34 protein-coding genes (1 of these 34 running past the window's edge) are annotated in these 57671 nt (G+C 45.2%); 26 read left to right on the forward strand and 8 right to left on the reverse strand.

The genetic code is table 11. From position 1 onward, the window contains the following. Positions 1 to 59: 59 nt before the first annotated feature. The 6 genes from E5355_RS10190 (at position 60) to E5355_RS10215 (ending at position 11303) form a co-directional block, all read left to right on the forward strand. Entirely contained in the window at positions 60 to 1703 is a 1644-nt protein-coding gene (locus tag E5355_RS10190) for a SusC/RagA family TonB-linked outer membrane protein (protein WP_256372000.1), read from the forward strand. A gap of 42 nt (positions 1704 to 1745) precedes the next feature. After that, positions 1746 to 3545, forward strand: a complete 1800-nt coding sequence (locus E5355_RS10195) for a RagB/SusD family nutrient uptake outer membrane protein (protein ID WP_136010274.1) — start codon at positions 1746 to 1748, stop codon at positions 3543 to 3545. A gap of 116 nt (positions 3546 to 3661) precedes the next feature. After that, positions 3662 to 5056, forward strand: a complete 1395-nt coding sequence (gene dcuC / locus E5355_RS10200; RefSeq protein WP_136010275.1) for a C4-dicarboxylate transporter DcuC — start codon at positions 3662 to 3664, stop codon at positions 5054 to 5056. 15 nt (positions 5057 to 5071) lie between these two features. After that, entirely contained in the window at positions 5072 to 6217 is a 1146-nt protein-coding gene (iadA, locus tag E5355_RS10205) for a beta-aspartyl-peptidase (protein ID WP_136010276.1), read from the forward strand. Further along, positions 6214 to 9246: a M14 family zinc carboxypeptidase gene (locus E5355_RS10210; protein ID WP_136010277.1), complete on the forward strand. Its 3033-nt coding sequence runs from the start codon at positions 6214 to 6216 to the stop codon at positions 9244 to 9246. The genes iadA and E5355_RS10210 overlap by 4 nt, the downstream gene beginning before the upstream one ends. A gap of 29 nt (positions 9247 to 9275) precedes the next feature. Then, complete coding sequence (locus E5355_RS10215; protein WP_136010278.1) at positions 9276 to 11303, forward strand: glycoside hydrolase family 97 protein; 2028 nt, start codon at positions 9276 to 9278, stop codon at positions 11301 to 11303. Positions 11304 to 11330: 27 nt separating this feature from the next. Here E5355_RS10215 and E5355_RS10220 read toward each other — a convergent pair whose 3' ends face one another. Further along, positions 11331 to 13391: an RNA degradosome polyphosphate kinase gene (locus tag E5355_RS10220; RefSeq protein ID WP_136010279.1), complete on the reverse strand. Its 2061-nt coding sequence runs from the start codon at positions 13389 to 13391 to the stop codon at positions 11331 to 11333. Between the two features lie 71 nt (positions 13392 to 13462). Here E5355_RS10220 and E5355_RS10225 point away from each other — a divergent pair, with 71 nt between their 5' ends. From E5355_RS10225 to rfbB, 3 genes are all read left to right on the forward strand, one after another. Further along, entirely contained in the window at positions 13463 to 13957 is a 495-nt protein-coding gene (locus E5355_RS10225) for a metallophosphoesterase family protein (RefSeq protein ID WP_136010280.1), read from the forward strand. Positions 13958 to 14387: 430 nt separating this feature from the next. Further along, positions 14388 to 15260 carry a glucose-1-phosphate thymidylyltransferase RfbA gene (gene rfbA / locus E5355_RS10230; protein WP_136010281.1) on the forward strand — a complete coding sequence of 291 codons (873 nt, stop codon included), beginning with the start codon at positions 14388 to 14390 and terminating at the stop codon, positions 15258 to 15260. Between the two features lie 97 nt (positions 15261 to 15357). Continuing rightward, positions 15358 to 16500, forward strand: coding sequence for a dTDP-glucose 4,6-dehydratase (gene rfbB, locus E5355_RS10235; protein WP_136010282.1), 1143 nt, complete (start codon positions 15358 to 15360; stop codon positions 16498 to 16500). Between the two features lie 46 nt (positions 16501 to 16546). Here the strand turns inward: rfbB and menA are convergent, their stop codons facing one another. Beyond that, positions 16547 to 17458, reverse strand: coding sequence for a 1,4-dihydroxy-2-naphthoate octaprenyltransferase (gene menA, locus E5355_RS10240; protein WP_136010283.1), 912 nt, complete (start codon positions 17456 to 17458; stop codon positions 16547 to 16549). Between the two features lie 70 nt (positions 17459 to 17528). On the opposite strand from menA, the gene E5355_RS10245 reads away from it, so the two are divergent. After that, positions 17529 to 18596 carry a metallophosphoesterase gene (locus tag E5355_RS10245; protein WP_168354319.1) on the forward strand — a complete coding sequence of 356 codons (1068 nt, stop codon included), beginning with the start codon at positions 17529 to 17531 and terminating at the stop codon, positions 18594 to 18596. Between the two features lie 9 nt (positions 18597 to 18605). Here E5355_RS10245 and E5355_RS10250 read toward each other — a convergent pair whose 3' ends face one another. Further along, positions 18606 to 21575, reverse strand: a complete 2970-nt coding sequence (locus E5355_RS10250; protein WP_136010285.1) for a PEP/pyruvate-binding domain-containing protein — start codon at positions 21573 to 21575, stop codon at positions 18606 to 18608. Between the two features lie 125 nt (positions 21576 to 21700). Between E5355_RS10250 and E5355_RS10255 the strand changes: the two genes are divergently transcribed. The 7 genes from E5355_RS10255 (at position 21701) to E5355_RS10285 (ending at position 35471) form a co-directional block, all read left to right on the forward strand. Further along, a complete protein-coding gene (locus tag E5355_RS10255; protein ID WP_136010286.1) occupies positions 21701 to 25633 on the forward strand; it encodes a hybrid sensor histidine kinase/response regulator transcription factor in 3933 nt (1310 codons plus the stop codon). Positions 25634 to 25763: 130 nt separating this feature from the next. After that, a complete protein-coding gene (locus E5355_RS10260; RefSeq protein ID WP_136010287.1) occupies positions 25764 to 26705 on the forward strand; it encodes an ROK family protein in 942 nt (313 codons plus the stop codon). A gap of 22 nt (positions 26706 to 26727) precedes the next feature. Continuing rightward, on the forward strand, positions 26728 to 27459 hold the full coding sequence (locus E5355_RS10265) for a 6-phosphogluconolactonase (RefSeq protein ID WP_136010288.1): 732 nt from the start codon (positions 26728 to 26730) through the stop codon (positions 27457 to 27459). A gap of 54 nt (positions 27460 to 27513) precedes the next feature. Further along, positions 27514 to 28779: an MFS transporter gene (locus tag E5355_RS10270; protein ID WP_136010289.1), complete on the forward strand. Its 1266-nt coding sequence runs from the start codon at positions 27514 to 27516 to the stop codon at positions 28777 to 28779. Positions 28780 to 28794: 15 nt separating this feature from the next. Continuing rightward, positions 28795 to 30519, forward strand: coding sequence for a glycosyl hydrolase family 18 protein (locus tag E5355_RS10275; RefSeq protein ID WP_136010290.1), 1725 nt, complete (start codon positions 28795 to 28797; stop codon positions 30517 to 30519). A 254-nt stretch (positions 30520 to 30773) separates the two neighbouring features. Then, a complete protein-coding gene (locus E5355_RS10280) occupies positions 30774 to 33884 on the forward strand; it encodes a SusC/RagA family TonB-linked outer membrane protein (RefSeq protein WP_136010291.1) in 3111 nt (1036 codons plus the stop codon). Between the two features lie 24 nt (positions 33885 to 33908). Beyond that, on the forward strand, positions 33909 to 35471 hold the full coding sequence (locus E5355_RS10285) for a RagB/SusD family nutrient uptake outer membrane protein (protein ID WP_136010292.1): 1563 nt from the start codon (positions 33909 to 33911) through the stop codon (positions 35469 to 35471). A gap of 586 nt (positions 35472 to 36057) precedes the next feature. Here E5355_RS10285 and E5355_RS10290 read toward each other — a convergent pair. Further along, positions 36058 to 36861 (reverse strand): ThuA domain-containing protein, encoded by an 804-nt coding sequence (locus E5355_RS10290; protein WP_136010293.1) that lies wholly within the window; start codon positions 36859 to 36861, stop codon positions 36058 to 36060. A 42-nt stretch (positions 36862 to 36903) separates the two neighbouring features. Continuing rightward, entirely contained in the window at positions 36904 to 39369 is a 2466-nt protein-coding gene (locus E5355_RS10295; protein WP_136010294.1) for a glycoside hydrolase family 9 protein, read from the reverse strand. Positions 39370 to 39600: 231 nt separating this feature from the next. Here E5355_RS10295 and E5355_RS10300 point away from each other — a divergent pair, with 231 nt between their 5' ends. The 8 genes from E5355_RS10300 (at position 39601) to E5355_RS10335 (ending at position 54329) form a co-directional block, all read left to right on the forward strand. After that, positions 39601 to 41265, forward strand: a complete 1665-nt coding sequence (locus E5355_RS10300) for a DUF6377 domain-containing protein (protein ID WP_136010295.1) — start codon at positions 39601 to 39603, stop codon at positions 41263 to 41265. A 205-nt stretch (positions 41266 to 41470) separates the two neighbouring features. After that, positions 41471 to 44431 carry a SusC/RagA family TonB-linked outer membrane protein gene (locus E5355_RS10305; RefSeq protein ID WP_136010296.1) on the forward strand — a complete coding sequence of 987 codons (2961 nt, stop codon included), beginning with the start codon at positions 41471 to 41473 and terminating at the stop codon, positions 44429 to 44431. Positions 44432 to 44463: 32 nt separating this feature from the next. Beyond that, positions 44464 to 46257, forward strand: a complete 1794-nt coding sequence (locus E5355_RS10310) for a RagB/SusD family nutrient uptake outer membrane protein (RefSeq protein WP_136010297.1) — start codon at positions 44464 to 44466, stop codon at positions 46255 to 46257. A gap of 22 nt (positions 46258 to 46279) precedes the next feature. Then, the gene (locus tag E5355_RS10315) at positions 46280 to 47488 is read left to right on the forward strand and encodes a hypothetical protein (protein ID WP_136010298.1); all 1209 of its coding nucleotides are present in this window, start codon (positions 46280 to 46282) and stop codon (positions 47486 to 47488) included. A gap of 280 nt (positions 47489 to 47768) precedes the next feature. Continuing rightward, entirely contained in the window at positions 47769 to 49106 is a 1338-nt protein-coding gene (locus E5355_RS10320; RefSeq protein ID WP_136010299.1) for an alpha-amylase family glycosyl hydrolase, read from the forward strand. A gap of 3 nt (positions 49107 to 49109) precedes the next feature. Next, positions 49110 to 51257, forward strand: coding sequence for a glycoside hydrolase family 97 protein (locus E5355_RS10325; RefSeq protein ID WP_136010300.1), 2148 nt, complete (start codon positions 49110 to 49112; stop codon positions 51255 to 51257). Between the two features lie 374 nt (positions 51258 to 51631). Then, complete coding sequence (gdhA, locus tag E5355_RS10330) at positions 51632 to 52969, forward strand: NADP-specific glutamate dehydrogenase (protein WP_136010301.1); 1338 nt, start codon at positions 51632 to 51634, stop codon at positions 52967 to 52969. A gap of 196 nt (positions 52970 to 53165) precedes the next feature. After that, positions 53166 to 54329 (forward strand): M24 family metallopeptidase, encoded by a 1164-nt coding sequence (locus E5355_RS10335; protein ID WP_136010302.1) that lies wholly within the window; start codon positions 53166 to 53168, stop codon positions 54327 to 54329. 196 nt (positions 54330 to 54525) lie between these two features. Here the strand turns inward: E5355_RS10335 and E5355_RS10340 are convergent, their stop codons facing one another. Both E5355_RS10340 and ruvA read right to left on the reverse strand, forming a co-directional pair. Continuing rightward, a complete protein-coding gene (locus tag E5355_RS10340) occupies positions 54526 to 55518 on the reverse strand; it encodes a DUF3843 family protein (protein ID WP_136010303.1) in 993 nt (330 codons plus the stop codon). Continuing rightward, positions 55515 to 56117: a Holliday junction branch migration protein RuvA gene (gene ruvA, locus E5355_RS10345; RefSeq protein WP_136010304.1), complete on the reverse strand. Its 603-nt coding sequence runs from the start codon at positions 56115 to 56117 to the stop codon at positions 55515 to 55517. The genes E5355_RS10340 and ruvA overlap by 4 nt, the downstream gene beginning before the upstream one ends. A gap of 195 nt (positions 56118 to 56312) precedes the next feature. On the opposite strand from ruvA, the gene E5355_RS10355 reads away from it, so the two are divergent. Further along, complete coding sequence (locus E5355_RS10355; RefSeq protein ID WP_136010306.1) at positions 56313 to 57212, forward strand: diaminopimelate dehydrogenase; 900 nt, start codon at positions 56313 to 56315, stop codon at positions 57210 to 57212. Positions 57213 to 57355: 143 nt separating this feature from the next. Here the strand turns inward: E5355_RS10355 and rseP are convergent, their stop codons facing one another. Further along, positions 57356 to 57671, reverse strand: partial view of an RIP metalloprotease RseP gene (gene rseP, locus E5355_RS10360; RefSeq protein ID WP_136010307.1) — the final stretch only. 1016 nt of this gene lie beyond the right edge of the window; only the last 316 of its 1332 coding nucleotides appear in the window; its start codon lies beyond the right edge, outside the window; the stop codon is at positions 57356 to 57358.

Here is a 57671-nt window from a genome sequence, read left to right on the forward strand (position 1 = left end):
TGGCATAGTGGCAGAAGCCGCTTAGCCGATATGGTGAATTTTTAACGGACTATTATAAATTGAATACAGGCTTCACTTACCAAAACAGCTCCTATAAGAATTATCAAGGTTTGGATACCTACGAAGGAGCTAGTGCTAATGGCGTATTGAATACTGATGATTGGCATTCAGAAGAATGGATTTTGGAGAATATTATTTCTTATCAACGTGAATTTGGCAAACATCGTATATTTTTCACAGGATTATATTCTGCTCAAAGCAAGGAATATGAACAGAATACAATGGAAGGTAAGAATTTTCCCAATGATGTGATGTATTATTACCAGATTTCTAAAGCTGCCACAATGTCTGGTAATTCCAATTATTATAAAGAAAATCATATTTCACAAATGGGGCGTTTGAATTATACTTATGATAATCGTTACTTGTTGACTCTTACTGCTCGTCGTGATGGTTACTCTGCTTTTGGTGAAAGTTCTAAATTCGGCGTTTTTCCTTCAGCCGCTATTGGATGGAATATTTCCAATGAATCTTTTTTTAAAGACAAGCCTATAAGTGAAACCATTAGCAATCTGAAATATCGCTTGTCATGGGGTAAAAATGGCAATGAGGCTATCAGTGCTTATAGTACACTACCTAATCTTTCAACTTACAATTATCTGAATGATGATCATACTGCACAGTTTGGTTTCTATCCGTCGAAGTTAGCTTCGCCCGGTTTAGGTTGGGAAACTACTACATCTATTAATACTGGCTTTGATATTGCACTTTGGAATGGACGTATTCAGAGTTCATTTGATATTTATTGGTCTAAAACCAAAGATTTGCTGCTTTCCCGTTCTATTCCTACCATTAATGGTACTGGCTCTATTACTGAGAATCGTGGACAGACCCGTAATCGTGGTTTTGAATTCCAGATAACTTCTAATAACATTACACATAAGAGTTTTAGCTGGAGCACCTCTTTCAACCTCTCACACTATCGTTCGGAGATTGTAGATGTTGGTTTGTATGATGCTAATGGAAAGCCGGTTGATGATGTGGCTTCCAAGTGGTTTATTGGTGAACCTATCAATGTGAACTATGATTATAAAATTATCGGTGTATGGCAGATTGCTGATCCGTCTAACCCGACAGGGCAGCAAGATCCTAACTATCGTAATTCGTATCCTGGATATGTGAAATACCTTGATGTAGATGGTAACGATATTACAACGGCTGATAAGACTATTATAGGGTCGGCTATTCCTAAAGTAAATATGAGTTTGATGAACACTTTTGAGTACAAAAACTTCACTCTGAGTGTGTTCTTAACGGCTCAGTTAGGACAAACCCATCTGAATGCCTTGTATGATACAAGCCATAATTCATATCGCCAGAACCGCTTTTTGGTGGATTTTTGGACTCCAGAGAATCCTACGAATGGCTATCCGAAAAATAGTTTGAATAGTGATGTGAATCCAGAGGGAGCCAGTTTCTATGAAAAGACAGATTTCTTACGTATTTCCGACATTACATTGGGTTATAATTTCCCACAACAATGGTTGCGTCGTACTTTCATCAAACGGCTCAATCTTTACATGAACATTAAGAATTTGGCTACAATAACTGGCTGGACAGGTATGGATCCGGAATTTCTCAATGATCAATTGGCTGCTCCTCCAGTACGTTCGTTCACTTTTGGACTAAAGTTAGATATTTGATGAGAGTAATATATCATAAAAAGCTAAAATGAAATTGCACATATGAAAAAAATAACATATTTCAATGTCTTAGTGTTTACAGTATTATTGCTCACTATGGGCGGCTGTAATGAGGATAAGTTTCTTAAGGAAGATCCTCGTGATGCACTTTATCCAGAAAATTTACTTGTAGATTACAATGGATTTAAATCGATGATAACGCCTCTTTATGGTCTTATGCGTGCAGAGTATCGCCGTGCTGATGCAATGGGAGGAAGTATTGCGCTCTGTCTGCATTCTGCCTGGGGTGGAGGGGTAGATAATTCATGGGCCAATAATAGTCATGCGGAAATGAAGTTCCTCTACAATCCCAAAGAGATAACTTACACTGATCTTGCTATTTGGAATAATATTTTCCAGTGGGGATATCGTATCATCAACACTGCCAATATGGTTATCTCAAGAGCTGACAATGATGGCATTAACTGGGGAAGTGGTGCTGATGCTGAAAATCGTAAAAATGAGGTGTTGGCCGAAGCTCGCTTTTTCCGTGCTTGGGCTTACCGTCACCTTACCTATTCATTTGGTGCAGTGCCCCTTTCAACACAAGAAATTACAGGATTGAATTATCGTGATGATTGGGACCGTGCTTCCTTGAGTAGTATTCGCGAAGTGATGGCAGAAGATTTCCTGTTTGCAGTCGATAACCTTCCTTTGCGTACTTCTAATAATAGTAAAGTCTCTGGTGCTGTGGCACGTCACTATTTGGGTGAACTTTATTTGGCAGAAGGTAATGCTGAAAAAGCAGTTTCAGTACTGAAACCATTAGTGGAAAGTGGAGAATATTCCCTTATAAATCAACGCTTTGGTAGTAATGCTTCCAATGATGGATGTCCTTTTATTGACGTATTTTATACTCCTATGTATGCTGATGGAAATACGGAGGTGTTACTGGCTTTCATTAACACAGAAGAGGAGAATAGTGCCTATGGTACTGCAAATGTCTATATGACTACAACTTATAAGAACTATTATGCTAATGATGGCGATTGTAAAAAGACAAACCAGCATAATCCGGACTATATCAATAACGGTGGTGAAGGTTCATTTGCACAAGTCTTTTGGCAAGCTAATGGTGGTAAGGGAGCCGGACGTGTAGTTCCTTCCAGAGGAGCACTTCGTTTGTACAATTATAAAGGAATGGGAGAACAAGATGACCGTGTATCTGCTAATGCTATCGTATGGAGTATTAATGATGTAGATGCTGCCGGCAATGTAACCAAGGTATTTGATTTAGGTGGTACTGCACTTATTGATACTACGGTTAATGCAGCCATGCTAACTTCTACTTCCATTAAAAAATATGATTGGCCTACTACTCGTAAATGGGATTATACTCCACCTATTTTGGCTAATGCAGCTAATGATGGACACTATGCGGACATTGTTTATTTACGTTTGGCAGATACATATTTACTTTATGCAGAGGCTCTTTACAAGAGTAATCAAGTAGGCGAGGCCATTAAATGGATAAATAAAGTACGTAATCGTTCCAATGCTGTAAGTATTGCTGAAGATGATCTTAGAATCGGTGGTATGGATTTCATTCTTGATGAACGCAGCCGTGAACTGCTTACGGAGGAAGAACGTCGTCATACATTGGTACGTGTTTGCCAAGAAAATGGTGGTGACGAACGTGATACCAATAACTATTTCAAACGTCGCATGCGTGAACTCAATGAGATAGCTGGTATTGCAGGACGTGGTATGGATGAATATGAGACTCCTGTCCTTTTCCCGCTGCCGCAATCATTCATTGATGCCAATACTGGTAATCCTTTGGAAAATAATCCGGGGTATTGATAGATAATAGTCAGATATAAATACCGCATATAAACGGCTTTGTATATATCGGTGTTTATATCTGATTTAGATTCATATATTCAAAAGAAAACAAAAACTTAATATCTTGATACATCATGTCCGAATTGGCTTTCATTTTTAGTCTTCTTATGGTAGGGATTACAGCGGTAGGTCTTTATCGTAAGCTCAATCCTCAAGGTCTTTTGATGCTTTCCGGTTTATTAATGCTTACAGCTGCTTTTTTCATGCAAGTGCATTCGGTAGTACCTAGTGAAGCTACGGGAATGGTGGTGTTTGATTTGGTAAGGATGATAGAGGAAGTTTTTCTTTCTAATTTGGCGCGTGCAGGGTTTATGATAATGACAATTGGCGGTTATGTAGCTTTCATGAATAACATAAAGGCTACTAATGCATTGGTCTATATTTCCATGAAGCCATTAGGTCTTTTTCGACGTTATCCTTATTTGGCGGCTACTATAGTTATTCCTATTGGACAATTACTTTTTATTACTACTCCTTCAGCTGCCGGATTAGGATTGTTGCTTGTGGCTTCGGTTTATCCTGTTTTAATTAGTTTGGGAGTAAGCCAACTTACAGCATTGTCAGTCATTGCCGCTGCTACTCTATTTGATCAGGGACCGGGGTCGGCAAATACTGCTATGGCTGCCGAATTGATAGGACAATCCAATGTGGAATATTTTATCACTCATCAACTTCCTTTAGTAATTCCTACTTCCTTGGTTGTAATGGTACTCTTCTATTTCAATAACCGTTATTTTGATAAAAAAGATGCAAAGAAACAGCAGGATGGCATATTGCAGGTGTCAAATGTGACTGCAACCTCATTAGTAGAAAAACCGGATGTTCCATTGGCTTTTGCGCTACTCCCGGTATTACCTTTGGCTCTTCTCATTTTCTTTTCACCTTTTGTGGGACTGTTTCAGCCTACTGTAACATTGGGTACCACTACTGCTATGCTTTTTTCTCTGTTCTTATCATTGGTATTTGTGTTGTTTCATACTCGTAGTGTGCGTACTACTTTTAATGCTTTTGCAAGTTTTTGGAAAGGCATGGGAAATGTGTTTACTTCAGTTGTAACATTGATTGTAGCTTCAGAAGTTTTCTCTAAAGGACTGATTGGTTTGGGATTTATTGATTTATTGGTGGGTTATTCCTCTCATATCGGACTTTCGGGATTAGCTATTGCCGCAGTCTTTACTCTCATTATTTTTGGAGCTGCCATGCTGATGGGAAGTGGCAATGCAGCCTTTTTTTCATTTGGTCCTTTATTGCCGGGTATAGCCACTCAGCTTGGTTTGCCGGTTTTTTCATTGATACTTCCTTTGCAGTTGGCGGCAAGCATGGGACGTGCCGCATCTCCTATTGCCGGAGTCATTGTTGCCATTGCCGGGGTAGCCGGTGTGTCATCAGTGGAGTTGGCAAGGCGTAATACATTTCCTTTAATAGGAGGAATTGTTTTCTTGATACTTTATCATCTTATTACTTTCTAAAATTAATCGACAGCTATGTTTACATTGATAAAGAATGCAAATTTATATGCTCCTGCCTATCTTGGTAAAACAGACATTTTGCTATGCGGAGAAAAGATTGCGCATATTTCAAAGACAATTGAACTGAATGAATCATTTTGCCATACTATTGATGTACAAGGTAAAATTGTTACTCCGGGATTTATAGACCAGCATGTACATATTACTGGTGGAGGAGGGCAACAAGGTTATGCCTCATTAGTCCCTGAGGTGACTATGAGCGAACTGGTGGCATCTGGTACTACTACTGTATTGGGTATGCTTGGTACTGATGGATTTGCCAAAGAACTTACTACGCTTTATGCCAAGGCCAAAGCTATTGACGATGACGGATTGTCGGCTTATATACTGACAAGTTATTACGGATTGCCTACCAAAACATTGATGAATAGTGTGGCTGACGATCTTATCTTCATAGATAAAGTTATTGGCTGTAAGCTGGCGATGAGTGATGACCGTAGTCCGTTTCCGACAGAGCAAGAGATATTGCGTATTATACATCAGGTACGTTTAGGGGGATTTACATCTGGTAAAGGAGGAATTCTCCACATTCATTTGGGAGCACTTCCGGAAGGTATTGAGCCCTTACTCAATATTGCTCGTCACTATCCTACACTGATATCTTATCTGTCTCCTACTCATCTGATACGTACTGAAGCTCTTTTTATGCAGGCTGTAGAATTTGGTAAATTAGGTGGAATGATTGATTTTTCGACTGGTGGCTCAAAGTTTGATACTCCCCATCGTTGTGTGATACGTGCATTGCAAGCTGGTGTCCCCCTTGATCGCATTACTTTTTCTAGTGATGGCCATGGTGGCGTACGCAGAGTGAATCCTGAAACTGGAGAAATAACTTATCGTCCTGCTCCTTTGAATTTAAATTTCAAGGAGGTAGTTGCATTAGTCAATGAGGAGGGGGTACCATTGGAACAGGCGATTACATTGATAACATCCAATCCAGCTCGTAATCTGAAATTACGAGCTAAAGGTATTGTGGCACAAGGAGCAGATGCAGACTTGTGTTTTTTGGCGGAAGATTTGCAGCTTACAGATGTCATTGCCCGTGGTAAATTTGTAATGCAAGATGGTACAATAGTAAAGAAGGGAAGGTACGAATTATGAAGAAGCTGATTATATTTTATATTGGATTCCTCTGTATTTGTTTATCTGCAATAGCGAAACAGACTTTGGAAAGGCCAAGAGGTGAACATTTCTTTACTTATAGTCAATACCCTCCTTTTGCCGATCGCCCGGTAGATGTACATTATTATATACCTTCCCAGGGGGATATCAAACAAATGCCTATTGTATTTGTCTTTGAAGGAGGAGACCGCGGCTATCGTTATCTTTTGGACGGTTGGAAAGAAGAAGCGGAGAGAAAGGGTTTTATGCTTTTTATACCTCACTTTGATTTGAAATCTTATCCTTTGGCAGACTATCAGGAGGTGGGGGTGATGAATGCTGCCCATACAGTAGCTAATGCTCCCGAAAAAATTACACCAGTGTTGGTTGATAAACTATTTGAATATGTGCGTCAATTTACGGGAAGCATGCGCAAAGGATATATGATTTATGGTCATTCTGCTGGTGGGCAATTTGTACAGCGTTTCATGCTTTTTCACGATAGTCCTTATGTGGAAAAAGCTATTATAAGTTCTCCCGGTTGGTATACTTTTCCAGATTTGGCCCAGACATATCCTTATGGTACGGCTGGTATCCCCTATATTTCATCTGAACAGATAAAAAAATACTTGTCAAAACCTATCATACTACAGCTGGCTTTGGGAGATACGATACGTGAGTCTTTTCTACGCAAGACTCCTGAAGCTGAACAACAAGGACGAAACCGTATGGAGCGTGGGCGTAGTTTCTGGCTTTATATTCACCAGTTGGCTGCATCCCGTGGTTGGGAATGCCATTGGCGCAAGATAGAAGAGTACGGCATCGGGCATGAGGCTGTCCCTATGGGGAAACAAGCTGTGCCATTATTGACTACAGATTCTTTACGGGTACTTTTTATAGGTAACAGCTATACTTTTTTTAATCGTTTGCCATTGCAAGTCCAATCGTTAGCATCCTCATGTGGAAAAAAAATATCAGTGCGCCAGGTTGCTAACCCTGGTTGGTACTTGAGACAGCATGCAGCCAATACGCAAACATTAGAGGCGATTCGTGAAGGAGGATGGGATTATATGGTGATGCAGGAACAGAGCAAGGCACCTACTCGTGAAAAGGAATGGGTAAAGAAGAATGTATTCCATCCTGCGGCGCAGTTAGATAGTTTACGCCGTCTTTATGCCCCAAAAGGAAAAAGTGTCTGTTATATGACATGGGGGCGTAATAATGATACTTATGAAGGAATGCAGCAGCAACTTACGGAAAACTATTTGGAAATGGCTGATGTCCTTGATGCTTATTGTGCTCCTGTGGGTGAGGCATGGAGACGTGTACGTAGAGAGTGTCCAAGTTTGCAGTTGTATAATTCTGATGGCAGCCATCCTAGTCCTGCAGGCAGTTATCTGGCGGCTTGTGTCTTTTATGCAATTTTTTTTGGTGAGCCTTTTAGCAGCGATTATTATGCAGGTCTACCGTCTGAAACGGCTCTTTATTTACAGAGGATAGCACAAGAAGTGGTATTAGCTAATCTTGTGTTATGGAATAGAAATCAGTCGAAGCAACCTGCCGGAGTAACTGCAAGTTTCTATCCTGACCCCAAATTTGACCGTGAGACACCTACTCTAAGTAAACCTTACGGTAGCGGATTGGCATCGGTTGATGAGATAAAGGACTATTTACAGCAATTGGTTGTACGTTCTCCGGGTTTGGCATATATGGAGAATATTGGTGTTACCAAACAAGGACGTACCATTCCGGTACTTTATTTGGGTACTCCCGACAAGAAGAAGGTAAGGGTATGGATTCAAGCGGCACTGCATGGTAACGAGCCGGCAGGTGCTGAGGCTGTATGCATGCTTGTCCGTTACTTACTTTGTGAAAAAGAAGGACGTGAATTGCTGAATCATATAGCTGTGGCTTTGGTTCCTATAGCCAATGTTGATGGTTATGCCATTCAGCAACGTCGTTCGGCCGATGGTTACGATTTGAATCGCGATCAGAGCAAATTAGAGGATGCTGTCACTTTGCTGTTGAAGCAGTCCTATCAGCAATGGAATCCGGACGTAGCTCTTGATATTCATGAATATACACCTTTACGTCGTGAGTTTAACTTATTACGTGGAGTGCCGACAGCAAATGCTGCTGATGTACTTTTCTTACCTACAGGACATCTTAATGCGCCTTTAGCTTTACGTACGCTGTCTGAAGAACTTTTTCGTCGTGAGGCAGAGGTCGTTTTAAATAGTGCCGGTTATGCTTCCGGTTTCTACTTTACTCCTCGTGTGGCAGATGGTTCCCTTGTTCTTGTAAAAGGTGCCAAAAGTCCGCAGTCCAGTTCTACTTTTCAAGCATTGACGGGGGCTGTATCGCTTTTTGTCGAAATAAGAGGTATTGGATTGGGACCGGAGTGTTATGCGCGTCGTAGTGAGTGCGGTTTCTTGGTGGCACGGCAAACGTTGGTTACTGCTGCGCAACATCGTGCTTCAATTAAACGTAAGATAGAACAAGCCAGGAAGCGCACCTTGAAAGCTACTGAACCGATATATGTCACTTTCACTTCGGATACTGTACGTCATGTAGTCTCTTTTATCGATTATGAGGCCAATGAACTGTTTAAGACTGAACTGCCAACCCTTGATGCCATGCAAGTAACACCTCAATTGGTGCGTACTCGCCCTAAGGCTTATCTGCTCGATGCTCTCTGTACAGAAGCAGTATGTAAGCTTCGAGCGTTGGGTGTACACATTGAGCAAGTTACCCGTGTACAAAAAGCAAAAGTTGAGCGTTACAAAGTAACCCGTCTGTATCGTGCAGAGAAGGAATGGGAGGGGATTCATCCGGTAAATGTAGAAACGGATGTCTATGAAGATAATGTAGAACTTCCAATAGGTAGTTGGTTGGTACCTTTGGCACAACCTTTAGGAAATTTGGTTGCTACGTTGCTTGAACCGGAGTCTGTCTGTGGTTTCGTAAACTTCTGTGTTATTCCGGCTGAGGAAGGAAAGGGACTGTTTGTCAGTAGACTTATAAAATAAGAATTGGATATATAAAATTAAATTCGGTAATGACTATGAAACTAAAAAAAACGCTACAGATTATACTTGCTTTATGTTTAGGCCTATGGATGATTTCATGCCAGCAGGAACATATCAAGTTGACCTCTCCAAATGGAAAACTTTCTTTAGAGTTTACACTTGATGAAGAAGGTGCTCCCCGATATTGTTTAAGACATGCGGGGAAGAATATTTTACTTCCTTCACGTCTGGGATTGGTTTTGAAGGATGCGCCAGATCTTTTGACCGGTTTCGTTCTAAAAGAAGTTAAGCATGATTCGCATAATGATGTGTGGCAACCAGTATGGGGGGAAGAGGCTGAAATTGTAAATCATTATAATGAATTGAGGGTATGCCTCAAGGAAGAAACATCGTTGGAGCGGGAACTGAATATTATTTTTCGTCTTTTTGATGATGGGATAGGATTCCGGTATGAGTTCCCTCGCCAGCAACAGCTACAAGAGTTTCTTATTGATGACGAAGTGACTGAATTCGTTTTTCCTGCAGATTATGATGCTTGGAGTATTCCAGTGAAAGGAGTTCGTTTTTACGAAGCCTTATTTGAGAAAAAACCTCTTAGTAAGATGGGATGGGTAAGCACTCCGGTGACGATTGAGACAACAGATAGCCTTTATTTGGCTATTCATGAAGCAAATCTTACAGATTATGCTGCCATGAACTTGAAGCCGGTTGAACAACTTGAAGATAATAAAACGGTTACATTACGTGCGGCTCTTACACCTTGGAGTACAGGTGAGAAAGTACGTGTTACCGATACCCGTGTATCTCCTTGGCGTACAATGATAGTGGCTGAATCTGCCGGTGATTTGCTTCTTTCCCGTCTCATGTTAAATCTTAATGAACCTTGTCGTATAACCGATACTTCCTGGATACAACCTATGCGCTATATTGGAATTTGGTGGACTTATCACATGAAGCATAACACCTGGCATGCCGGTCCCCATCATGGGGCCACAACAGAGAATACAATGCGTCACATCGATTTTGCTGCTGCCAATAATTTGGGAGGTGTACTGGTGGAAGGGTGGAATGAAGACTGGGCTACTTGGAAATTTAGTTTCACAAAACCTTATACCGATTTTGATATACAACGTATTACTGATTATGGGCGTAGCAAAGGAGTAGCTTTGATAGGACATCATGAAACTGGCGGTAATGTTTCCAATTATGAAAATCAGATGGAAGATGGTTTCAAGTTCTATGAGAAATATGGTGTGCATCAAGTAAAAACGGGTTATGTGGGCGATTTGCTTGATGGGAAAGAATATCATAGCAGTCAGTTTGGTGTACTTCATTATCGCAAGGTAATAGAGGCTGCTGCCCGTCACCGTATCTGTATTGATAATCATGAACCGGTGATTCCTACAGGTTTGCAGCGTACTTTTCCTAATCTGATGACACAAGAGGGGGTACGTGGACAAGAATGGGACGCTTGGGATGTAGATGGTGGAAATCCTCCTTCTCATACCGTAATATTGCCTTTCACTCGTGGGTTGGCAGGCCCGATGGACTTTACACCGGTGACGTTTCGGTTTGTTAACGATGTAATGCCACAGACACGTGTACATACCACACTGGCCAAACAATTGGCGCTGTTTGTGGTGCTCTATTCACCGTTACAAATGGCTTCGGATGAAATAGAGAATTACGAGGCTAATCCGGAACCTTTTAATTTTATAGTATCTTGTCCTACAGATTGGAGCAGAACAGTGGTGCCGGAAGCATGCATTGGCAGTTATGTTACTATTGCCCGTTGCGATAAAGGAGAGGGATGCTGGTATATAGGCAGCATCACGGGAGATGAGGAACGAACGGCTAATATCAGTCTGTCTTTTCTCGATACAGATAAAAGATATCTGGCTACTATTTATCGTGATGCTCCTGAGTCCGATTATGAGACATGTCCTGCTGCTATACTTATAGAAGAGCGCGAAGTGACTTATAGTGATACCCTCACCATTCGGCAAGCACGTAGTGGAGGAACTGCCGTACGTCTGTGTCCTATAAAAGACAGTTGAGCCGGAGGTATATTGGGGCAGAGTTGTTTATATTTTCTCTCTCAAGTATTCATAAAAGGTATATTGCGACCGTACCTTCTCCTTTTGCGGTCGTGACGACTTCCAGCGGTTTCGCAACTGGTCGTCCACAAAGCAGGCTTTCCGTTTGTCCGACAGTTGTATGGATAGCATATCGATGAGCTCTTGCTTCAAGTCCGGGTCCAGAATGGGGGTGACGGCTTCGATACGGCGGTACAAGTTACGCCGCATCCAGTCCGGCGAGCCGAGGAAGAGCTTGGGTGCGCCGCCGTTGCCGAAGTACCACACACGGGCATGTTCCAGAAAGGTATCCACAATGCGTGTCACGCGGATGTTGCGGCTGTACTCCTTTCCGGGGATGAGGCAGCAGATGCCGCGGACAATGAGGTCTATCTCTACACCGGCTTGCGAGGCTTCGTAGAGGCGGTCTATCATGGCGGGGTCTTGCAGGGCATTCATCTTTAGGATAATCCGTCCCCGTTTGCCTTGTTGGGCGAGTTGCATCTCGTGGCTGATGAGACGGTTCAGTTCCGGTATCAAGTTGAAACGGGCCACAAGCAGGCGGTGGAACACCGGATTTTCCTTTCCCTGCAGAGTACGGAACAAGTTATGCAAGTCGTTTACAATCATCGGATTGCAGGTGAATAGTCCGCTGTCGGCATAGAGGGTGGCGGTCTTTTCGTTGAAGTTGCCGGTGCTGATGTAGGCGTAGCTTGTCAGTTTGCGCCCTTCCTTGTTGCGGCGTAGCACGAGGGCTACTTTGGCATGTACCTTCAGTCCCGGTATGCTGTAGATGATATTGATGCCTGCGGCCTTCATCATTTCGGCGGTGGCGAGGTTGTTCTCCTCATCGAAGCGTGCTTTCAGTTCTACAAAGACGGTGACTTTCTTTCCGTTCTGTGCGGCGGCTATCAGGGTGTTGATGACGGTGGAGTTCTCTGCCACACGATACTGGGTCACCATGATTTCACGTACGGTGGGTTCGTGGACGGCTTCATATAGGAAATGGATGAAGTGGTCGAAGGAGTGGTAGGGATAATGCAGCAGCAAGTCTTTTTTCTCCACGTAGCGGAAGATGGATTCGCGTTCGTCCAGGCAGGTCAGCTTCATGGGCTGGGGTTTCTTGATGGGACGCACGCTCTGGTTGGGATTGGGCAGATGCCGCAAATCTTCCATGTTGAGGTGCTTGTCGCCCGGAACCATCTCCCGGCGGTCTATGCGGTAGGCATCTACCAGAAAGTCGAGGAAGTCCTGAGGCATGGCGCGGTCGTATACAAAACGGCACACGGCGCCTATCTTGCGTTTCTTTACCTTCTTCTTCACCTGTTCGATGATTTCGGAGGTATTGGCGGCATCGTCTATCAGAATATCCGCATCGCGTGAAATCTTGATGCAATAACTGCTGTCCACTTCGTAACCGGGGAAGATGGTATCCAGATTGGCCTTGATGATGTCTTCAATGAACATCAGATAATAGTCTTTTCCCACCTTGGGCAACTGGATGAAGCGCGGCACTTTGCTGTACGGCAGTTTCATCACGAAATACTGGATGCGGTTTGGAGAACCGACGGGAGCTCCTTTCAGATGAAGCCGCACGGCCAGATAGAGACGGTTGTCGCGCAGGAATGAAATCACCTTGTCCTTGCTTACGGGCACCGGAGCCAGATAGGGGAATATCTCTTCACGGAAGAAGCTGCGCACGAAGTCGTGGTGAAACGGTTCCACGTTGCGGCTTTGATAGAATATGATGTGATGTTTCCGCAGGGCGGGCAGTATCTTCTGTTCGTAAATGCGGATACGCTCCTCCAGTTGGCGGTTGACTTCCCGGTTGATTTCATCTACCAGCTCGGTAGCGGATTGCACACTCTCTTCGTCGCTTTGCGAGGCTCCGGTGGCTATGGCCTTATGGTCGGCCACACGTATCTTGTAGAATTCTTCCAGATTGGAGGAGTATATGGAAATAAAGTTGATGCGTTCGTATAATGGCAGTGTATCGTCTTCGGCTTCCAGCAGCACGCGGTAGTTGAAAGACAGCCAGCTGATGTCACGTTTGAAATATCTGTTCTCCATGGTGTTGATGTGTTAATCACATTGTATTCTCCCCAAATATAATTACCTTTGTCCTAATAAACAAAGGAAAAATGACAAAAGTTGGTTTGTTATCAGATACGCATGGTTACTGGGATGAAAAGTACCTGCAATATTTCGAGTCTTGTGACGAAATCTGGCACGTCGGTGACATCGGTTCGCTGGAAGTGGCACAGAAGCTGGCGGCTTTCCGTCCCTTCCGTGCCGTGTATGGCAATATTGACGGGCAGGAGATACGGCAGCTCTATCCGCAGATTCTCCGTTTCACGGTAGATGGGGCAGAAGTGCTGATGAAACATATCGGCGGTTATCCCGGCAACTACGACCCTTCCATCAAAGGCAGCATTCTGGTGCGTCCACCCAAATTGTTCATCAGCGGGCACTCACATATACTGAAGGTGAAGTATGACAAGACGTTGGACGTGCTGCACATCAATCCGGGTGCTGCGGGCATTCAAGGTTTCCATAAGGTACGTACGATGGTACGCTTTGCGGTTGATGGGGGAACGTTCAAGGATTTGGAGGTGATAGAACTTGCTGACCGATGACGTAGCTTGTTTATTATCAGCAGACTGTATTTACGGATTGTTTACTCTACAGTGTAAAAGCCGTTACATTCTAATGTAAATCTCGTTACACTGTAGGGTAAATCTCGTTACACTATAGGGTAAATCTCGTTACACTATAGGGTAAATGCCGTTACGTGCTAAGGTAAAGACCGTTTCATCAAGGGGTGATGGCTGTTGCGCACTGAAGTAATGTCCGTTGTCTGCTGGGGTGAATGGCGTATCTTTTTGAAATAAGCAAAACAATGTACCGGAGTAAGCAAAGCAACGAAGCAAAAAGATGAAACCAAGCCTTCACTTAATCGAATTTTTCCATTATCTTTGTGCCCGAATAGCAAGTAGAGCCGTGGGGCATCGTCCTCCTTCTTATTTTATTCTCCATTTTGAAGTATCACCGAAAAAGAACTGAAATATGAAAGGAATTATTCTTGCAGGTGGCAGTGCCACTCGTCTCTATCCGTTGTCCAAGGCTATCTCCAAGCAGATAATGCCTGTCTATGACAAACCGATGATATACTATCCGCTCTCTACATTGATGTTGGCGGGAATTCGCGAAGTGCTTATCATCTCTACTCCACGTGACTTGTCCATGTTCCGCGAGCTGCTGGGAACCGGCGAAGAACTCGGCATGTCCTTTTCCTATAAGATACAAGAGAATCCCAATGGACTGGCACAAGCCTTTGTGCTGGGTGCAGAGTTCTTGGACGGCGGACCGGGATGCCTCATCTTGGGCGACAACATGTTCTACGGTCAAGGCTTCTCGGCCATGCTGAAGCGTGCCGCTTCCATCGACAAAGGGGCCTGCATCTTCGGTTATTACGTCAAGGACCCCCGTGCCTACGGTGTTGTGGAGTTTGATGCCAACGGCAAAGCCATTTCGCTGGAAGAGAAACCCGCAGAACCTAAAAGTAACTACGCCGTCCCCGGTCTTTACTTCTACGATTCCACCGTGACAGAGAAAGCCGCTTCCTTGAAGCCCTCCGCCCGCGGCGAATACGAAATTACCGACCTCAACCGTCTCTATCTGAATGAAGGTACGCTGAAAGTGGAACTCTTCGGCCGTGGTTTTGCCTGGCTTGATACAGGCAACTGCGACAGCTTGCTGGAAGCCAGTAATTTTGTGGCTACCATCCAGAACCGCCAAGGTTTCCGTGTCAGCTGTATCGAAGAGATTGCTTGGCGCAAGGGCTGGATAGATGTAGACCAGTTGTATCGTCTGGGCGAACAGCTTGGCAAGACCGAGTATGGCAAATATCTGATGGAGTTGGCCGAGTCGAAACGCTGACGGAATGAGGATGTGCCTATATGTTTCTGTCGCCCCTTATTCTGGTACTATTATTTACTTTAGTTATTTCATTAATCATTAATCGCTAATCATTTTCATGAAAACCTATCTCGTAACCGGTGCTGCCGGATTTATCGGTGCCAATTATATTAAATACATCCTGGCAAAACATAATGATATTGAAGTGGTGATACTGGATGCCCTGACATATGCAGGCAATCTGGGTACCATTGCCAACGACATTGACGACGAACGTTGCTTCTTTGTAAAAGGCGACATTTGCGACCGTGTGCTTGCCGATGAACTGTTTGCTAAATATAAATTCGATTACGTGGTGAACTTTGCTGCCGAAAGCCACGTAGACCGTAGCATAGAGAATCCCCAACTTTTCCTGATGACCAACATTCTGGGTACACAGAACCTGCTTGACGCCGCCCGCCGTGCCTGGGTCACGGGTAAGGACGATTCCGGTTATCCTACTTGGCGTAAAGGCGTCCGTTACCATCAGGTATCTACCGACGAAGTTTACGGTTCGCTTGGTGCCGAAGGTTACTTCACGGAGCAAACTCCGCTTTGTCCGCACAGCCCCTACAGCGCCAGCAAGACGAGTGCCGATATGGTAGTGATGGCCTATCACGACACCTATAAGATGCCCGTTACCATTACCCGTTGCTCTAATAACTATGGTCCTTACCACTTCCCGGAAAAATTGATTCCGCTCATCATCAAGAATATCCTCGAAGGCAAGAACCTCCCTGTCTATGGCGACGGCAGTAACGTGCGTGACTGGCTCTACGTAGAAGACCACTGTAAAGCCATCGACCTCGTTGTCCGCGAGGGTGTGGAAGGCGAGGTGTACAACGTAGGCGGTCACAACGAAAAGACCAATCTTGAAATTGTAAAGCTCACCATTGCCACTGTCCGCCGCTTGATGGAAGAGACTCCCCGTTACCGCGAAGTATTGAAGAAGCAAGTAAAAGCAGCCGACGGTACGATTGATACCAGCTGGATAAACGAAGGCCTTATCACCTTCGTCAAAGACCGTTTGGGCCACGACCAACGTTATGCCATAGACCCCACAAAGATTACCAATGCCCTGGGCTGGTATCCGGAGACGAAGTTCGAGGTCGGTATCGTGAAAACTATCGAATGGTATCTGAACAACCAGCCGTGGGTGGAAGAAGTGACCAGCGGTGACTATCAGAAGTATTACGAACAGATGTATGGAGGTAAGGGTTAAGGTTTAGGGATTAGGGTCTAACCGCTAATCCTTAACCCCTAACCTCTCAATTCAGCGCCACAGCTAGCAGCAATCCTAGGAACAGCATATTGCGCGACGTCTCGCCCAGTATGCTGTTCAGCTTTTTACCGCTACCTATGTTCACCATCTTGCGCCACGTCAGTGCGTGCATGTATAGATAGACGCAGGGAGCCCAGATAAATTCCAGCGGAGTCAGCTTACCTGTATAGACAAACCGGAAGCAGAGTAGCATGGCGGCGATGCCCAATGCCAGATACATATTTTCACCGAACTTTTTGCCGTAGCGCACCACCAGCGTACACTTGCCGCTCACGGCATCCTGCTCGCGGTCGCGATAGTTGTTTACCATCAGCAAGGTGTCTATGGCGAGGCCACTGACGAGCGACAGCACCAGCACATCCATATTCAGCGTATAGGCCTGCACGTAGTAGGTGCCGCATACGGGCACGAGGCCGAAGAACACCAGTACCAGCACGTCGCCCCATCCCCGATAGGAGAGCAGCGTGGTATAGAGGAAAGCAAACAGTATGCATACCACGCCCAGCACCACCAGTTCCCAGCCTCCGTGGGGCAGCTGCCCCCAGACGGTGGACAACACTGCCAGCCCTGCCAGACAAGACAGTGTCAGTGCGATGACGATACCGATTTTCATGGTCGCCGGTGTAATCCAGCCTTCGGCGCAGGCGCGCTGCGGACCCAGGCGGTCTTCCCGGCGGTCGGTCCCTTTCAGAAAGTCGAAGAGGTCGTTGATAAAGTTGGCGGCAATCTGCATACCGCAGGCAAAGAGGGCACACAGCAGGGCAGGGGCGGTCTTGAACTGTCCGTCGCTGAAGGCAAGGGCACTGCCCAGCAATACCGGGATGATGGCTCCCGTCAACGTCTTGGGGCGGGCGGCGAGAAACCATGCGTAGGGTGAGTTCTGTTTAATCTCGTTCATCGTAGTTCCAATTTAGTTCGGCATCTGCCGGCAAAAATACTGAAAATCCCTATATTTGCACCCACTTATGATGAAGAACTTAGTCTATATATCCATTCTTTCTCTGCTACTCTTGTCTTCCTGCCGTTCCAAGCGGATGATTACCGTGTCGCTGCCACGGCCAGCCGTGTATGCAGACAGCACACTGCTTGGCGATACTATCGGGTTGCCTGCCCGCCTTTCGCCGATGTTCACCTTTGACCAGTCTGATTTGCGTAATGTCTGCCGCCAGCCGACGAAGGGCAAGGCAAAGAAACGGCAGATAAAGAAAACGTCACCGGCACAAAAGGCAATTGTACGGCGAGGCACAAGAATCACATCGACAACTATCCACGTAGGTTCGGCCTATAAGGGCGTCAGCCGCATTAAGACGTACGACTTCACGCATCGGGACGTGCCTGCCGCCTTCGAGGGCTTCCGCGTCGCTTTTGTCTCCGACCTGCACTACAAAAGCCTGCTGAAGGAGGAGGGATTGAAGGACCTGGTCCGCCTGCTCATAGACCAGAAGGCCGACGTGCTGCTGATTGGCGGTGACTTTCACGAAGGCTGCCAGTACGTGCCGCCCGTCATGGCTGCCCTGGCGCAAGTGAAGACGCCGTTGGGCACCTATGCCGTGCTTGGCAACAATGACTACGAGGCTTGCTATGACGACATCGTGCGCGAAATGAGGCATTATGGCATGCATCTGCTGGAGCATAAGGTGGACACCCTGCGGCGTGGTGGTGAGCGGATTCTTGTGGCGGGCGTGCGCAATCCTTTCGACTTGGGCAAGAACGGCACATCGCCCACACTCGGCCTTTCGCCCGACGATTTCGTAATCCTGCTGACGCATACACCGGACTATGCCGAGGACGTTCCGGTGACAAACTCAGACCTCATTCTGGCCGGACATACACATGGAGGACAAGTGACATTGTTCGGACTCTACGCGCCGATAGTTCCCTCACACTATGGGCAGCGGTTCCTCTCCGGGCTGAAGTACAACTCAAAGCACATCCCGATGATTATCACCAACGGTATCGGCACTTCGCAGAAGGCCATCCGCATGTTTGCTCCTGCAGAGGTGGTGATGATTGTATTGCACCGACTGACGGATTGATTTATTTATTTATTCTTCAGGCATCAGCACCACTCCCAGTTTCTTCTTGCCATCCATCTTTACTACCATCGGCTGGCAGAAATGTACATGCCGCAGGTATTTCGTCTCGTGTACGGCAGGCTGTGCATTCAGGAATTCCTGATTGTATATGCCGTCGTTCATAAAGGCGTTGATGGTAAAGTATCCCACTCCGAAGGAGGTCAGGTTCTGGAAGAAGTGGGTTCCCTGGCTGGGGTCTACCCGGTAGTTGGTCAGTCCGGCTTCTACTATCACGCGGGCAGCGCTGATATGTGGCCACTTCACGGGAATACCGAGCCACGTGTCACTGCTGCCCCAACGTCCGGGACCTACGAGGACATAGTTGCGGCTTTCGTCCAGGAACTGCTGGTTCAGTTTCTCTATTTCCCAGGCAATCTCTTGGTTGTGGGAGGCGCTATAGTCGTCTGTCTTCACGTAGATGATGTCATGTATCTCGTTCATGATGCCATGTCCCAATGAGTTGTTGGAACGGAGCAGCACCCGGTTGTCGGGAATGGTGGTAAGATCTTCATCCAGCATCTCCTTGGTGTCGACTATCGGGCGGATTTGCAGCAGGTAGAAGGTACCGGTCTTGTCCTTCTCGCGGCTCATGGTGGCGGCAAACTCTATCTCTACTGGACGGCGCATCTCCTGCTCTCCGTGTTTTAAAGCCAGTTGCAGGATGCGTGGCAGGGGGAATACGTCGTGTTGCAGGATATTGGCAAAAGTGATGACCTTGCGGCCGCCGGGATAAAGGCCATCGCGGATAATCTGGTCGTAGGGGTCGTAGGTGGAGGCAATGTAGTTCAGCGCTCCATCTTTTTCCGCTTCCTTGACGTGCAGTTTCAGCAGGTTGAAGCCGTCGTCGATGGAGAAGTTGTGACCGGCATTGCGCAGGTCGAGGGCGTAGAAGCGGGTTTGGGTCTCTTTGAGGGCAATTTCCATTTCGCTGGTTTGCAGCACCTTGCTGGGGTGATAGGGCGAGAAGCGAAGCGTCATGCCGCCATCCACAATATATTTGCCCAAGCCGAGTGCCAAATTGACGATACCTTCTTCTGCCTTCTCGTCGCCGATGGGGTAGTAGTTGAGCGAACGTGCCACGCCGGACATGCTGGGGTAGTAGCGGTCGCCATACTGGTTGCCTACCACCTCTTGCAGGATAACAGCCATCTTTTCCTGGTCGATGACATTGCTTGTTGCCTGCATATATGCCTTCGAGTCGCGGAAGTAGACCGAAGCATATACTCCTTTGATGGCATCGCTCAGCATGCGCAGCATCTCGTACTTGTCGTCCAGATAGGGAATCATATAGGTATTGTAGATACCGGCGAAGGGTTGGTAGTGCGAGTCTTCCAGTAGCGAAGACGAACGGACAGCGATGGGGGACTTCACTACATCAAAGAAGGTGAAGAAATCTTCCACCAGGCGGTCGGGCAGCTTGGCTTTGAGGAAGTAACGCAGGATGACGTCATCATTGACATCTGACAAGGCTATCTGATACAGGTTGTTGGTATCCATAAACTCGTCGAACACATCAGTACAGAGCACAATGGTCTTGGGGATGGCGACACGGGCATTCTCAAACTCTTCGAACTCGGGGTGGTGTTTCACCAGATTGTCGATAAAAGCAAGTCCGCGTCCCTTGCCGCCCAGCGAACCGTCACCGATGCGGGCAAAGTTGGAATAGCGGTCGAAGCGGTCGCGTTTGAAGACTGCCACCACTCCCTGGTTTTTCATCTTGCGGTATTTTACGATAGCCTCGAAGATGATTCTGCGGTGGGCGTCCACGTCTTGCAGGCTATTCCAGGTGATGGGCCGCAGGAACTCTGCCACGGGGAACATGGCACGCGAGTAGAGCCAGCGGCTAATGTGGTTGCGGCTGATGTGGTAAAGGAACGATTCTGCCGGAACGGCAAAAAGAATGTTTTGAAGCTCTTTGAGATTTTTTACGCGGGCAATCTCTTCCAACGTGTCCGGGTTGCGGAAAATAAAGTCCCCGAAACCGAAATTGTCCGATACGATACGACGCAGGTCGACGTCCATCTTTTTGGAATTCTTGTCGATGAAGGCTGCATCGTATTTGGCTGCATATGCCACGTTGTCCGATTCACTGGACTGTATGATAAGGGGTACAAATGGGTCTTCCTTGCGGATGGCGGCGCAGAGCTTGATACCGGCCAGTCCGTCCTTTTCGCCCCGTTCCATGCGGGGGAAGCGTACGTCAGTGATGACACCTAATATATTGTTCTTGTATTTCTCGTAAATGCCGAAGGCTTCTTCATACGTACGTGCCAGGACTATCTTGGGGCGTCCCCTCATGCGCAGCGTGCGCTGGTGAGCATTCAGTGCTTCGGTAGAGAATTCCTGGCTCTGCTTCAATACGAATTTATACAGATTGGGCAGGATGGAGGAGTAGAAGCGGATGCCGTCTTCCACCAGTAGGATGAGCTGCACGCCCACTTCGTTGACGTCGTGCTCCAGGTTCATCTTGTCCTCTATCAGCTTGATGATTGAAACCAGCAAGTCAGTGTTTCCCAGCCAGCAGAATACATACTCAAAAGGGCTGAGGTCTTCATTGGCAATGCGCTTGGTGATGCCGTGGCTGAAAGGGGTAAGTATCACCATCGGAATTTGCTCATAAAGGCTTTTGATGTATCGCGCCACATCGAAGCTGTCATTGTCTCCCGTACCCGGCATGCAGATGATGAGGTCGAAAGAGATGGAGGCCAGTTGTGTCAGTGCTTCTTCGCAAGTGGAAACCTGTGTGAAACGGGGAGGGTAGCGCAAGGAGAGCGAAGTGTATTCATTGAATATCTTTTCGTCGATGCGGCCATCGTCTTCCAGCATGAAGGCGTCATAAGGATTGGCTATCAGAAGGACGTTGAAAATGCGCCGTGTCATGAGGTTGGCAAACTGTGTGTCCTTGAAATAGAGCTGGTTTAATTTGAACTTACTGAGCATGGCTTCTCATGATTTATTGGTTTCGGAAGGCAAAAGTAATAGAAATCGAACCTATTCGGATAGTTTTTCGACCGTTTTTTTTATGTTTATGCGTAATATTGCATCCGAAAAACAATATATAATCTATGTTTGCTCCATATCCGTTTCTATATAAATCCGTTGCATGTACATTTCTGCTGTTATGGGTGTTCGTTTTTTTGTCCGCTGACTTGTTTGCCGGTTCATTCCGCACCTTGGGTATCAAGGAGGGATTGGGCAGCCGGCAAGTATTCCAGATAGACAAGGATTCAGCCGGATTTGTCTGGGTGTATACTCATGTCGGGATAGACCGTTATGACGGGAATGAAATCAAGCATTACAAGCTGGACGGAATGGTTGATTCCAGGGACAATATCCAGTCTTCCACTACCATGATGTGTGATAAGGAGGGTATTGTCTGGGTTGCATTGAAGAATGGAAAAATCTATGCATACAACAAACTGACGGACTCTTTCCAATTGCGTGTGGACTTGGCCGGTTACCTGTCTTCTCCGGTATTGTATAATATTCTGTTTGATGACGAAAACCGTTTGTGGTTGTGTATGTCGAAGGGGCTTTATTCTTGGGAAGAAAGTGCAGGGCTGTCTTTTGCCGGATTGAAAGGGCAATCTGTCCGTTGCATGGTCCAAATGGAAGATGAAGTGTTTTTTGCAGGCACCGACAAGGGTGTCTTCCGGCTGACGAAGGCAGGAGCGGCAGGTTCTTCGTCTTTTGAGACGAGGCCGGTTGACCTGTATACGGAGATACATGTGGAATCGCTCCACGTCTTTGGAGCAAAGCTGTTCATCGGTACCTTTTCAAACGGTGTATTTGTACTTGACGGTCCCGACGGGAGGATACATTCGTTGAATGACCGGATTCCTCATGTACCTATCCGTTCGTTTGCAAAGACAAAGGATAATTTGCTGTTGGTGGGAGCCGACGGTGCGGGCGTTTTCTGCATGGATGTTGCGACGGGAGAACTTTTGAACCATTACATGAATAATGGGGATGATGACAAAAGTTTGAGTGGTAATACTGTATCCGATATTTGCGTGGATGAATCCGGAGTTGTGTGGATTGGCACTTCTACGAATGGTATCAGCTATCTGGATTCGGAGATGCCGGATGTCTGTAGAATCAGGCATGAACGCAATAATGGTAATTCCCTGAAGTCGGACCATGTAAATGTGATATTTCAGGACTCGGAGGGAGATTATTGGTATGGTACAAACAATGGCGTCAGCCTCTATCAATTCCGGTCACGCAAATGGACTCACTATCTGGACGATATGGAACATAGTGGCAAAGTGGTATTGGCGCTTGCCGAAGACTCCGAAGGAAATATCTGGGTAGGAGGCTATGGTATCGGTGTCTATTGTATTCATAAACAGACCGGACGGGTACAGAAGAAAGAGAAAAGAAATGTACATCCGAAGAAGGGGATAGCCACCGACTATGTTTATGCCATTTATGCGGAAGGGGATTATATCTGGTTCGGTGGTATTGAAGGAGAGTTTACCCGTTACGATATACGGACGGATAATTATACATATTACCCGATTGATTGCATTGGTGACATAAAGCCGGGTAAGGATGGTTCATTGCTGATTGCCGGTTGCAGCGGGTTGGCTGTCTTTGACAAGACGTCGGGAAGCACGCAGTGGTATCAGACGTTTGGAGACATCTCTCTGCATTATCCTATCCGTTGCCTGATGCAGTCCTCATCCGGCGATATCTGGCTGGCAACAGACGGGGAAGGTCTTATACGTGTTGGGCCGGATGGGAAAGAGGCGCATGCCTATACCGTAGATGACAATCTTATCTCCAATTCCATCAACAGTCTGCTGGAGGATAACGAAGGGCGTATCTGGTTCAGTACGGAGAAAGAATTATATTGCTTGGATTGTTCCCGGGATATTATCATCAGTGCCAATGATTTTTTGGATGTCAGCTGGGGATATTACAACCCGAATGCTGCCCTTAAGTTGAAGAATGGATGTCTTGCTTTCGGTACTGCAGAAGGGGTTCTTTCCTTTCTCCCGTCTTTGGACTTAGGGCGCCATGTGTCTGTTGAGCTGATTCTGACAGACTTTAAACTGCTTTACGAATCGGTCAAAGCGGGAATGAAAGGCTCTCTTTTGCAAACGAATATCAATGATACCCGGAAAATAGATTTGAAGTATAATCAAAACTCCTTCTCAATTTCCTTCTCTGCCATCAACTTTGCAGTCCCGCATCGTATCAGATATGAGTATAGGCTCGAAAATCACAATGAAGAGTGGGAACACTCCAATTCAGTGCGGAACGTGAGCTATATGAATCTCTCGTCCGGTAAGTATGTATTCCGCTTGCGGGCATTTGATAAGTACACCGGGCAGCAGGTGGGAGAAAGAAGTCTGGACATTGTCATTCATAACCCTTACTGGGTTTCGTGGTGGGCGCTGCTCATCTATTTCATCTTGTTGTCTGTCTTTGTCTGCATGTTTGTGCAGTATAGAAGGCATAAGGTGAACGAGGGGCGTATAAGGGACAAGATACGTTCCTTTATCAGTATAGCCCATGATATCCGTACACCGGTTACTTTAATAAAGGCTCCGCTGAGCGAGCTCGAAGCGCAGGAGGGACTTCCGGAGCAGGGTAAGAAAACCGTTGCGGTGGCAATGAAGAATGTGGAAAAACTGATGGGAATGATTACTCAACTGCTTGAGTTGCAGAAAACGGAACTGCATGCCGAGGAGTGTCTGAAGGTTTCTCCATACGACATTAAGGCTTATCTGGAGGAAAAAATGGCGGAGTTTCACTTAGCCGCCATGCAGAAGAGCGTCGGGATAGAGTTGGAGGTGGAGCCGGATATGCCCAAGGTCTGGATTGACCGGGAGAAGATGGATCATATCATAGACAATCTGCTCTCCAATGCCTTGAAGTATACAGAGAAGGGAGTCATTCACATACTGGTGAAGACTGCAAGAAAGAAGTGGACTATTGAAGTGAAGGATACGGGTATCGGCATTCCGAAAGAGGAGCAGGGCAATATCTTCCACGAATATTATAGAGCCCAGAATGCCATGAACTTTGAGGAAACCGGTTCGGGTATCGGTCTGATGATTACGCGCCGCATTGTGAAACAGCATCACGGCACCATCTCTTTCAGTAGCGTGGAAGGGCAGGGAACTACGTTTACGATAACTTTCCCGCAGAGGATAAAGGCGAGCGTGGCGGTGGAAGCGAAGGCTGACGGCCAGGAAGAACCTCAGGCCGCTACCGGGGCTGTGCATGAAGAAACAGAACGTTCCGGGAAGAATGTCCTTCTTCTGGCGGAGGACGATGTGGATATGAGGGAGTATCTGGTGGATAGCTTGTCTTCCGAATATAAGGTAGTTGCCGTGCCCGACGGCGGAAAGGCATTGGAGACGGCAAGGGAAATCAATCCTGATATCATTATCTCGGACATTGTGATGCCGGTACTGGAAGGTGATGAATTGTGCCGGATTCTGAAATCATCGGTAGATACAAGCCATATACCTATTATATTACTGACCGCACTGAGTGAGAGGGAAAATATCATCTTCGGACTGGAGGCCGGTGCCAATGACTACATCATCAAGCCTTTCGACTTGTCTGTGCTGAAAGTGCGTATCAGGAATATTCTTCAGAATAGGCAGCATTTGCGCGAAACCGTGTTGGCGATGGATGCGCAGCCCGAAGAGACAGACTATACCAGCCAGTTGGACAAGGAGTTTCTGGACAAGGTTATGAAAGTGATTGAGGAGGAGTTGTCCGATTCGGAGTTCTCCATCAATGACTTCTGCCGGATGCTGGGCATGAGCCGCACTTCTGTCTATAATAAGATAAAGACGCTGACTGGGCAGGGACCGAATGACTTCATCCGCATTGTCCGTTTGAACAAGGCAAAAGAGCTGCTGGTTTCCCGGAAATATTCGATAGGGGAAGTGGCGAATATGGTCGGATTTTCTGACCCGAAATATTTCAGTACATGCTTCAAAAAGCAGTTTGGTACCAGTCCCAGCAAAATTTAGAGCTATGAAGACTGCTTTTGAACCACTGCTGACAAGTATTAAACCTTTTTTGTCAGAGAATAAACCCTTGTCTCCCTGATAGTGCGTAATATTGTGGACAGTAAACAATATTAAAAAACGCATATAAAAAATGGAAACGTATTTAGGTCTTGATTTAGGAGGCACGAAGTTGCTGATTGGCGAAATGGATAGCCGTGGTAACATTTTGAGGTATAAGAAATATGACTCCGGTTACTTTAATCAGCAGGCTGCGCTGGAAATCATCAAGTCGTCGCTCGATGATTATATCCGTACCGTGGGCTGGTATGACCAGAAGCCTGTAGCGATGGGGGTTGGTCTGATAGGGCGTGTAGATTCCAACGAAGGTGTCTGGCTGCAGATTGACCCGAGCAGGACACAGCGGATTGAGTTGGCAAAGGAACTGTCGGATATATATGGCATGCCTTGCCATATAGACAATGATGTGAAGAGCGCTACAAGAGCCGAACGTGTCTGGGGATTCGGACAAATTTCCAAAAACTTTATATACGTAAATGTAGGTACAGGCATTGCTGTGGGTACGGTGATAAATGGGAGACAAATCCGTGGTAGCCATTTCAATGCCGGCGAAGTGGGACACGTGCGTGTAGGTGTGAACATAGGCATCAAATGCGGGTGTGGGCGGATGGACTGTGTGGAGGCGATTGCTGCCGGCATAGGTTTTGACAATTGTGCCCGTCTGCTCCGCAACCAGTATGAGACCGGCCTGCATATTCCGGCAGAAAAAGGGGAACGGGTGATTGTGAGTGAGGTGTTTGCACTCTGTCAGAAAGGTGACCCTCTCTGTACGGTGCTGGTGGAGAATGCAGCTGAGGCGCTTGCCAATCTTATCATGAATCTGGTACGTGTGATTGACCCGGACACGGTGGTGTTAGGTGGAGGCATTGTGGCCGACGGATATATGCACGAGAAGATTCTGGAAAAACTTCATCCTACGACCATGCGTTTTGTCAGCAACGGGGTTGTCATTACGAAACTGAATCCCGGATTTATCGGGCTTCTGGGAGCCGGAGCGGTGGCGATGAATATGTGATTAAGAATTAACGATTAAGAATATGAAAATAACAATAACAAAGAATGAAAAGGAGTTTGACTGCACGGCTGCATGGCGCATCATCGGCCAGATATTGAATAAACCGGAGAGCGTGATAGGACTTTCTACGGGACGTACTACCGGCAATCTTCATCGGTTGGTGGGAGGAATCTATACTAAATATCCGTTTAAGGTGGATACCGTTACTTTCTTCGGATTGGATGAGGTAACGAATGTGCCGCGCGAGTATGCCGGAGCATGCTACACGATGCTGAAAACGGAACTGATGGATACATTGGGCATCAAGGAAGAGAATTTCTTGATGCTGCCTACCATTTCCGATGATTTTGGACAGTCATGCAGGGATTTCCAGCAAGAAATTGCGAACCGTGGCGGTATTGATTTGCTGATTTTGGGGTTGGGTGAGAACGGACATTTGGGGTTCAACCAGCCGGAATCTCCCTTTGGCGGTGAAGCATGGGTGACCCGGATGAATGTGGAACTGGAAGAACGCATCCGTAGAGAAACGGGCACTCCTCCCGATAAAGAGTTGGGAGGGGCTACTTTGGGAATAAAGAACATTATGCGGGCACGCCGGATTGTACTGGTTGCCAAAGGGACTAATAAAGCGGATATTGTCAAGCGGATGCTTGAAGGGCCTGTGACAACAGATGTTCCTGCTTCCATCCTTCAGCTTCATCCCAACTGTGAGTTTCTGCTGGATGAAGCGGCGGCAAGTATGCTCGGCTGCTAAGCCGCCTTGCAAGGTGGTTGATAACTAATTGTTTTAATGAATAATTAAAATACTATGACACAACAAGAAAAACAGATAAGCTATATGGGGCCATTCATCACGATGGTATTCCTGTTCTTTATTGTAGGTTTCCTTACGACTGCCAATACTCAGTTTCAGGGTCCTTTGAAAGAAACTTTTCTTTCGGAAGTGGGCGGGTTGAAAAATACTTTTGCCACTTTGATTACTTTCTCTTGGTTCCTTGCTTATCCGGTTTGTGGAGGGGTAGGCTCGTCGTGGATTAGCAAATATGGGTATAAAGGGACATTGATGCGTGGATTGCTGGTGATGATTGTGGGGCTTGGCTTGTTCTTTGCCTCTTCCTATTTCACAGTACACTTTCCGGAAGCGAATTGGCATGCAGGAAATAATGTTATCCCCGGAGGGTTCTTGATTTTCTTACTGGGTTCTTTCGTGGTAGGGGCTTCGGCCACCATTCTGCAAGTGGTTATAAATCCTTATCTGACGGCTTGCCATGTCAAGGGTACCCAGTCCATTCAGCGTTTGGCTATAGGCGGTTCTGCCAATTCTGTGGGAACTACGCTTGCTCCTTATTTCGTGACCGGTGTCGTGTTTGGCGGTCTGTCTATGGAGGACATTCAGATTGACCAGCTGATGGTTCCGTTCCTGGCATTGATGGCTGTTATTTCTTTGATTGTATTGTTGTTGATGAAATTGTCTTTGCCCGATATCCAAGGAACCAGGGTAGAGAAGGGAGAAAAGCTGGAAAAAAGTGTATGGTCCTTCCGTCATCTGACATTGGGCGTGGTGGCTATCTTCTTTTATGTAGGAGTGGAAGTCTGTATTGGGGCCAATATCAATCTGTATGCCATCGAGATGGACTATGCTTCTCCGGCACTGATGGCTACGCTCTATTGGGGTGGTATGCTTGTGGGCCGCCTGGTGGGGAGCAGCCTGAGCAGGATTTCTCCCCGCGTGCAGTTGACGGTTACTACGGTATCGGCAGGAGTACTCGCCTTACTGGCCATTTTGCTGAATAATCCGTGGCTGCTCACGGCAGTAGGTCTGTTCCATTCCATCATGTGGGGAGCTATCTTTACCTTGTCCGTTGCCCATTTGGGAAAATACACTTCGGTGGCTTCGGGTGTGTTCATGATTGGAGTGGTAGGCGGTGCCATATTGCCCTTGTTGCAGGGAGTGCTTGCCGATGTTCTTGGAGGCTGGAGATGGTCATGGTTCATTGTCCTCTTTGGAGAAGCGTTTATGCTGTATTATGCATTGATAGGTTCACGAGTCCGTCAGACCTGCGATAATTTGTAATTAAAGATAGTACTTATGAAAAAAATTAGAATGATGATGGCTGCCGCTTTGGGCGTATTGGTTTCATGCGGTAGCGTTAAGTCGGGAGAAGAGGTCGTTGCGGCTTCCCGCGATTCAAAGGTTGTGGTTGCTTATGTCACTTCGTGGAGTGAGGTGATGCCTGACCCACAGTATATGACGCATATCAACTATGCGTTCGGCCATGTAAACGAAAGTTTTAATGGTGTCAAGATTGATAATGAAGAACGTTTGAAACAGATTGTCGATTTGAAGAAACAGAAACCGAAGCTTAAAGTACTGCTTTCCATCGGTGGCTGGGGAAGTGGACGTTTCAGCGAGATGGCTGCCAATGATGAATATCGCCGTGCTTTTGCCACGGACTGTGACCGTGTGGTGAAGGAGTTCGCTTTGGATGGCATTGACATCGATTGGGAATATCCCACCAGCTCTATGGCAAATATATCCTCGTCACCGGACGATACGGAGAATTTTACACTTCTGATGCAGGATATCAGAGCTGCCATCGGCAATGAAAAGGAGCTGACGCTTGCCACCGTAGCTTCTGCCCGTTACATTGACTTCAAGGCTATCTTGTCTTCCGTCGATTTTGTGAATATCATGGCTTATGACATGGCTTCCGCTCCCAAGCACCATTCGGCGCTTTATTCGTCGGGACATAGCGGTGACATTACTTCGGATGGTGCCGTTACCGCACATTTGAAAGCAGGCATACCACCTTCCAAACTGGTGATGGGGATGCCTTTCTATGGTCGTGGAGGTGACGGTTATCCCAGCTTCCAAGATTATAATAAGGTAGGGAATACGGATACCCAATATACTGAAAAGTGGGATGAGGTGGCTCAAGTGCCTTATCTGGCCGATAAGAATGATACGTTGGTATTTGGTTTTGAGAATCCCCGTTCACTTGCCATCAAGTGTCAGTATATTCTGGATAAAGATTTGCTGGGAGGCATGTATTGGGATTATAGCGGAGACAATGAGCAGGGTGATTTGCGCCGTACGGTAGCAGAAAACCTATTGGGCAAGCCGCACAAGGCGAAGGTACTGGTGTTGACGGAACGTGGTGGACAGCACGGAGGATTTACGGATGCCGGCTTGAAGTGGTTGGCGGCCGAAGGTGCAAAGGGGAATTTCAGTATTACCGAGATAAACAATGCCAGGAACATAACGGAGGCTTACTTGTCGCAGTTCAGCTTGGTTATTCAATTGGATTTCCCGCCTTATACTTGGCCGAAGGAAGCGGAAGATGCATTCGTCAAGTATATAGAAGAAGGCCGTGGCGGCTGGATCGGTTTCCATCATGCTACTTTGCTGGGCGAGTTTGACGGTTATCCCATGTGGCAATGGTTCTCTGATTTCATGGGTGGTGTACGTTTCAAGAACTACATAGCCCCGCTGGCCGACGGTACGCTGATTGTGGAAGATAAACAGCATCCGGTAATGAAGGATGTTCCGGCCTCTTTCGTGGTGCCCGATGACGAGTGGTATACTTATGACAAGAGCCCACGCCCCAATGTACATGTACTGGCCAATGTAGACGAATCGAGCTACACGCCTGCATCGGACATCAAGATGGGCGATCATCCGGTGGTTTGGGTCAATGAAAGCAAAAAGGCACGCAATGTTTATTTCCAGATAGGGCATAGTAGTAAGTTGTACGAAACGGAAGGGTTTACGACCATGTTCAGAAATGCCATTAACTGGACTTTAGAAAGGTAATACTTTTTATAATCAATGGATTTGGAAGAAAACGGGTACGTTACAGAAACGTATCCGTTTTTTTATGGGTTTAAACTTTATCACTTTAAGTTTAAAATAAAACGTTTTTTATGGATGTGTTAGTAAATGAACTTCTTATGAGAAATATTCAACTTCTATCTCTTATTTAGTACGTAATTTCGCTTATTGAAGTATTGGAATTTGTATCAATACAATATGAATAACTTTCTATTTTATAAACTAATACTATTATCATGAAAAGAAAAAGAGTCCTTTTGCTGCTTTGCATTTTCAGTTGTACTTTGCAGCTCTTCGCACAACAAATTAATGTGCAGGGTATCGTTTATGACCCTTCCGGAGAAACGGTTCCAGGTGCTAATGTTAGTATGAAAAGTAATCCGGTTGTGGGTACTGTGACGGATATTGATGGGAATTTCGGTCTGAAAGCTTCTGTGGGTGATGTGTTGGTCTTCACTTTTATCGGTTATGAGCCTATTGAGTATAAATTGACTGCTGCAGATACAAATCTGAAAGTTCGTTTTACTGATTCTTCTGAGTTGTTGGACGAGGTAGTGGTAGTAGGCTATGGTGTACAAAAGAAGAGTGTACTTTCGTCTGCTGTGAGCCGTGTTACCAGTGAAGAGTTGGATAAAGGTAATCCTACAAATATTCAGAATGCCTTGAAAGGTAAAGTTTCTGGTGTACAGATTATCTCTAATTCAGGTCAGCCTGGTGCGGAATCAAAGATTCGTATTCGGGGTACTGGTACGGTCAACAACTCTGATCCGCTTTATATAGTAGACGGCATGCCGTCTGAAAGTGGTATCAACCATTTGAATCCTTCTGATATTGAGTCTATTGAAGTATTGAAAGATGCGGCTTCCGCTGCTATTTACGGAGCCCGTGGTGCTAACGGTGTTGTACTGATTACTACGAAGAAGGGTACTAAAGGGAAAGCTACTTTGAACTATGAATTTGCCTACGGTATTCAGAATCCTTCCAAGAAGGTGGATTTGTTGGGCAGTGCGGATTATCAGATGTTGATGAATGAAATGGCTGCCAACGCAGGTAAGGACCCTTATTTCCCGACTGTTTCCTGCGTCAATACCGACTGGCAAAAGGAACTGCAGAACAAGAATGCTCCTATTATGAACCACAAGGTTTCGTTGAGTGGCGGTACGGACAACTCTACCTATTATGCTTCTTTCGGTTATGTAAAGCAAGAAGGTATTTATGCTAAAGGACATGCTGATTATGAACGCTACAATGTACGCTTGAATTACAATAATGTATTACTGGACACGAAATCACGAAATTGGTTGAATAAGATTAGTTTTGGTGCAATTGCAAGCTATTCCAAGTCAATCCAGACAGGTAATACTATTGGCAACAGTGAAGCAGCAGGCTTGATTACTTCCATGAATATGTTGCCTCCTACCGAACCGGTTTATCAGACCGACCCTGCTATACTGGAGCAATATGCCGTAACTTATCCAAATCATGTCATTGCTCCCAACGGCCTGGCATACAATATCATCGAGATGCGTGAAATAACCAATCCGCTGGCAGCCATGCAGGTCAGTCATAACCAGAGGACTATGCCTCAGAATTTCGGTGCGAACTTTAACCTTGATGTCGACTTGTTACCGGGCTTGAAGTTCAAGACTACCTATGGTGCGGAATGGGTGTTCAATTCCATTAAGAATGTAACTCCGGTCTACGAACTGAATGCTACCAGTAAGAATGCCACTTCCAAGGTAGAGGATAAGAAAAGGGAGTCTTCCTATTGGCAGTGGGAAAATGTACTGTCCTATACAAAGTCTTTCGGCCGTCATAATATAGGTGCACTGTTCGGTACAAGTATGTCTTCTTATCATTACTCTAATTTGGAAGCGGAAGATTATAATCTGCTGGTGGTAGATATAGACAAGGGATATATAGACACGGCCACAGCGCCCGAAGAACAGTCTAAAGTATGGGGTGGGGCGGAAGACCACCGCATTGCATCCGTATTCGGACGTATCAACTATAATTATGATGAAAAGTATTTGTTCGAAGCGGTAGTAAGACGGGACGGTTCGTCAAATTTCAGTCGCGAACACCAGTATGCTACATTCCCTTCGGTTTCTTTGGGTTGGGTGTTGACTCGGGAGAAGTTCATGGAGAACAGACCTTCCTGGTTGGATTTTGCCAAGATACGTCTGAGTTGGGGACAGAATGGTAACGAACGTATTGGCTCCTTTGCCTATACAAGTATGATGAGTCAGGGTAAGAATGCAGTCATAAATGGAAAAGTATATACGGGTATGCTGCCCAGTGGCTATGCCAATGCAGACTTGAAATGGGAGACTTCCGAACAGACAGACTTGGGTATTGACTTGCGTTTCTTCAACAGTGCATTGACATTCTCTGCCGACTATTTCGTGAAGAAGACGAAGGACATGCTGCTTTCCATGCCAATTCCTCTTTATACCAGTTATGGCAGTATGACGGTCAATTCGGGTACAGTGAAGAACGAAGGTATCGAGTTCGAAGCGTCCTATCGCTTTAAGGTGGGTGAAGTGAATCTGGGTATCAATGGAAATGCTTCTTATGTGAAGAATACCGTAACAGACCAAGGCCCCGACCGCGTCGGTCTCAATAATATCGGTGGTGGTATGGGCGGTCAGGTCAGTTGGAGAGAGAACGGGCGTCCGTACGGCTTCTTCTACGGTTACTTGCATGATGGCATTTTCCAGAATCAGCAGGAGATAGACAGCTATACTTACGTAGATTCTAACGGAAAGACTCAGTTGATACAACCGAATGCCAAGCCCGGAGATATCCGTTTTAAAGATTTGGACGGTAAAAATGGTCTTAATGGCGATGACCGTACTATGATAGGTAAGCCGAATCCCGACTGGACATATGGATTTACGCTCTCTGCCGATTGGAAGGGGCTGGATTTCAGTGCATTCTTTCAAGGAAGTATCGGAAACGATATTTATAAACTGTACAGACGTTCCAATGTGACTTTTGGTAACTACGACAAATCCTGGTTGAACCGTTGGCACGGTGAAGGAACTTCCAATTGGGTACCACGTATCATAGATGGTGACAACAATAACTATCAGGTTTCAAACTTCTTTGTAGAAGATGGATCGTATATGCGTTTGAAAGTGTTGCAGATAGGTTACAGTCTGCCCGGACAGATGTTGCAGCGTGTCGGCATCAAGGGGCTGCGTTTCTTTGTGCAGGGCGAAAATCTGTTTACAATTACCAACTACAGCGGTTATGATCCTGAAGTGGGAACACGTGATGGATTTGACGGGGGAACATATCCGCAAGCACGTACTTATACTATCGGTGCGAATATTACATTTTGATTAACGACCTAAAAAATAGATACAATGAATAAGATATTAAAGGTATTGGCTTTGGGTGCGATGGCTTTGTCGACCACAGCTTGTTCAGATTTTCTGGAAGTGAATCCAAGAACTCAGGTGTCGGAAACTGAATTTTACAAGACGGAAGAGGATATGATGAAGGGCTTGTATGCCGTGATAAATGAAATGCAGACCCGTATGCCGGAGGTTTGGTCTTACTCTTCTTTGCTGGGTGATGAGTCCGAAACTGGTGGTGGTATCGGTGAGGGGTCTTACAAGACGAAATGGGATACTTTTACCTATGACGCGACTTCTTGTTTTGGTGCATGGGGATATGGTTCTTGGTGGAATGAGTGGGATTTTGGCTTGTTCAATGGAGTCATTGCTGCCAATCTGTTGATTGACAAATTGGCCGGATGCAATCTCAGTGCAGACTTTGTCAATTCAATTTCTGCCGAAGCGCGCTTTTACCGTGCCATTTTCTATTACCATCTGTTTATGGGGTATGAGCAATTCCCGCTTATCAAACATTATCTGGCAGCCAGTGAAATGTATAGCGTTGCCAAAGGAACCCGTGAAGAAATTTATGAGTTTATGATGGGTGACTTGGATGACGAAGTGACTAAGTATCTGCCCCAGCGCAGTGCTACACAGCAGGGACGCGTTTGCCGGGATGCTGCCAAGCTGCTTCGTGCCAAAATTATTTTGTTCCATCGTGATGAGACTAAATATCAGGTGGCATTGAATGACATGAAAGAAATAATCACTAGTGGAAGATACCAGTTGAACCCTGATTATCAGAACTTATGGGTGAAAGATGGAGAATGGTGTGCGGAATCTGTCTTTGAGGTATGTTATGCTGGTAATAACTCCGGTGAAGGGTTTGGTCTTGCACGTTCTTTGGGTGGTCGTAACATTGTTGACCCGAGAAGTGCCGAGCAGGGCGGATTGGGCGAAGGTTATGGGCAGAACACTATGCCGAGTACTGTTTACAATATGTTTAAGGAAGGCGATACGCGCCGCGAGGGAACAGTCATTGTCTATGCGGACGAGGCTAAGAAAGTGGCAGAAATGGTGGCCAAAGGTGAACTACCGGCAGGAAGTGTTTTCCAAGTCAGTGACCAGCAGGAAAATTACGAAGGTCTGGGGCACTATAAGATTCATCCGAGAAAGGAGACGACGTCTACGGTGAATCCTACGGATAACTATTATAATTCTTGGCGTATTTACCGGTATGCTGATGTTTTGCTGCTGGCTGTGGAGCTTGATGTGCGCATCAACGGAACTGCCAGTGCCGATGCGCAAGGTTGGTTCGACCAAGTCAGAGATCGCGCTTTCAAAGACAAAGAGCATCGTATCAATTTGTCCGGAAAGAGCAAGCAGGAGTTGTTGGATATTCTTTTTGAAGAGCGTGGGTATGAGTTTATGGATGAAATGCAGCGTTGGTTTGATATTCTGCGTTTCGATAAAGGAACAGAGATTTTAGGTAACAAAGGTTGGACGGAGAAGTTCAGGTATTTTCCAATTGACCAGTCGGAAATGGATAGGGCTAAAGGCGGTTTGACGCAGAACCCAGGCTGGTTATAAGTTTAGATTGGTTTTCTTTCTGAAGAGTCCCGGTATTTCCTTTGGGAATACTGGGATTTTTATATGTGGGCAGTGGTGGTATCTTTCACAGAGTTTATTTCGGCAAAACATCTGTCATGCTGTTACGCGAAGAGATTATTCTTTTTGATTATAAGTTGATTAAAGCGTGATGGATAAAAAACACTACAACCATCCATCACGCTTTCCAACTTTTATAAAAGATGGTATGCATACTTGTTTCGTGGGTCGTTGAAATAGTTATAATCTTAGTTCTCAGTATGAAACTTTTAGTTTCAAGATTAAATACGGAAAGTTTTGACGAGTAAGACTATTGGTTTCAACAAGCAAAACCAAAAGTTCCTTGCGATGAAACCATTCGTTTCAAAGGTTAAAACTCTTGGTTTCGACTATGGGAAACTATCATTCCAACTTGTCGGGACTAGCAAGGGTATTTACTTAAAACAACCGAAACAGATATCTTTTCCTTCGAAAAGTATCTGTTTCGACATAAAAGTGTTATATTTTGGAGAAGATTTGAAGAATACTATCCTATTTTATTCTTTTGATTACTGTTATGGGAACTGTTTCATTTGAGGAACGGGTCACCATTCTTGTCTTTGCTCACTACCCAGCGGAAAGCATTTACCAGTAGCAGGTTCTGTGTACCGTCGATAAACTCTTCGTCACCATGCCCCATATTCAGGTAAATCATTCTGTAATTCTTGTTGGACCATACGATGGGGAAGTCGCCAAAATTCACTACATCCTTGATACCCAGTGGATAGTTCTTGGTAGATAGAGACAAGAGCACCTCTACGTTTTTGTTCTGGCGGGGACTGGGAGTCCATTGGTACCATTCGCTGGCAGGAGCCACAAACGATGCAGGCAGGTTCTTGGTAACGGGATGTTCTTCGTTGTCGACTTCGACCAATACCGGCTGGGGAGGCCAGTTGTTGCAATAGAACACCCCACCACCAAGAAACTTAACGAACCAGGGCCAATGCGTGTTTTTGTCGTTGTAGGCAGCTGCGTGGAAGCCTATCCAACCGCCTCCGTTTTCCATGTATTGCTCAAAAGCATCGCGTTCGGCCTTGGTGTTGGGGGATGTGTTAAGCATGATAATGACATTGTATTCTTTCAGTTTCTCGTATGGGTATTTTGAAAAATCGGTAGTAATATCCAGAACAAAGCCGTCACCGTAATTGAGCTTCTTGAAGAAAGTGGTTGCTTGTTCTGCAAATTGTACGTGTGCTTCTTCCGCATGTTGCGTGTAATAAATCAAGGCCTTGAAGCGAGGAGCTTTGGCATAGTTTGCCGGATAACCTTCGGGGACTTGTGCGTACGTCAGCAGGGTGCAAGCCGTAAACAATAAAATAAACAGATGTTTCATAATTTGTAATTTATAATTTATAAGTTATTAATTCTCCATTATCTAATATTCCGCAATCAGAGACAGCCATTTGCCTGCCGAGGTAACCCATACCTCTTTATAACAAGCATTGTTGGTTTGCGGCCAGTAGGGGACATCGTCGTTGCCCAGGGTACGGATACCGACGGGCATCTCTCCTGTCATTTCGCCCGAAGAGAAGGTGTTCAGTTGCGGATAGTTGTGTCCTTCTCCATAAATCAAGGATTGTCCGAAAGGATTCTTGCCTACGGTCCAGTACAACTGTTCCAGACCGATGTCGAGCAATTCCTTGTCCTTTAGGAAGTTTCCGCAGATGGCGGCAGACTTTCCGTTGGAAAGATGGATGGCGGTATTTCCGTTGAAGATGTTGAACCACACGGGAAAGCGTTTCATGTAGTGCTCCTTGTCCAATTGCACTCCTTGTTTAATCTGTTCCGCATACAGTTCCTTGGCATTGGCAGGCGGAAACAGATGGAGGGCGTAGAAGTTGGTGGTATCTTTATATTCCTCCGCATGGTAAACACCGCTTGGAATCATGCCGTAGGGATGGGTATACTTCATTATTCCTTTCAGATAGTCTCCATATAGTTGTATGGAATTCACCCATTTGGGGTAATCGGGGTGTTCCTTCTGGGTTTCGCAAAGCATCACCATGGCCTGCATATAGACCTGCTCGCGCGACTGGTGTATGTAATGTACGATGGATTTGCGGGATTTGTCCCGGTAGAAGAATCCGCGTGTCTTGTCTTTGTCTTTCAGCGGTTCCGTACGCTGGCAGTCGAGGGTGTAGCGGATGTATTCGGTGGCGATGTCCGCATAAGAAGGATTTCCGGTCAGCTTGTATAATTGGCTTGCCGACCAGGAGATGGTAGCCATGTACTGGCTTTTCGAAGTATTGTAGCTGTGTTCGTAAGGCTGGATGAACTTGTCGAAGCCGTCTTTTTTGAACTTCTCCATGGCAAAAGCGAAATCTTCTTCGGCCACGCGCAGCAGATATTCCTGTAGCATCGGGTCGTTGTCCAGCGTCATGGCGGCGTAAGCTTCGTATCCGGCATAGAGGAAGTTGTCGAATGCCATGTTCTGTACACGTACGGAAGAGATGTCATCCAGTGTGTTGAACACACCGTCCTGCCAAATTAGCAATCCCATGCTGCTGGCACGATAGCCATCACCGTAGCGGTTCTTTAGGATAAACTCTATTCCCCATTCCGCTTCTTCACGCAGGCGGGCGGCGAGGGCGGGATTGATGTTTCTTTGTTTATTATAGGCTTCGAGCAGGGCAAAAGCCACATCTCCCGTCTGCAGGGTCTGCTGGGACAAATCGCCCGCATCGTGCCATCCACCGGAGTAGGAGATACTGCGTCCGTCATGCCGGGACATCAAGTCTGCGTGGCAGGAGGCATGCTTGCCGGGAACCGGATGCCCGCAGCGTTGGCAAAAGATGAAATTCAGCACTTTCCATTGTGAATCTTCCCAAAGCCGTTCTCCAATCCGAAAGGCAGGGGTCAATGAATTGCCGGCTTTCAGCCGATACTCTCCGGGAAGGTCGAAGGAGGTGAAGTCGATGAGACCGAATCGTCCGAGGGTGGTTGTCTCTTCCCGGATGTCTCCTTCGTAAGCCACTTTTCCGTCCGTGGTAAGCAGTTGGAAGCGTTTACCGGCATCTATGGTGACGTTTGTGTTGATAAGGGCGGTTTTAGGGTGATTGATGGCATAGCCGGTTGTCGAATAGGAGATTTTTCCATCGGCGGGTATCCATCCGCTGACTTTCTCGGGGGCTTTCACTGTTTGCAACTGGAGGTTGTCTAAGTAGTAGGTTGCTGAATCTCCCGTTGTCCGGTCCTTGCCTTTGAGGGCTGTGCTGAAGCTTATGGACATTACTTTATCGCGTTGATACTCGTCTATTTCGAGGAAACATTGGTTCCACTCCTTGTTGACAAGGTTGATAAGATGCGAACCCGAAGGTGGATTGTACCCTTTCTTGGCAGGAGTATCTGCATTATGGAATGTGAGGTTCATGTTGACGATACGTGCCCCGTCGCAGTCGGGGTAGATGGAGAATACAATGCGGTTGTACTTCTCCAGATTGGCACCATCCAGATGGTAGGTGACACTGCTGTTTCCATAGGTGGCATAGTCGGGGTCGGAAGGAGATCCGGTCGCTCTTTTTCCGGTAGAGGTAGGGAATTGCAGCTTGATGCTGCCTTTTCCGGAAATGCTCTTTTCCGTACTGAAGGACATGCTTCCTGCGCCGGAATGACTCCATCCCTCTGTACCTGCCGAGCAGGTGAGGGGAGCGCTTTGCAGGACCTCCTTTTTCCAGCCGTTGGCTTCGAAAGAGTTTTCAATATCCAAGGGTAGGGGTTGATGTATCAGTCCGCTTTCGTGGAGTTGCCGTTCCAGTTTGGGGTCTTGGGTCAAACGTGTCTGACCGTATGCGGTAATACTGCCGAGAGATAAAAGGTATAAAAATAATAATGTCTTTCTCATGTTGATGTCAACCTTTGGTTTCGGTTGCAATGTTAGCCATTATTAGGCAAAACAAGGTTTGAAAACTGTCATAAAAGCTTTAAAAACTATCTGAAGTAGAGGAAATATGAATTTCGGTAGATGTACAATCCCTATGATGTACGACTTATAATGCCAAAGAAAATACTAAAATCGTATTTTCATAACAGAAGAAAATTGTAACTTTGCGAAGTTATGTCACAATGTTAATCTATGATGCGTATCTTGATTTTAATAATAATGCTGTTGCCATGTTCGCTTGGTGTGTATGCATCTGTAATAGATAGCCTTTTGTCTGTTCTGGATAAGACTATCGTGATGCGTAGACAATACGAGGAAGAAAAAGAACGGTATATCTCTTTGATAAAGGATGAGTTGAATCAAGGGAAGCTTACTGACATGGAACGTTATCTGATACAAAATCGTCTTTTTGCCGAATATAATTCTTATATCAGTGATTCTGCATTACATTATATAAATGAAAATATTCTTATTGCCACACGACTAAATAATAGGCAATGGATAAATAGTTCTATATTAAATAAAGTACATATTCTAAATACTTCGGGCCTTTTTGTTGAAGCAATGGAATTACTGAAATCGCTTCCTCGTAACACGTTGGAGGGTGAAAATATAGTGGACTATTATGTCTGTTTTGAAAACCTATATCTCTATCAGGCAGAGTATGCCACTGATCGGAACTACGTGAACAATTATCTTCGGATAGCAAATTTGTATAGGGATTCTATAATCAGCCTAGTACCGGAAGATACTTATAGATATGTAGTCGTGCATGCACCCCAGCTCATTGACCAGGGAAAAAGTCAGGAGGCTATATGTTTATTGAAGAATTTTTTACCTCGGTTGAAATCCAATACGCGTGAGTATGCAGTAGCTACTTCAATTCTGGCTTTTGCTTATCATGTCGTGGGGAACAAGCAAAAAGAAATGGAAGTACGTATTAGCAGTGCCATTGCTGACATTAGGGCAGTGGTGAAAGAAAATTATTCTTTGTGCGCATTGGCGGAATTACTTTATGGAATGGGCGATTTGGAACGTGCTAATCACTATATTAAGATTAGTATGGAAGATGCTAATTATTATACCACTCGGTTGCGTAGTTCGCAGACTTCCAAGATGCTTCCGCTCATAGATCGTGCTTATCAGCAAGAAAAGGAAATACAGCAACAGCGGCAGAGAATGTTTATTACAGGCATATGTATCCTTTCTGTTTTCCTTCTATTGACAGTACTGTGTGTGCTATGGCAAATGAAAAAATTGTCTTATGCCCGTAAAAAAGTTGTTGCTGCCAATTCTCAATTGAGTATATTGAATAGTGAATTGAAGAAGCTGAACAATTTTCAACATGAGGCTAATGAACGATTATTGCATACTAATCAGACTCTTACGGAAGCCAATCATATTAAGGAAGAGTATTTGGGACGTTTCCTCAGTTTAAGTTCCTCTTATATAAGTAAGATGGAAGAATATCGCCGCATGTTGAACAAGCAGGCTGCTGCCGGTAAACTTGAGGAGTTATATCGTACATTGAAGTCCGACCGTTTCATAAATCAAGAGTTGAAAGAGTTCTATCACAATTTCGATGTATCTTTTCTTAAGATATTCCCTAACTTTGTAGAAGAATTTAATCGTTTGTTGCCAGTTGAAGAACAATTGCATCCTAAAAATGAAGAATTGCTTGTTACCGAACTGCGCATATTTGCACTGATTCGTTTAGGTATTACAGACAGTGCGCGTATTGCAGAATTTTTGCGTTATTCCATAACTACCATCTATACTTATCGTTCCAAGCTAAAAAACAAGTCTCTTTGTAAAGAGGACTTTGAAGAACGAGTGATGAAAATAACTTCTTTTTGATTTTATCCTCCTTTTGAGGCTTTCTTCTGCCTTAAAAAGTTTAGAAATGATTTAGAAATTAGTAGCAATAGCATTTTGTAATGCGTTGTTTTATAGTTGATTGCCTGTTGCAGGACTTTAGATTTTTATCTCAGCCCAAATCGTGCGTTTGTTTTGATAATACATTTGCATCAATCTATTTATTGTTTAACTAATTTCTAATAAGATGAAAAAGAAAAGTCTAAAGAGATGCCTTAAAAAGCGCATGATCCTTTTACTGGGTTTTCTTATGATGACTGGTGTTGCTGTTGCGCAACAACTTCAGGTACAAGGAAAGGTGACCGATGCAACGGGTGAAGGTCTTATCGGTGCAAGTGTATTGGTAAAGGGTACAACTTCGGGGGTGATAACTGACATTGACGGTAACTATGTGTTGTTGAATGTCAATCCTGATGCAATACTTATTTTTTCTTATGTAGGTTACCAAACGCAGGAACTGAACGTATCCGGTAGAAACAAGATTGATGTTGTCTTGCATGATGACCAGCAGGTGTTGGAAGAAGTTGTAGTAGTGGGTTACGGTTCATTGAGTAAAAAAGAAGTTTCCAGTTCCATTGTACAAGTGGATAAGAAAAATTTTAATTTGGGGGCTATGAATAATCCGATGGAAATGGTATCGGGAAAAGTCGCGGGCTTGAATGTCAATACGCAGGCAGCTGCCAATCCTAACTCCAGTTCTTCATTACAAGTGCGTGGTGCAACATCTGTTTCTGCAAGTAATAGTCCTTTGGTTGTCATAGATGGTGTGGCAGGTGGCGATATCCGTAACATCGCTGCACAGGATATTGAATCTATTACGGTATTGAAAGATGCGGGTTCAGCTGCTATTTACGGAACGCGAGGTGCTAATGGTGTGATTTTAGTTACAACGAAACGTGGCTCGGGTGAAGCTGGAAAAACGGTAGTCACATATGACAGTTACATCGCTTTTAATGTAGCCAAGCCCTCTCCGGATATTCTGTCGGCTGATGAATTCCGACGTTCGAGACGAGGTACAGACTATGGAGCCGATACTGACTGGTATGGATTGATTACTCGTGATGTAGCATACGACACAAACCAATATATATCTATTGATGGTAGCACAAAGAATGGTTTCTATGGTGCTTCCTTCAATTACAAAAGTGCCAATGGACTTGACATCGTGAGTGGTCGTGAAGAATTTGGAGGTCGTTTTTCTATGGAACAGCGTGTACTGGAGAATCGCTTACAATTCAACGGTTCGTTGAGTGCACGTCGTGTAAATGAAACCTGGGGAAATGATGGTTTCTTCGATAGGGCACTCACAATGAATCCTACAATGCCGGTATATAATGCAGACGGTTCGTATTATCAGCCTACTTCTCCTACGGGTGCAACCAATCCGGTTGCGGAGCTTGCTTTGAGAGATAACAACGGTCAGCGTATGTATTTGTTGGGCACGGCTGAGGCAAAACTGAATATTTTGCAGACAGAAAAGCATTTGTTGAATACAACATTAAGTTACTCATTGCATTACAATGACATGAAGCAACAATATTATGCTTCGTCTGCTGGTTCGGAGTCCTATTGGAATGGTTATAAAGGACGTGCGGAAATGAAGTATCAGAAATGGTATACCAATCGATTGGAGTGGTTGGGCAATTATGCACTGAACTTGGGCGACCACAATATTAAGGCTGTAGTGGGCTATACTTATGAGAATTCTATCTGGGAACAGATTGGTGGTAGTAACAACGACTTCTCTTTTGATAATACGAAATATTGGGATTTGGGCAGTGGCTCTTATCTGAAGGATGGTTTGGCAAGTTTATATAGTGGTCGCTCTGAATCGACACTTATTGGTTTCTTTGGTCGGTTGAACTATAATTGGAAGGATATGCTTTTTGCATCGGCTTCGTTGCGCTATGAAGGCTCTTCCAAATTTGGTACTAACCAAAAGTGGGGGTACTTCCCAGCAGCCTCTTTGGCTTGGGAAATGATGGAGATGGGTTTTATGAAGAATACCCGGAAAGTATTGACTAGTTTGAAACCACGTGTTTCTTTCGGTATTACCGGTCGTTCGGATTTTGATGCTTATAAATCACTTTCTACTTACAATACCAATGGCAGTTATCTTTTTGACGGGCATTGGGTAACGGGCTATGCTCCCTCCAGTAATGCTAATCCGGATTTGGCTTGGGAAAAGAGCGTTGCGATTAATTTGGGTGTTGACTTTGTTCTATGGAATCGTTTACGTGGTTCAGTGGAGTATTTTGACCGTAGTTCTAAAGACTTGCTTTATACGTACACGGCACCTCAACCGCCTTTTGTCTATTCCACTATTTTGGTTAACGTTGGAACAACGAAAAATACCGGTATAGAAGTATCTTTGGATGGTGATATCCTTACTAAGACAGCAGTGAAGTGGACGAGCGGAATCAATTATTCTTATGGAAAGACTAAGTTGACCAAACTTTCTAACGATATTTACAAGGCATCTTATCTTGACCTTTATTTAAAACCGGGTACTGGTTCCAGCGAATATTTCTTCCGTGTGCAGGAAGGGGGAGAGATAGGGCAGTTCTACGGTTATGAATATGCAGGTGTTGACGAAAATGGCAATATGCTTATTTTGAATGACAAAGATGAGCAAATACCGATTTCTCAGGCTGATGCCAAGTATAAACGTTATATTGGCAATGGTGCTCCCAAGCACTTCTTGTCTTGGAGTAACAACCTGACTTGGAAAAACTTTGATTTGAGTGTATTCTTCCGCGGTACATTCGGCTTTGATGTATTCAACATGCGTAAATATGGTATGGGGCTTCAGGGATGTGGTACAGATAATGTTCTTCGCTCTGCGTATCTGGAAGATAAGAATATTCGTACTGGTGGTGGAGTAATATCTTCCTATTTCCTGGAGGATGGCAGCTTCATAAAACTGGAAAATGTAACCTTGGGATATAATTTTACTCCTAAGAACCGTAAGTTACTGGATAATATGCGCATATATCTGTCTGCCAAGAATCTGTTTACCTTGACTGGATACTCTGGCAATGACCCTTCAATTATAGATGTGAATGGTATCCAACCGGGAGTAGATAGTAATAGTGCTTATCCTACAGCAACTCAATTGAGTTTAGGTGTGACTCTTCGCTTTAAATAAATGAGAAACAAATTATTAAAAATATGAAAGATATGAAATATATAAAATGTCGTTGGTTATTGGCGATGATTATGTCATGTTCACTTTTCTCTTGTACTAATTTGGACGAGGAAGTGTTCGACCGTGTGGATGCCGGAATTTATTATCAAGATGAGACGAGTGTTCAGGGGGCAGTGGCAGCCATCTATTCGAAAGCTGCATATAGTTATTTGGAATACTTCTGGTATTTGCAGGAGTTTTCTGCCGACCAGGTGGCATGGCGCAGTTGGAACGGTGGACTTTGGGGATGGGATGAGGCATTGAAGTTTGCTTTGTCTTCACATACCTGGACGTCAGAATCAACCATTATTCGCCAAACTTGGGAGAATGCGTGGACCACTATTGGGCTTTGCAATACGCTTATTACAGATTTGCAGGCAATCAGCCCCGCATCTATACGCATGACTGAGGATGCTTTGAATAGTTATATTGCCGAAGTACGTACCCTGCGTGCTTGGGCATACTACAATATCTTTGAGATTTGGGGTGGAGCACTTCCCTTGAACATTTCTTCGGGTGCGGAAATCCCTGGTTCTGCAGATACTGATTTTGATAAGGGGTGCAAGATTATCTACGATTTTATCAGTCAGGAATTAGATGAGTCAGTTACAGATCTTATGAAAGAAGATGGTTCTGGAAAGACTCGCAACCGCATGAACCAAGCTGCCAATCGTATGATTAAGATGCGCTTGTTGCTGAATTCTGAGGTGTTTATCAAACAAAACAGTTATAATGAGTGTGCCACTCTTTGCCAAAATATTCTGAATGGCGATTATGGTACTTACAGCATTACCGATGACTATCGTGATATTTATTCGATAAACAATGTAGAATGTCCGGAAGTTGTAATGGCATTGGCGATGGAAGTCGGTCAGGTCAATACCGGTTGGATGCGTAACATGCCTTTCATGCCTTACAATTGTTGGGATTACTTTGGAGGTACATACAGCCAGAGCGGATGGAATTGTGTATGCTTGGCACCTTCATGGGATAATTCTGGAAATGTACAGCCGTATGGTGGTACTGACAATCCTAAGAGCTTTCTTACCGACTACGGTGATAAGTTAGGAGCAGTTTATGAACGTTTCCACGATAAAGATATCCGTAAGCAGAACTATGTGTATAATGAAACAACAGGAAATTATCAAGGCATTTTCTTGAAAGGGGCTATTAAAGCCAACTATGGTAAGGGTGCAGCTTTGAAAGCAGATGCCGATCGTGACGGTCAGGATTTGGTTTATGTGGACCAGGTGGGTACATTCCTTAATTTAGGACGTAATCTGGAGACTGTCATGTCACCTCGCTGGGGTGAAACGAATTCAGGTGTCCGTTTGGTAAGATATCCGGTTTATCCGGAGAGTGCAGGCATTGATTTCCAAAACATCGATGAGGTGGAATTCCGTTTGAGTGAAGTGGTCTATACTCTTGCTGAATGTAAAATGCGTGCAGGTGATGCGGAAGGCGCTAAAGAACTGGTATATAAAGTAAAAACACGCTATTTTACAGATAAGTCGGCTCTCGAACAGCCCGGTCCCGGTTTTGCATCCTTTGATATGGATTGGATGTTGAGTGAATGGGGACTTGAATTCTTGGGAGAGGGGCGCCGTCGTCGTACAGACTTGCGTCGTTTCGATAAGTTTACGCAAGGACAATGGTGGTTCTTTGGCCGTGCCACGGACGATGGTTTAAGCTATCCGGCTAAACGTGACCGCAAATACGAGTGGTATCCCTTGCCCCAGTCTGCCCTTATGGTAAATCCGGGACTGGTACAGAATCCTAATTATTAATCATCCTATAATAATAGTAACAATGAAAAAATATATATGTAATCCGCTATGGCTTTTGTTGCTTTTTGTAGCTTTCATCAGTAGTTGTGACAAGGAGGAAATTGTGTTTGACCATGAGTTGCCGCAATTTGAACTTCGTAGCGATGCTATCTTGCTGGAGGTGATTATGCCCCAAGGAACTGGTGCCGATGAAATAATTTATATTGCAGGCGATTTCAATGGAGGTCAGGATGCTGCTTCCGGAGACCTTAAGTGGCAGATGGAGAAAGCTGCAAACAATGATGTTAAATGGGGCATATACCTCTATCCGGAAGATTTTGTTAATGGAAAGACACTTGCCGATGGCTTTTATTTCGTTTCTAAGACACAAGGCATAGAGCGTACTTTGCAGAATGGGGATGTTTTACATCAAATTTCGGCTAAGGTAGGTACTCGCACTGATATAACGGTAACCCGCTGGAATGCTTATTTTGAGGAGCCGGAAGACCCAAGTGAAGTGACCCATGACGGTTATGCTGTGTTCGTGATGGACAATACAGGTTGGGATGCACTGACACTTTATGCGTGGGGAAATGATTTGCCGGAACTTTTTGGAGGTTGGCCCGGTATTTCACCTACTGGTAGCGTTGAGATAAAAGGAATTACCTATAAATACTTCGATACAGGTGAAGCAAATAAGGGATTGGTTTACAATTTGATATTTAACGATAATGGAGTAGGTTCACAATTTGATGGACCACAGAACTTTACTCTTGACCGTGACATATATTTGGAAATCACAGAAAGCGGTTGGACGGAAATAGATCCGGATGCAGTGGTCATCCATGATGGTTATGCCATATTTATTGAAGACCAGTCCGGATGGGCAGAAACAACCATATATGCGTGGGGAAATGATATACCGGAACTCTTTGGCAGTTGGCCAGGAATATTACCAACCGGTAGTGTTGAGATAAAAGGTGTCACGTATAATTATTACGATACAGGTGAAGCAAATAAGGGATTGACTTACAATCTGATAATGAATAATAACAATGGAGGCTCACAATTTGACCTCGCAGCAGTGACGCTTGATCGAGATTATTATTTCCGTATTACGGACATAGCTGGTGAGGAGATTGACCCTGACAATCCGGACGGAGATTCTGAACCGGAATCTGAAGTGGCTTTTGTTTCTAATCAGAATAATTACTTGAAACGAGTTTTGTATAGTAATAAAGATGTTAAATGACCTATTGGCAGAATGAGATTGGGGATAGGATATCTCTTTTCAATCTTGCGGATATATGTCCCAAGGCTTGGTTTTTCTATCCCAAGCCTTGGGATAGAAAAACCAAGCCTTGGGAAGGAGTTGTCTCTTAGCTCTTCTGTTTTTTAGTATTGGCTTCCGGGATTTTTAGTACTAAGTCTTAGTATCTTTTTTGCCAATGTCCATCACTGGAGAGTTTGGTTTTTCCTTTTGCAGATATCAGTTCCGCCAATGAGTATAGGTATAGATAAAAAGTAGAAATATGAAAAAAGTAATAATTGCGACACTGCTCTTTACGATGCTACATTCTTGTATGGGGTGTAGTGATAGTCAGAATGACATGGAGTCGGTTTTCGTTCCGCAGGAAGAATACATGGCTTCGGATATGGTGATTTATGAGGCAAATCCCCGCATCTTTGCCGAAGAAAATGCGTTCTCTGCCATCAAAGCAGATCTTGGTCGTATTCAGAGTTTGGGAACTACCATTCTTTGGCTGATGCCTGTAAATGAGCCGGGAGTACTGAAAAGTGTGAATTCACCTTATTGTATAAAGGATTATAAAAAGCTGAATACACGTTACGGAACAAAAAAAGACTTGAAAGAGCTGGTAGATGCTGCCCATGCCAAAGGAATGAAAGTGATTCTCGACTGGGTTGCCAACCATACTTCGTGGGACAATGCTTGGGTTACTGAGCATCCGGATTGGTATACGCAGGATGCAAATGGCAATGTGGTGCAACCTCAAGAACAGCCCTGGGCGGATGTTGCCGACTTGAACTTCGACAACGAAACCATGCAGCAAGCCATGATTGATGCCATGAAGTATTGGGTAACAGAAATTGGTATTGACGGATACCGTTGTGATTATGCCGAGGGGGTACCAGATACTTTCTGGAAGAAAGCAATCGCCGAGCTTCGTACACTTGATAATAATCTGCTGATGCTTGCCGAAGGCGGAAAAACGTCTTTAATGAACAATGGTTTCAACCTGCTCTACGGCTGGAACTTCCATAGTAGACTGAAAGACTATTATGCCGGTAAATGCTCACTTGCTGACCTTTATGCTATGAATATTTCCGAATCGGAGGGAATGCCGGAGGGTACGTTACGGTTACGCTATTCTACTAATCATGACCAGGCAAGTGAGGCTTCACCGATAGAATGTTATGGCGGTGAGCGTGGTGCCATGTCTGCTTTTGTATTGGCGACCATGCTCGAGGGGATACCTCTTATTTATAGTTCGCAGGAAGCAGCCTATCCGCAGTCACTTAACTTTTTCAATTACGGAGTTATAGACTTGAAGTCCAATGAAGCCTTTGCGCAAGAGATGGCAGAAATCATCAGAGCCTATAAAGCTACGAGCAGTGTACGTGGTGGTGAACTGGAAGTTTATACTACCGGAGATGTCGCTTCATTTTATCGGGCAGCAGGCAGTCATGGCATGTTGGTCATGGTGAATACCGCCAATGAGTCTGTACAACTGAAAGTACCTATGGAGCATGCTGGCAAGACCATGACCGATGTGATTGCCGGTGTGGATGTGAAGTTGCCTACAGTAATGACGATGGAACCTTATCAATATTTTATATATCAACAATAACGGATGTATATGAAACATGTATTATTAACAGTTGTATTTCTGGGAATTGCTTGTGTGACTATGGCACACGAATTGTTATCTCCCAATGGGAATCTGAAACTCAATGTGGTGCTTGATTCCGAGGGTGTGCCGGTCTATAGCTTATATTACAAAGGAGAGACGGTTGTAGAACCTTCTGCCTTGGGAATACTTATGGAAGAAGCGGATTTGTCAAATGGTTTCCGGATTCTTGATGCAACAAATTCTACTTTTGATGAAACCTGGATGCCTGTATGGGGAGAGTATGAAAAAGTCCGTAACCATTACAATGAACTTACTGTCACTCTCTCACAACCGGCAAAGCACGACCGTACGATGATTGTACGTTTTCGATTGTTTGACGATGGACTCGGATTCCGTTATGAGTTGCCGGAGCAGAAAACCATGAATTATCTGACGGTAAAAGACGAACTGACGGAATTCAATCTGACCGGTAATCATACACTCTATTGCATTCCCGGTGATTATGATACGAATGAGTTTGCCTATACTACTGCGGCCATTTCCGAAGTGCGCGAAGCTATGGAACGTAATCTACGTAAAAAAGGATATGAAGCTAAAGCGACTTCATTCACAGTACAAACACCTCTTATGATAAAGACTATCGAAGGACTTTATATCAATATTCATGAAGCTGCCTTGGTGGATTATTCTGCCATGTTGCTGAATGTGGATGATAAAGAGTTTAACTTCTCTGCTCATCTTACCCCCGATAAATTAGGAAAGAAAGGATATCTGCAATTACCGTTGCATACCCCGTGGCGTACAATTATGGTTAGTGACGATGCACGTAACATCCTTGCTTCCCAGTTGATTCTTAATCTGAATGAACCTTGTAAGCTGGAAGATACTTCTTGGATTAAGCCACAGAAATTTATCGGTGTCTGGTGGGAGATGTTTACTGGTGGAGGAGGTACATGGGCGTATAGTGACTATTATAAGGCTAAACCCGGCATAACCGACTATTCAAAGTTAACTCCTAATGGACATCATCCGGCCAATACTGAACATGTGAGAGAGTACATAGACTTTGCGGCGGAGAATGGTATTGATGCGGTATTGGTTGAGGGCTGGAATGAAGGTTGGGAAGATTGGGCATCCTATCGTAAGGACCGTCAGTTCCTTTTTGACAAACCTTATCCGGACTTTGATGTTGCGGCACTGCATGCCTATGCCAAATCAAAGGGGGTAAAGATTATCATGCATCATGAGACGGCTGCTAATGCTGCCGATTATGAGCGGCAGCTGGATGTAGCCTTTCAATTTATGGTAGATAATGGCTATAATTCTGTAAAGACCGGATATGTGGGCTCAATTATTCCCCGTAGTGAATATCATTCCTCACAATGGATGAACAATCATTATATACATGTGGTGAAGCGTGCTGCTGATTATAAGATTATGGTAGATAGTCACGAGGCTGTTCGTCCCACCGGCTTGTGCCGGACCTGGCCCAACTGGGTAGCGCAAGAATCTGCCCGTGGTGGTGAGTTTGAATCTATGGGGGGCAATGATCCGGATCATACTTGTATTTTGCCGTTTACTCGGTTGAAGGGTGGTCCGATGGATTACACTCCTGGTATTTTCCAGACAAAACTTTCGTATTATAATGGTTCGAAACCTAAAGGTCAGGCGGGTACTACATTGGTAAAACAATTAGCTCTATATGTAACGATGCCCTCTCCGTTACAGATGGCAGCAGACCTTCCGGACAATTATCGCCGTTTTCCCGATGCGTTTCAATTTATTAAGGATGTAGCGGTGGATTGGAGCAATTCTTGGTATCTGGAAGCCGAACCGGGTGATTATATCACGGTGGCTCGTCAAGCCAAAGGAAAACAAGAGTGGTATATAGGTGCTATTACCGACGAACATCCCCGTACGGCAACTATTCCTTTCTCTTTCTTACCCGAAGGAAGGAAATATGTTGTTACCGTTTATGCAGATGGTCGGGATGCAGACTGGAAAGATAATCCGCAGAGCTATGACATCCGTCGTGGCATAGTAACGTCAAAGAGTGTGCTGCGTCAACCCTTGGCAAGTAGTGGAGGGGTGGCTATCAGTGTTCGAGAAGCAACAAAAGAAGAGGTAAAAGGATTGAAGAAATTATGAAGATTGTCCGTGCAAAGTAATTGTTATGTTGCAGATTTAATACAAGTATTTAAGAATTAAAGTTAGCAATTGGAAAGGCATAGTCCGTGAGGATTGTGTCTTTTCTCGTAAATTATTCTTTATCTCTTGTTTCCTTTATTGCAATTCTTCTATATTTATACCATTATAGCGAACTGTAGACAGAGTACGAGAAGAATAGACCGTTTAGGTATGAATAGAGGATGCCGGAGTGACATTTTATCATTCTTTAATCAAAATCTAACCGTAAAGTTTAGCTATTTTGAAAAGTTTTCCTATATTTGCGGTGTTATTCGTTGACACTTTGCTTGAATAACGTTTAGTTAACAAGGTAATAACCTTTAAAACGTAATATTATGAATATCGAACGTATCATGGCCTCTTTAGAGGCAAAGCACCCCGGCGAGTCTGAATATCTTCAAGCCGTAAAGGAAGTTCTTCTTTCCATCGAAGATATCTATAACCAACATCCTGAGTTCGAGAAAGCAAAAATTATAGAACGTCTGGTCGAACCTGACCGTATCTTTACTTTCCGCGTTACGTGGGTGGATGATAAGGGTGAAGTTCAGACGAACCTTGGCTATCGTGTACAGTTCAACAATGCCATTGGCCCGTACAAAGGTGGCATTCGTTTCCATGCTTCCGTAAATCTCTCCATCCTCAAGTTCTTGGGCTTTGAGCAGACTTTCAAGAATGCTTTGACTACATTGCCTATGGGTGGCGGTAAGGGTGGTTCCGACTTCTCTCCGCGCGGAAAGAGCGATGCTGAAATCATGCGCTTCTGTCAGGCTTTCATGCTGGAATTATGGCGTCACCTTGGCCCGGATATGGATGTGCCTGCCGGTGATATTGGCGTAGGTGGTCGTGAAGTGGGATATATGTTCGGTATGTATAAGAAGCTGACTCGCGAATTTACGGGCACATTTACCGGTAAAGGACTGGAATTTGGCGGTTCGTTGATTCGTCCTGAAGCAACAGGATTCGGCGGCTTGTACTTCGTGAACCAGATGTTAGAAACTAAAGGTATTGATATCAAGGGCAAGACCGTTGCCATCTCCGGTTTCGGAAACGTGGCTTGGGGCGCTGCTACCAAGGCTACCGAACTGGGTGCCAAGGTGGTTACCATCTCCGGTCCCGACGGTTACATCTACGACCCGAATGGCATCAGTGGCGAAAAGATAGATTATATGCTGGAACTTCGGTCATCGGGCAATGATATCGTGGCACCGTATGCCGACGAATTCCCCGGCTCTACTTTCGTGGCAGGCAAACGCCCGTGGGAAGTGAAAGCGGACATCGCTCTGCCTTGCGCTACCCAGAACGAGCTGAACGGCGAAGATGCACAACGCCTCATTGACAACAAGGTGACATGTGTAGGCGAAATATCCAATATGGGATGTACGCCCGAAGCTATCGACCTTTTCATTGAAAACAAGATTATGTATGCACCGGGCAAGGCTGTCAATGCAGGCGGTGTGGCTACCAGCGGACTGGAAATGTCACAGAATGCCATGCACCTCAGCTGGAGTGCAGCCGAAGTGGACGAAAAACTCCACGCCATCATGCACGGAATTCATACTCAATGCGTAAAATATGGGACAGAACCTGACGGCTACATCAACTACGTGAAAGGAGCGAATATCGCCGGCTTCATGAAGGTGGCTCATGCCATGATGGGTCAGGGAATTATCTAAGAGAAAAACTTTGTTTAGTTGTATTTGTATTTGTGGTTTGTGCTGCCCTACGCCTGTGAAGGTATGGGGCAGTACTTTTTTTGAGAATGGAAAATTGGCCTTATGGCATGTTTATATAATGCAGTGCTATTCTTAACTTTCCATTCTCAATGAAAAAATTGTATCTTTGTCGCACGAAATCATAAATGACAAAGAGATGTTACTACCTGAATTGAAACTGAGACGTGATAAAATACGCTCTCTCATGGCTCAACAAGAGATTGATGCCGCTCTTATCGCTTGTAATGTAAATTTAATCTATACGTACGGACGTGTTGTCAGTGGTTATCTGTATTTGCCGTTGAATGCTCCTGCCCGTTTATTTATCAAACGTCCCAACAATATCAAAGGGGAACATATACATCTTATCCGTAAACCGGAACAACTCCCTGATTTGTTGAAGGAATGCGGCTTGTCCATACCTGCTAGATTGATGCTGGAGGGGGACGAGTTGTCTTTTACGGAATATAACCGTTTGGCTGCTTGTTTCCCTGAGACGGAGGTGCTTCCTTGTGGTACGGCCCTTATCCGGAAAGCCCGAAGTGTCAAGACTGGAATGGAGATTGAGATGTTCCGTCGTTCCGGCATTGCACATGCCAAGGCTTATGAACAAATACCTTCGGTTTACAGACCGGGAATGACAGATTGCCGGTTATCCATAGAAATAGAGCGCTTGATGCGTTTGGAAGGTTGTCTGGGCATTTTTCGTACATTCGGGCAAAGCATGGAAATTTTTATGGGAAGTCTGTTGGCAGGAGACAATGCCACTGTGCCTGCCCCCTATGACTTTGCTTTGGGAGGCGAGGGACTTGACCCGTCACTGCCTATTAGCGTAAACGGTGCACTGTTGAAGCCCGGTCATAGCTTTATGGTCGATATGGGAGGAAACTTTTATGGTTATATGGGCGACATGAGCCGCGTATTTTCCATCGGAAAGTTGCCGGAAAATGCATACGTTGCCCATCAGGTTTGTCTGGACATACAAGAGGCTGTTGTAGCAAAGGTGAAACCGGGAGCCGTTTGTGAGGACCTTTACAATCTTGCTGTCAATATTGTCACCAAAGCAGGCTTTGCCGATAACTTTATGGGAACCACTCAAAAGGCTAAGTTCATCGGACATGGTGTCGGTCTGGAAATAAATGAAATGCCGGTATTGGCTCCGCGCGTGAAGCAGGAACTGGAACCGGGCATGGTCTTTGCATTGGAGCCAAAGATTGTTTTGCCGGGCATCGGTCCCGTCGGTATCGAAAACTCTTGGGTTGTAACGGCAGATGGAGTAGAGAAACTGACGTTGTGCAAGGAAGAGATTGTGGAACTTTGATAATGGGAAAATGGATTATTGATAATTGAACTGTGCAGTGTGTTTCGTGAAACCGCATGGCAATTATCAATAATCCATTTTTTATTATTTGACCCTTCTGTTAAGCTGATTGTTCGCTTTCGAGGGTTTTGATTTACCAATTCGTTTACCAGTTGGCTTGGTTTTGTTGTTTCGTTTTGGTTTTATTCCAGAATGATTATTCGCCTTCATAATATTGACGTAGATAATAGCGGGCTATGAAATCCCAGTTTTGTTGCAGTATTTCTTTTCCTTTCGGGAAGGGGAGTTCCACGTCAGGTAGAATTCCTTTTGCCATTCCGTATTTCAGCAGGTCGAACGGGCAGTAGCAGGGCTGGCAGAACATACCGTATCCTTCCGCTGCCGCGCGCTTGGCATCATACATCGGGTTATGCGCTTCACAGAAGCAGGCAGCTACGTTGTGGGCAATGAGCATACCTTTGGGATTGGCATAGATTACGAATTCCTTTTTATGCTCCAAGTCGGGTAGCAGTGCCGATGGTTTATTTTCCCATTTCAGTATATCGACAAAGAAGACGCATAGCTCTTTATAGTTGGTGAAATATAGCAACGGTTTCCCTTTGCTGTATTCCAGGCAGCGGGAAGCTAGGTTGCTCAACTTGGTTTCCGGAGTGACTTCCGGAAGCGGAGTAATGGGCATGTCCGGCAAGTCGGTTCCCGTCACCCAAAGACAGGAGGATGCTTCTTCTCGGATGGGAGCTTCTTCAAAACGTGCGTCCATCAGTTTGTACACAGTTTGGCTCAGCGCAAGTAGCTCTTTGTCATAAGGGCTGAACAGGGTGTAGTTCTGGTTGGGAGAGCCAGGCTGTGATTTCAAGGTCCATAGTACGAATGCTATGTCTTCCGGATTTATTTCATCGGGCACGTAATTATCGGTCAGCAGATAAAACGGCAGATGAGTTCCGTATATTTTCTGGTGTGCTTCGGTGAAAAGTTTCCATCCTCCGTTTTGGGCAATGGCATCTTGAAAGTACATGCCGAGAGCAATGGCCGTATCTGCTTGTGTGCGGCAGTCTTCCTTGCAGAATAGGGGAGAGGCTTCGACGGAGGGTAGGATACTTGTGGCAAAGTCCAGATACCATTTGTCCGTTGGCAATATACGAGTACGTTGATTGGCCTTTAACCAATGTTGTATGTGGATTGTTGTCATAATCTCTTTAATGCCAGTTTGATGACTTGTTCTACCGGTGCACTTGGCTCTTCCTTCAAAATGGCAAGTACCACTTTTTGTGAGGGGGCTTGTGCAAAGCCCAACATGGTAAGGGCAGCTACGGCTTCTTCCTGTACTTGCGTATTGGCGGCCGATATGAGAGTACCCATGGTTCCGGTATTGTCGGCTGCCACACTGCCGGTCTTGATTTTGTCTTTCAAGTCCACAATCACCCGTTGGGCAGTTTTCAGTCCGATGCCCTTGACTGTTTTCAGCAGATTGGCGTTTTCCGTGCTGATGACATTTATCAGTTCGGATGGCGAGAGTGCCGAGAGAATCATGCGGGCTGTGTTTCCGCCGATTCCTGACACGGAGATGAGCAGCAGGAATAGTTCGCGTTCCTGCTTGTCGGCGAAGCCGTAGAGGATATAGGCGTCTTCACGGATAGCTTCGTATATATATAGCTTGCATTCTTTCTTGCCTTGGATGGCGGCATACGTGTTCAATGAAATATTGACACCATATCCCAGTCCGTTACAGTCTATTACTGCGGTTGCCGGACTTAGTTCGGCAATCCCGCCTTTGATGTATTCTATCATAATTCTTTTGCTTGTTGGCCTAAAATGCGCCTTGCGCACATATCATCTGCGAATGTATGAATTATTATTGGACTTTCACACACTAAAAAAAGAAAAACTGTGTGAAACAGCAGAGACTTTTGCCGATATAATAAACTAAAATGATTACTTTTGCGCCGATAAAGTAGAAAACTGATAAATAAATTCATAAAAAGAATGAAAAAAGTAAGAGCAGCCATTGTTGGCTATGGTAATATCGGGCACTATGTGTTCGAAGCCCTGCAAGCAGCTCCCGATTTTGAAATTGCCGGTGTAGTGCGCCGTGCCGGAGCTGAAAACTGTCCTGCGGAGCTGGGCGGATATCCCGTTGTGAAGAATATCAAGGAGTTGAAAGATGTGGATGTGGCTATCCTTTGTACGCCTACCCGCAAGGTGGAAGAGTATGCAAAGGAGATTCTTGCTTTAGGCATTCATACTGTGGACAGTTTCGATATCCATACGGGTATCACTGCCTTGCGCCGTACACTGGATGCAGAGGCTAAAAAGCATAATACGGTATCCATCATTTCTGCCGGCTGGGATCCGGGTAGTGACTCTATCGTCCGCACCATGCTGGAAGCTATTGCTCCGAAGGGCATTACCTATACTAATTTTGGTCCGGGCATGAGCATGGGACACACTGTGGCTGTGAAGGCCATCGAAGGGGTGAAAGCCGCCCTTTCCATGACTATTCCCACGGGAACCGGCATTCACCGCCGTATGGTGTACATCGAGCTGAAGGATGGTTACGAATTTGACCAGGTGGCTGCCGCCATCAAAGCCGACCCGTACTTCGTGAATGACGAGACACATGTGAAATTGGTTCCGAGCGTGGATGCACTGCTCGATATGGGACATGGGGTAAACCTGACCCGTAAAGGGGTGTCCGGCAAGACGCAGAACCAGCTATTTGAGTTCAACATGCGCATCAATAATCCTGCCCTCACGGCACAAGTGCTGGTATGTGTGGCGCGTGCCGCTATGCGTCAGCAGCCGGGTTGCTATACAATGGTTGAAGTTCCGGTAATAGACCTGCTTCCGGGCGACCGTGAAGAGTGGATTGCTCACTTGGTATAAGGATACGAAAAAAGCAGATGACGTGTTTGGTTCAAACGCATCGTCGGCTTGTCCCGAACACATCATCTGTTTGATGCAAACGCATCATCCGTTCTACTGCGAATGGATGATGCGTTTTTTAGTACGCTCGGCAGTCCTTTTTTTTAGAAGAAATACCTCAGTATATCATTGAAGTTTGCCCAAATCAGCAAACCGAACAAGAGGAACATGCCTGCCATCTGTGCGCGTTCCATAAACTTGTCGCTGGGCTTGCGGCGTGCAATGATTTCGTAAATGAGGAATAAAACGTGTCCGCCGTCCAGTGCGGGGATGGGCAGAATATTCATAAAGGCAAGGATGATAGAGAGGAATGCCGTCATGTACCAGAACTGGTGCCAGTCCCACGTGGCGGGGAAAATGCTGCCGATGGTTCCGAAACCTCCGAGTTGCTTGGCTCCTTCCTTAGAGAATAGATATTTC

Origin of the sequence: Bacteroides muris (ex Afrizal et al. 2022) (genome assembly GCF_004793475.1) — a bacterium.
GTDB classification, from domain to species: domain Bacteria; phylum Bacteroidota; class Bacteroidia; order Bacteroidales; family Bacteroidaceae; genus Bacteroides; species Bacteroides muris.

Coding starts and splice junctions, on each gene's coding strand:
- E5355_RS10305 (WP_136010296.1), top strand. CDS start 41,471: ATGAAAAAGAAAAGTCTAAAGAGATGCCTTAAAAAGCGCATGATCCTT.
- E5355_RS10295 (WP_136010294.1), bottom strand. CDS start 39,369: ATGAGAAAGACATTATTATTTTTATACCTTTTATCTCTCGGCAGTATT.
- E5355_RS10300 (WP_136010295.1), top strand. CDS start 39,601: ATGATGCGTATCTTGATTTTAATAATAATGCTGTTGCCATGTTCGCTT.
- iadA (WP_136010276.1), top strand. CDS start 5,072: ATGTTTACATTGATAAAGAATGCAAATTTATATGCTCCTGCCTATCTT.
- E5355_RS10320 (WP_136010299.1), top strand. CDS start 47,769: ATGAAAAAAGTAATAATTGCGACACTGCTCTTTACGATGCTACATTCT.
- E5355_RS10245 (WP_168354319.1), top strand. CDS start 17,529: ATGAAGAACTTAGTCTATATATCCATTCTTTCTCTGCTACTCTTGTCT.
- E5355_RS10290 (WP_136010293.1), bottom strand. CDS start 36,861: ATGAAACATCTGTTTATTTTATTGTTTACGGCTTGCACCCTGCTGACG.
- dcuC (WP_136010275.1), top strand. CDS start 3,662: ATGTCCGAATTGGCTTTCATTTTTAGTCTTCTTATGGTAGGGATTACA.
- E5355_RS10310 (WP_136010297.1), top strand. CDS start 44,464: ATGAAATATATAAAATGTCGTTGGTTATTGGCGATGATTATGTCATGT.
- E5355_RS10285 (WP_136010292.1), top strand. CDS start 33,909: ATGAATAAGATATTAAAGGTATTGGCTTTGGGTGCGATGGCTTTGTCG.
- E5355_RS10355 (WP_136010306.1), top strand. CDS start 56,313: ATGAAAAAAGTAAGAGCAGCCATTGTTGGCTATGGTAATATCGGGCAC.
- E5355_RS10255 (WP_136010286.1), top strand. CDS start 21,701: ATGTTTGCTCCATATCCGTTTCTATATAAATCCGTTGCATGTACATTT.
- E5355_RS10265 (WP_136010288.1), top strand. CDS start 26,728: ATGAAAATAACAATAACAAAGAATGAAAAGGAGTTTGACTGCACGGCT.
- E5355_RS10225 (WP_136010280.1), top strand. CDS start 13,463: ATGACAAAAGTTGGTTTGTTATCAGATACGCATGGTTACTGGGATGAA.
- E5355_RS10215 (WP_136010278.1), top strand. CDS start 9,276: ATGACTATGAAACTAAAAAAAACGCTACAGATTATACTTGCTTTATGT.
- ruvA (WP_136010304.1), bottom strand. CDS start 56,117: ATGATAGAATACATCAAAGGCGGGATTGCCGAACTAAGTCCGGCAACC.
- E5355_RS10220 (WP_136010279.1), bottom strand. CDS start 13,391: ATGGAGAACAGATATTTCAAACGTGACATCAGCTGGCTGTCTTTCAAC.
- rfbA (WP_136010281.1), top strand. CDS start 14,388: ATGAAAGGAATTATTCTTGCAGGTGGCAGTGCCACTCGTCTCTATCCG.
- E5355_RS10270 (WP_136010289.1), top strand. CDS start 27,514: ATGACACAACAAGAAAAACAGATAAGCTATATGGGGCCATTCATCACG.
- E5355_RS10195 (WP_136010274.1), top strand. CDS start 1,746: ATGAAAAAAATAACATATTTCAATGTCTTAGTGTTTACAGTATTATTG.
- E5355_RS10280 (WP_136010291.1), top strand. CDS start 30,774: ATGAAAAGAAAAAGAGTCCTTTTGCTGCTTTGCATTTTCAGTTGTACT.
- E5355_RS10250 (WP_136010285.1), bottom strand. CDS start 21,575: ATGCTCAGTAAGTTCAAATTAAACCAGCTCTATTTCAAGGACACACAG.
- E5355_RS10325 (WP_136010300.1), top strand. CDS start 49,110: ATGTATATGAAACATGTATTATTAACAGTTGTATTTCTGGGAATTGCT.
- E5355_RS10275 (WP_136010290.1), top strand. CDS start 28,795: ATGAAAAAAATTAGAATGATGATGGCTGCCGCTTTGGGCGTATTGGTT.
- E5355_RS10340 (WP_136010303.1), bottom strand. CDS start 55,518: ATGACAACAATCCACATACAACATTGGTTAAAGGCCAATCAACGTACT.
- rfbB (WP_136010282.1), top strand. CDS start 15,358: ATGAAAACCTATCTCGTAACCGGTGCTGCCGGATTTATCGGTGCCAAT.
- E5355_RS10335 (WP_136010302.1), top strand. CDS start 53,166: ATGTTACTACCTGAATTGAAACTGAGACGTGATAAAATACGCTCTCTC.
- E5355_RS10260 (WP_136010287.1), top strand. CDS start 25,764: ATGGAAACGTATTTAGGTCTTGATTTAGGAGGCACGAAGTTGCTGATT.
- E5355_RS10210 (WP_136010277.1), top strand. CDS start 6,214: ATGAAGAAGCTGATTATATTTTATATTGGATTCCTCTGTATTTGTTTA.
- E5355_RS10315 (WP_136010298.1), top strand. CDS start 46,280: ATGAAAAAATATATATGTAATCCGCTATGGCTTTTGTTGCTTTTTGTA.
- gdhA (WP_136010301.1), top strand. CDS start 51,632: ATGAATATCGAACGTATCATGGCCTCTTTAGAGGCAAAGCACCCCGGC.
- menA (WP_136010283.1), bottom strand. CDS start 17,458: ATGAACGAGATTAAACAGAACTCACCCTACGCATGGTTTCTCGCCGCC.